Below are 57,671 nucleotides of genomic sequence, written 5' to 3' on the forward strand. Positions count from 1 at the left end.
GCGAGCTTTGTGCAATCTATTCAAATTCCTTAGAAGGTATCATGTCAAAATTTATTCTGTCCGTGAAAGTAACTCCATAGGTATTGATCAATGAGTAAAGGGATTTTTTTTGTTGAGATATTTAAATATTGTACGATTAGTGGGTACTCGATTGACGGCTTATGATGAATAAGTTCTGACCACCATTCAATTTCGTATCTAGCAATCATTCCTAAATGATATAATATTAAATAATGGATCATTAGTTCCGGATAAAAAGATAATTCTTTATCATTTTGTAAAAGAAAATAGGAATGTTTCTCTATATGAAATCGGAAGGGTAAAATTTCTGTTATGGTGCTATGATTTTCCTCAATATAAAATTTTATTATTGATGGATCACCGATAAACTGAATATTTTTATTTGTATTCGATTGGAAGAAGGTTTTAAAACGGTCGGATGTCATTTTAAAAAAATCAAGAACCGATTCAGGAAGTGAAAAATATTTGCCATCATAGTCAATTGGTAATCCATGATTGTGCCCAGTCCAAATAGCGAAGTAATCAATTAACTCCGGAATTTCCTTTAATAATGACTCTACCGTTAACTTTTTCCCTTCTAAATGTTTCATATGGAACATTTTGTCGGAAAAATGCGGGAACAAACCATTTTTTTGTAATTTAACCTCATCCTTTAAGTATATATAATTTTGCTTTTTCCTTTTTCGTGTTGAAACACCATGGGCCAAAACAAGACTTGATTCGGGATAGTCCGGGTCAACCGATAATACACATGCTTTAAGTAGAAAAACGAGTCCATAAAAGAGTAAAATAGGCTTAATATTTAATGAAGACCGTTCTGTTTGCTCAAAAAAGGTAATTCCTTGTTCGATGTAAGAAATAAAAGAAAAACTGTTTTCATAACTTTTCTTTTTTGCATCAATGATCTTTCTTTTATTATAAGTATGGAAAAGAAATTGCCGGGAAGTTTCTTCAGATGATAAGTAAAGATATTTTTTTAAAAGAGATGATGAAAAACTTGCAGACAAAATATAACCCCCAATTCTGAAAAATGCAATTTATTGAAAGCTCCTTGACAGTATTTTATCCAATTGGTAACCTACTAATAATAATTTTTTCTGGAGGCGCATAAACGATGTGGGATTATAAGTTTGTGAAAGAAGGACTGACTTTTGACGATGTTTTATTAATACCCGCTAAATCTGAGGTATTACCTAAAGATGTTGATTTGTCTGTATCATTAACAGATACGTTGAAATTGAATGTCCCGATTATCAGTGCCGGTATGGATACGGTTACCGAGGCAGAAATGGCGATTGCAATGGCAAGACAAGGTGGATTAGGAATTATCCATAAGAACATGTCGATTGAAGAGCAAGCTGAGCAAGTCGACCGTGTTAAGCGTTCTGAAAATGGAGTAATTACTGATCCTTTTTCTTTAACTCCTGAACATCAAGTTTATGATGCTGAGCATTTAATGGCAAAATATCGGATTTCCGGTGTTCCAATTGTAAATAACAAAGAAGAACAAAAACTGGTTGGGATTATTACAAATCGTGATCTTCGTTTTATTGAAGACTATTCAATTAAAATAAAAGATGTTATGACAAAGGAAAATTTAATTACTGCAACGGTAGGAACAACCATTGAGGAAGCAGGGAAAATTTTACAAAAGTATCGGATTGAAAAATTGCCGTTAGTTGACCAATCGGGTGTTTTAAAAGGTTTGATCACTATAAAAGATTTAGAAAAAGTGATTGAGTTTCCAAACGCTGCAAAAGATGAACAAGGCCGCTTGCTTGTTGGGGCTGCAGTCGGTGTTACAAAGGATACGATGAAAAGAACGGAAATGCTCTACAAAGCGAATGTTGATGTAATTGTTGTGGATACTGCTCACGGGCACTCTAAAGGTGTAATTGAGGTTGTTAAACAAATAAAAGAGTTATACCCTGATTTAAATTTAATCGCCGGGAATGTGGCAACAGCTGAAGCTACGAAGGAATTATTTGAGGCCGGTGCAGATGTTGTTAAAGTAGGTATCGGACCGGGTTCCATCTGTACAACCCGGGTAGTGGCCGGTGTCGGTGTTCCGCAAATTACTGCCATTTATGATTGTGCATCGGTAGCTAGAAAAATGGGAAAAGCAATTATTGCTGACGGGGGCATTAAATATTCCGGAGATATTGTAAAAGCACTTGCTGCAGGTGGTCATGCTGTAATGCTAGGAAGTTTGTTAGCAGGAACTTCAGAAAGTCCCGGGGAAACCGAAATATTCCAAGGCAGAAGATTTAAAGTATATAGAGGGATGGGATCTATTGCTGCAATGGAAAAAGGCTCCAGTGATCGTTATTTCCAAGAAGATAATAAAAAACTCGTTCCTGAGGGAATTGAAGGACGAGTTCCATATAAAGGTCCTTTAGCCGAAACAATCTATCAATTAGTTGGTGGCATTCGTTCTGGTATGGGTTATACCGGGGCAAAAACTTTAAAAGATTTAAGAGAAAATGCCCAATTTATTCGCATGTCCGGTGCAGGATTAAGAGAAAGTCACCCACATGACGTTCAAATTACAAAAGAAGCACCAAACTATACATTGAATTAACTGTTTTTATAAAATCATAAAAATCCCATGAAAAAATGGGATTTTTTTCTGCCCCATTAGAGTCTATTTTTTTAAAAAAAGATATGTTACACTAAAAATTAGTGTTTCAAGTTAATCTGTTGGAGGGAATATCGTTGTTTAAAAAGAAAAAGCCAATAATGATATACATGATAATCAGTTTTCTACTAATGGCCATGTTGCCTTTCGGAGGGAAACAAGTTTCAGCTGAGACCGATTCTCTTAATTTGAAAGGATCTGCTGCTATTTTAGTAGATGGGAACACCGGAAAAGTTTTATATGAAAAAAATGCTGATGAACTGCTTGGTGTGGCAAGTATGTCAAAAATGATGACTGAGTATATTGTTTTAGAAGCAATTAAAGAGGGAAAAATAAGCTGGGATCAAAAGGTTACCATCAGTAAATTTATTCACGATTTATCCAGTCCGAGTTTAGGTGTTTCAACAGTTGGATTAACCGAGGGAGAAACTTATACGGTTAAAGAATTATATGAATCGATGGCTATTCATTCTGCAAATGCTTCGACCGTAGCACTGGCTGAATTAGTAGGTGGTTCCGAGGAAAATTTTGTTAAACTAATGAATGAGAAGGCAAAAAAACTTGGTTTAAAAGATTACTATTTTGTTAATTCATCTGGTTTAAATAATGCAGATATGTTGGGAAATCATCCTGAAGGTACGGATGCAAATGATGAAAATAAAATGTCAGCACGTGCAACTGCCAAATTAGCCTATCGATTAATCAATGATTTTCCGGAAGTGTTACAAATTGCCAGCAAACCGGTTTTGAATTTTCGTGGTGAAGAATTTAAAAATTTCAACTGGATGCTTCCTGGTTTGGTTTATGAATACGAAGGTGTGGATGGTTTAAAAACAGGATCCACCGCATATGCAGGTTATAATTTTACTGCAACTGCAGAAAGAAACGGCCAACGCTTAATTTCTGTCATCATGAAGACAGGTTCACAACAAGAACGGTTTGAAGAAACAAAAAAACTTCTTGATTACGGGTTTAATAATTTTTCAAAAGAACAATTGTTCCCTAAAAACCATGCTGTAAAGGGAAAAACTTCTTTACCGGTAGTAAAAGGGAAAGAAGACTCTGTTAAAATTGCTACGAAAGAACCGTTAAGTTTAGTTATAAAAAATGGAGAAAAGGAACAATATAAACCTAAACTGGTTCTTGATGAAAAGAAAATAAATAAAGAGGGTAAGTTGACAGCACCGGTCAAAAAAGGGGAAGTTGTCGGCTATGTTACTTATCAATACAGTGGAGATGATTCAGGATTTTTATATCCGGACCAAACAGTAAAGGTTGATGTGGTTGCCAAAGAAAAAGTTGAAAAAGCAAATTGGTTTGTCTTAATGTTCAGAGGCATGGGTGGCTTTTTCGGAAACCTTTGGGATGGCATTACATCGAAAGTTTCTTCTTGGTTTTAGTTAATCATTTATGTTTAGGTTATTTTGATTCTTTATTGATGTTCAGATAAAATAATGAATTTCATACAGTTAATTCGATGACAGGAAATAGTAACAAGTTCATTTGTTTTAAGAGAACTGATGGTTTGGTGCAAATCAGCGGCAAATGCTTGTGAATCCATCCTTGAGAGTGGTACTGAAAGGGACAAGTAAGTACTGCCGGCAAAAACCGTTATAATACCGAGAGGCAAGTATACGAATGCTTGCAATTAGGGTGGCAACGCGGATATGAAACTTCCGTCCCTTCATTGGGATGGGAGTTTTTTTCATTACGACACTTTCTTCCTATAAAAATTTTGAATGAATCGGGGGTATGAATATGTTTGATATTAAACTTCTTAGAAAGAATTTAGCAGAAGTAAAGGCAAAACTTGAACATCGCGGTGAGGATTTAACTGATTTGGATAAGTTCAGTACATTGGATCAAAAGCGGCGGCAATTAATTATTGAAAGTGAACAATTAAAGAAAAAGAGAAATGATGTATCAGAACAAATTGCTATTTTAAAGAAAGAGAAGAAAAATACCGACGCTCTTATTGGCGAAATGCGTGAAGTAGGTGAAAAAATTAAAAAACTGGATGATGAATTACGGGGAATTGAAGAAGAATTACAAACCCTTCTTTTATCCATTCCAAATTTGCCACATGAATCCGTCCCAATTGGTGATTCTGAGGACGATAATGTAGAAATCCGTAAGTGGGGAGTTCTTCCGCAATTTGATTTTAAACCAAAACCGCATTGGGATGTTGCAACTGAATTAGGGATCATTGATTTTGAACGTGCGGCAAAGGTGACGGGAAGTCGTTTTACTTTCTTAAAAGGTCAAGGGGCTAAATTGGAACGTGCATTGATTAGCTTTATGCTTGATCTTCACACGGAAGAGCACGGTTATACAGAAATGTTGCCACCGTATTTAGTTAATCGTGCAAGTTTAACAGGAACCGGTCAATTACCAAAATTTGAAGAAGATGCATTTCTTGTTGAAAAAGAAGATTATTTCCTGATTCCAACTGCAGAAGTACCTGTGACCAATTATCATCGAGATGAAATCTTATCAGGTGAAGAATTGCCTTTGAATTATGTTGCCTATAGTGCATGTTTTCGTTCAGAAGCGGGATCTGCCGGTCGTGATACGAGAGGATTGATCCGTCAACACCAATTTAATAAAGTTGAACTAGTAAAATTTGTAAAACCGGAAGATTCTTATGAGGAATTAGAAAAGTTAACCGGACATGCAGAAAAAGTATTACAACTGCTCAAGTTACCGTATCGGGTCATGAGTATGTGTACTGCGGATTTAGGATTTACAGCAGCAAAAAAATATGATTTAGAAGTATGGTTGCCAAGTTACAATACTTATCGGGAAATCTCTTCTTGCAGTAATTTTGAAGACTTCCAAGCAAGAAGGGCGAATATCCGTTTTAGAAGAGAACCAAAGGGAAAACCGGAATTTGTCCATACACTGAATGGTTCCGGATTAGCAATTGGACGTACGGCTGCTGCAATTTTGGAAAATTACCAACAAGCAGATGGAAGAGTGTTGATACCGGAAGTTTTACAACCTTATATGGGTGGAAAAGAATATATCGGATAAACGCTGGTTCATATAATAATGGAAATCAGCGAGGAGTTTACCTGTTGTGGGTATTAAATTTATTCAGGACTTTTGCAGTTAAATTGATGAAAAAACAGCCATGAACCCGCGTAATTACGAGGTTTTTGGCTGTTTTCATTTGTCAAAAAGTTGTAGTGTTAGTAATCTTTTTGTACACCGCCTTATGTTATAAATTTCTTGATCTTCATGATTGTGACTACATTGACTTTTTATTTTTGCCATGATAATATACTTTTGGTCGTGATGGAGGAGTACCCAAGTCTGGCTGAAGGGGTCGGTCTTGAAAACCGAGAGGCGGGTTAAACCGCGCGGGGGTTCGAATCCCTCCTCCTCCGCCATATTATTGATAACAACGCATAATAATTGGAGAATGAAAAAAACGGTCTTTAGGGAGAATCTCTAAAGGCCGTTTTTTCCATACGTGGCAGTGAAGGTATTCCGGAATACAAAGCTTAGGCTCCTTTACGATTAAGGATAAATGACATTTTACTAACAATTTCTTCAATTGATTGATTATTGTCAAACACATCATAATCATGAATATCTAACCGGAGAATCGGACATGCATGAAAGGTATTGATCCATTCTTCATAACGTTCATACATTTCCAGCCAATATTCAACCGGCGTGTTTTGCTCCATTGGCCTTCCCCTTTCTTTAATCCGGGCAAGAACGTCATCAATTGAACCTCTTAAATAAATTAAAAGAGTCGGATGCTGAAAAAAAGGAGTCATCACCATTGCATCAAATAAATTCTTATATGTCTTGTAATCGATTTCCGTCATATTTCCTTTTTCATAATGCATTTTTGCAAATATCCCGCTATCTTCATAAATAGACCGATCCTGTACAAATCCACCCCCATATTCGAACATCCGCTTTTGTTCTTTAAATCGTTCACCTAAAAAGTAAATTTGCAAAGGAAAACTCCATTTTTTAAAATCACGATAAAATTTCTCTAAGTATGGGTTATTATCCACCTTTTCAAGTGATGCTCGGAAATCAAGAGCTGAAGCCAGTGCCTTTGTAAGTGTAGATTTACCGACACCAACCGTCCCTGCAATTGTAATCACGGCTCGACTAGGTATATTGTATTTTTCCCGTAAATTCATTTCTCATATACTCCTTCAACTGTTATGGGCAAGTAGTATGATGCCTGTTCGATCATTACTTAATTAAGTATACTTGATTATGGGTCAATTACAATCGTTTAAACTATCGTTTTCTTACATCAAAATTTTCTGCAATTAACAACCAATTTTGCGGGAAAGAAAGACCAAGTTTCCAATAACTGATTCCTCGTAAATTTAATTCTTTAATAAGATCAAATTTTGCTTGTATACTTCGAGCATCCTCAAACCAAACTCGATGTTCTTGCCCATTTGCACCTCTATAGTTAAAAAATGGTGCTTGTGCTTGGGTATCATATTGGATGGGAACATTATTTTGAGCTGCTAACTGGATTGCCTGTTGCGGACTGACGGCACGAGCAACAGTGCCAGGTCGAAAGGGAAGTGTCCAGTCATATCCGTATAAGTTTTGCCCCATTAAGATTTTTTCTGAAGGCATTTCGGTAATTGCGTACTCTAAAACATCACGAACGGGCCCGATTGGTGAGACTGCCATTGGTGGACCGCCACTATAGCCCCATTCGTAGGTCATAATGACGACAAAATCAACAATTTCTCCATGAGCTCGATAATCATGTGCTTCATACCAACGTCCGGGTTGATCCGCTCTCGTTTTGGGTGCTAAAGCAGTGGACAAGAGCCATCCTTCCCTGCTAAATCGATCTTTCGCTCTTCGTAAAAAACGATTGTATGCCTCCCTGTCCTCTGGTCGTAAATACTCAAAATCAAAATGAATATCACGAAAACCGAGCCTTTGAGCAGTTGATACGATATTGTTCAAAAAGGTGGTTTGTACGTTTTGATCATTTAATAATATTCTCCCCAATTCATCACTAAATTGATCGTTTTCTTGATTCGTAATGACCATCATTAACACATTTTGATTTGCCCTTGCAATAGCCGGGAATTGATTTAAAGGGGGCTCCCGTAATGAGCCGTCACGTAAAGCCTGAAAACTAAAGGGGGCTAAATTTGTTAAGTATGGTGCCGCCTCTCTTGCACTGTTTTCTAAATTTGGAGTTACGGTCCCCCGGGGTTCAACATATGCATTAATTTCTTTTGTTACTTTTGGCAATGGGGGTATATATAGTCTTGTACCGATTGCGAGCGGACTGTTGATAGAGATTTGATTTATTGAGGCAAGCTGCTGGATAGTAATTCCAAATCTTTGTGCAATGGAAAATAAACTATCCCCCGGTTGAACCCAGTAAAAACGACCGATAATCGGAATGACGAGCGTCTGACCAACGACAAGGCGATTGGGGTTCGGTATTTCATTTGCTTCAATCAAATCATTAACTGTTGTATTATAGGCTTGTGCAATACCGAACAAAGATTGTCCTTGTTGTACAACATGAATTTGCATTACCATACCTCCTCGGAATGACACTACAGAAATTTTATGTTATAAGTTCAAAAAAAGAATTATCGTTTATAATTTACATAAGAAATAATCATTTTGTTTTTTATAAGGAGAAGCTTGAATGGATCGCGATATATATTACATGCAGCTCGCAATAGAAGAAGCACTGAAGGCAAAGCAAAAGAATGAAGTTCCAATCGGCTGTGTCATTGTATTACATGACACGGTTATCGGTCGAGGTCATAATTTACGTGAAACAGAACAAAATGCAACCGCCCATGCAGAAATGATCGCAATTCAACAGGCATGTCACACTTTAAAAAGCTGGCGGCTGGAGGATGCGGAATTATTTGTCACCTTAGAGCCGTGTCCCATGTGTGCCGGAGCGATTCTAATGTCACGAATTAAACGTGTTGTCTACGGTACCGGAGATCCAAAAGGCGGTTGTGCAGGAACATTGATGAACTTATTAGACGATAGTCGATTTAACCACCAATGCGAAGTGACAAATGGTATATTACAAAATGAATGTTCGAAAATGTTAACCACTTTTTTTCAGGAATTACGGATGAAAAAGAAAGGGTTTCTTTCCTGAAATACGAGGAAACAATTAACAATGGATAAACCATTGCAATTTTACTAATTCCTTAGTATACTAAATATACGTCATTAAGACGTATGAACTTTGGTAGCAAATTTGCCGTGCTAGGTGGGGAGGTAGCGGTGCCCTGAACCTGCAATCCGCTCTAGCAGGACTGAACTCCTACCCGAGGCTGTCTAACTGTAGGGCCTGTCTTACACAAGTGGTGTTGACGTTTGGGTCCTGCGCAATGGGAATCCATGAACCATGTCAGGTCCGGAAGGAAGCAGCATTAAGTGGAATCTCTCATGTGCCGCAGGGGTGCCTGAGCTGAGCTAACTATGTAAGCAACGCCTATGGTTAGCAGTCGAAGGTAGGTGCACGGCAGTTACTTACATAATAGCAATTTAAACATCCTATGTTAAGGATGTTTTTTTTATAGTAAAAGAAAAGGGAAATAAGGTATAATAAAAAGACGGATGTTTTGTAAAGTGTTGCTAATAAATTTGAAATGTAACTATGCAACTAAACAATAGGGAAAATTGTTGAAGGGGGAGTATTATTTAATGGCTTATCAAGCATTGTATCGTGTATGGCGGCCACAAAACTTTGAAGATGTAGTCGGACAACAACATGTAACAAAAACGTTACAAAACGCCCTCTTACAACAAAAAATTTCCCATGCCTATTTATTTACCGGACCTAGGGGAACAGGAAAAACAAGTGCCGCAAAAATTTTAGCTAAGGCAGTAAATTGTCCGAATAGGAAAGCGGCAGAGCCTTGTAATGAATGTTCTATTTGTAAGAGCATCACGGATGGATCAAATCCGGATGTAATCGAAATCGATGCTGCATCCAATAACGGTGTTGAAGAAATTCGTGATATTCGCGATAAAGTCAAATATACACCAAACATGTCTACATTCAAGGTATATATTATAGATGAAGTTCATATGTTATCCATTGGTGCGTTTAACGCATTGCTAAAAACTTTAGAGGAACCGCCAAAGCATGTAATTTTCATATTAGCAACTACGGAACCCCATAAAATACCGTTAACGATTATTTCCCGGTGTCAACGTTTTGATTTTAAGCGGATTTCTCCCCAAAAAATTGCTGAGCATATGGGTTCTATTATTGACGACTATGGGTATGAATATGATCAACAAGCATTGGAACTGATAGCAAGAGCTTCTGATGGCGGGATGCGGGATGCGTTAAGTTTACTGGACCAAACCATTTCCTTCAGTCAAGGAAGAATAAGTATTGAAGATGCACTCGTTATAACGGGTTCTGTATCACAACAAATATTACATCAAATTGCCGGTTCGATTCTTGAAAAAAATCCGCAAGCAGCATTAACTTTTTTACATACACTATTAGGAGAGGGAAAAGATCCGGTCCGAATTATTGAAGATATGATTCAATATTTCCGGGATATACTTGTATACAAAAATTCCCCGGGCACGCAAGATTTTTTGGAACGTGTAATTGTCGATGAAGATTTTCAAAGATTGGCGGAACAATTTGATTCTGATGAAATTTATGAAATCATTAATAGGTTTAATCAAGTTCAACAAGAAATGAAATGGACAAATCATCCTAAAATTATTCTGGAAGTTTGTTTTGTCCAATTATGCCAAGCAAACTTTCGGAATCAACAAGGAGCTGTTTCCTCTGATTTGATGACACAACTACAAGAGAAAATTGCTTACCTGGAAGATCAAATTCAGCAATTGCAAGTACAAGGCATTAGTGAAGGACAAACATCAGAGGAAAGTAATAACAAGCAAAAACAAACAAAGACAGTTAAGCATACATTTAAAGCTCCGGTTGGTAAAATAGAAAATGTATTAGCAAATGCGACAAAGCAAAATTTGCAACAAATCAAAAACAACTGGGGGTCGATTTTGGAAAACTTGAAGAAGTCACATGCTGCATTGTTAAATGATGCTGAACCAGTTGCGGCGTCATCCCAAGGCTGTGTTATCAAGTTTAAATATGAAATTCATTGTCAAATGGCAATAAATAATGGAGAATTTATTAGTACATTAACTAGTTTGCTTCAAAAAGTTACTGGAGATCCAATAGAAGTAATTGGTGTTCCCGAAAATCAGTGGCTGGAAATCCGTCAGTCTTTTTTAAATGAACATCGAGACCTTGTTAAAGATCAAAAGAAATCAGACAATAGCGGTGACCCCCTGATAGATGAAGCAATTAAATTATTTGGTGAAGATTTACTGGAAATAAGAGATTAACATTGGAGGTAAAATTATGCGTGGAATGGGAAATATGCAAAATATGATGAAACAAATGCAAAAAATGCAAAAGAAAATGGCAGAAGCACAAGAAAAATTAGGTGAAGAAAGAATTGAAGGAACTGCAGGCGGTGGAGCCGTATCTGTCGTTATTTCGGGACATAAAGAGGTATTGGAAGTAAAGATAGATGAAGCAGTTGTTGATCCCGAAGATATTGAAACACTTCAAGACTTGATAGTTATCGCTACAAACGATGCATTGACAAAAGCGGACGAACTGACTTCCCGAACAATGGGGCAATTTACCAAAGGTTTGAACATCCCTGGTCTATTTTAATGGAGAAGAAAGGTAAAAATACTGGTAAAAACGATGGATAAGTTTTATCCCCTAGCTCCTGGTGGCCAGCGCTTTTCTTAATAGGAGGCCTAATTTGAATGTATTATCCAGAACCGATTAGTAAGCTGATTGATAGCTTTATGAAACTTCCCGGAATTGGTCCGAAAACTGCTTCACGATTAGCCTTTTTTGTATTAACAATGAAGGAAGAAACGGTATTGGATTTTGCTAAAGCACTTATCAATGCAAAAAGGGATTTGACATATTGTTCTGTTTGCGGTCATATTACGGATCGAGAACCTTGTTATATTTGCAGTGATCAAAGTCGTGATCGCTCAGTTGTGTGCGTGGTTCAAGATTCTAAAGATGTAATCGCAATGGAAAAGATGAAGGAGTATCATGGGTTATATCATGTTTTGCAAGGTTCAATTTCTCCTATGGAAGGTGTTGGACCTGAAGATATTAACATCCCAAGTTTACTTAAAAGGCTCCAAAATGAAGAAATTAAAGAACTGATATTGGCTACGAATCCAAATATTGAAGGTGAAGCAACGGCAATGTATATATCAAAATTAGTAAAACCGTCCGGTATTAAAGTTACTCGAATTGCTCACGGATTACCTGTGGGAGGAGATTTAGAATATGCGGATGAAGTAACATTGTCGAAAGCGCTTGAAGGAAGAAGAGAATTATAATATTTTTTCTTTGTTAACGGAAAAATAAAGGTAAACGTCAATTTGTGGGGTTTTTCTTTATCCCCATTGATTGTAGGAAGTACACAATAAATAATGATCCCACGTCTTTATGGCAATGCGGTGTGTGACCAATAGTGTTGTGATCCGAACCAATTGGCCTTTTGCAGTAAGTCCCTCTCCCATCCGGTTTCTTCATGAACTCGAATTTTAAGGTGGGCATTTGACTTGCTAATAAGAGTGGGATATAAAAAGGATTGATTTTTAAGGGGGAGTACAAGTGCTCTTTAAACGTAAAGGGTCACTAAAAAGGGAATATGATAATAAGCTTTTGTTTCAAATAGAAGAATTAAAACAGAAATGGAAAAATGAAAAAAGTCTGTACGATAAATCTTTTGATATGAATGATGATTTTAAGCACCAGGTGGAACTTACAGAATTGAAGTATTTATACTTATTTAGGGAAGCCAAGGCCAGGCAATTAAAAATATTTGATAAAAATAAGTGATATGAAAAGAACTGTTTTCTTTTAGGGATTATGTAACCTAAATAGGTAATGGTTCTTTTTTTGTGGATTTCAACATAAATATTTTAATGGTACAAGCATTAATTTACGGAGGGATTATATGGAGCCTTCATTAGTAATTGGAATTATCGGAGGAATAATTGTGCTTCTCCTATTATTTGGTACACCGCTGAAATTATTTCGCTTTTTTGGTCAAAGTATTATAAAAATATTGATTGGTGCTTTATTATTATTTTTTCTTAATGCGTTCGGCAGTAATTTCGGTATCCATGTACCTATCAATTTAATTACAGCAACAATTTCAGGGTTTTTAGGAATACCCGGTGTATGTGCGCTAACTGTCATTCAATTATGGATTATTTAAGCCTATATTCCATATATGACTAAGGTTGACAAAACTATCCTGTTATCGGACATTTTTACGTAATTGGTCGATAAATTAGTCTATAAGGGGAATGAAAGAAATCGAGGAAATTTTTGTGTGAGATTGACAAACAATTGATTACTTGATAGTATAGAAAGGTCGTTAAATTAGGAACTTGAAAACAGAACAAGACAAAGCGGTGCGGATGTATCACGACCTTTCTAAAGGAATGGAAGACGAAAGCGACTCGAGGTACTGCTGACGAAGCGTTCCTTATGTCCAACGACGTACGGACTGGCCTGTGAAAAGCGCAACGTTCTGTTATAACGCCGGCAACTTTGAAGGCGCAATAAATATTGAATATGGGCCTGTAGCTCAGCTGGTTAGAGCGCACGCCTGATAAGCGTGAGGTCGATGGTTCAAGTCCATTCAGGCCCATCATATTCATAAAAAAACTTGGGACACGTCATCTCAAAGTTTTTACGAGTCAATACCAGTTTTAAATAAATAGCCGGGGCCTTAGCTCAGCTGGGAGAGCGCCTGCTTTGCACGCAGGAGGTCAGCGGTTCGATCCCGCTAGGCTCCATTAAACGAAAATAAACTAATTACGAAATTACATGGTCAAAAGCCAGTAGTAGGTTCGGTAGTGATAAAGAGAAGGTCATCAACGAACAGATCCTGAACTCGGAAGGTAAGTTTCCTTAGCCCTGATGGTAGGGAAGGTTCTCCCTTAGCGAGAGCAGGACGTTGCCGGGCATATAAAGGACAGTGGATTTTCACTGTCCTTTTTTGTACGTTAAGAAATATAAATTTCCAGCAAAGAAGCGAATTCGATGTAGTTGGAAATTTTAAGAATGAAGTATAAGTGCTCTTGCGGCTTTGCCATCGCCAAAAGGCTCGGCAGTCGCCGTGTTTTCTTTAAATGAAAGAATAAAATTTGGAAAAAATTTTTTGAAATGGACTCAACTAACATTCATTTTATGTGGGAAACGTTCAATTTTTGACAACGAACCCTATTTACGCAGACACTTTTGGTGAGATGCACTCATTTTAGTCGGCGAACCCTATTCTCATCGAAAATTTTTACCCCAATCCGACCTTTTTTGTTTTACCTTTTTACCTGGCGTTGAATAAGGCAAACAATTCTCCACATAAAATATATATATAACGGACAATTAGCTAGAAAAATTGATTTCATAATAATAAATTGAATAATTTCTAGGTTAAGAGGGCATAATGCATATATGGAGGTGGAGGAATGATGGAAAAACTGAATGGGGAAACTTGTATTATTTGTGAGCAACAGAAGCAAAATGGATTTCATTTATATACATCATTTATTTGTATTGATTGTGAAAGAGAGATGGTTCAGACAGATACGGATCATCCGCTTTATAAATTTTATTTACAACAATTAAGTAAAGTGAGTCAAAAACAAATATTATCTTAGAAAAATAAAAAAGCAGATTAATCCTTAATTTTAGATTTCACTGTATAGTAGATTATACTTTAATTGTAATCAAATAAACGCTTGGAGATGTTCCAAGCGTTTCAATTATTTTATAAAAATAATTTGATCAAAAAATTGATGTTTGCCCTTATTGATGTATACTTGAATTATTAATATAAACATAGTTTGTTTTATAGGTGGAGGAGTCATATGGTAAAGGGTACGTTCATCACAGTTGAAGGTCCTGATGGTGCAGGAAAGACAACTGTTTTAAATATAATTGCGGAAGAATTGGCGGCTGAAGGTTATCCTATTGTGCAGACAAGAGAACCCGGTGGAAGCCCCATTGCTGAAAAAATTCGGCAAATCATTTTAGATAAAAAACATACGGAAATGGACCCGAGGACAGAGGCGTTACTTTATGCTGCTGCAAGGAGACAACATTTAATAGAAAAAATCATTCCTGCATTAGAAAAAGGAAATATTGTTTTATGTGATCGATTCATTGATGCTTCAATTGTATATCAAGGTTTCGCAAGGAAAATTGGCATTGATGAAGTTTTGAAGATTAATCGTTTTGCCATTGAAAATACGATGCCTGATTTAACAATTTACTTTGATATAGAACCGAAAATCGGCTTGGAACGAATTCAAAAACATCGTCAAGGGGAAATGAATCGACTTGATTTAGAAACAATGGAGTTTCATAAAATGGTGAGAGAAGGATATTTGCAATTATTAGATCGGTTTCCCGACAGGATTAAGAAAGTTATGGCCGATCGACCGATTGAAGAGGTTAAAACAGAGGCAAAAAAATTAATTCTTTCACTGTTAGTAAAAAGATAACAATCCCGGTGGAAAATATTTTTTAACAGAAACGGATTCTAAACATAAATTATAATTAAGGCTAATGCCCAATTTTGGAATAACTGGAAACAGTAAAAATGGAAACAGAATATTTATTTCTTTCATGTGTTATTGGTATAATGGAAGTAAGAATCAGCCGGAATTTTAGGCAAGGGGGGATTAAGTTGAAACTAATATTGGCAGTCGTCCAAGACCAAGATAGTAATCGTTTATTAAATGCATTAATGGATCATAATTTTCGGGTGACAAAATTGGCGACAACGGGTGGATTTTTAAAATCGGGTAATACGACATTTATTATCGGTACGGAAGATATTCGAGTTGATAAAGCCCTGCAAATTATTAAGGATAACTGCAGATCAAGAGATCAATTAGTTGCGCCTGTTTCACCGATGGGAGGGAATGCTGATTCGTATATTCCTTATCCGGTTGAAGTAGAAGTTGGCGGTGCGACAGTATTTGTTTTACCTGTTGAACAATTTTTCCAGTATTAAAAATCAGGCAATCGGGGGTCCGGTTGCTTTCATTCTATTTTGAGTACGTGACCTCCTTTTGAAGGCAATACGTTTTGGGGTCGTTTGTAAGGGGGAATCAATTTGAAAGTTAATCAAAATCTTCATCTTTCACCGGAGTCGCTTCAAAAAGATATAAAGTTTCAAGGGCAAGGAAGCATAAACTTTCAAGAACTAATAAAAATGCAGAATGAAAAATTACAATCAGGAAATCTCCATGCGCTACTATCAGAAATCGAGAAAGCCGGAGATCGTTTAGCAAAATCGCGAAACTTTCGAGATTTAACCAAATATAAAAATTTGATCCAAAATTTTATTAAAGAAGCGGTCAATTTAGGAATCGGATTAAAGAAATCAAATACGTGGGACAGCGGAGGTCAAAGTCGCATTTTGCAAATCATTGAAAAAATAGATAAAAAAATTATCGAGTTAACCGATGAAATTTTAACAAAGGAAACGGAAAATATAAAAATTTTAAGTATTATCGGGGAAATAAAAGGATTAATTGTCAATTTATATACATGATGAATTGACAAGTAAATCCAGCTCCAACCGATTACTTGATATACTTAAAAAATATTTTTTAAAAATAACTGCACCACATAAAAAATGTAAGAGGGAAAAATATGAGTGATTTAAATGTAAGGACTTGGGATGAATTAGAAAAATACCAACCAACCGTCATGAAGATGCTCAAACAAATAATAATAAAAAATCGGATCGCTCATGCTTACCTTTTTGAAGGGATGAAAGGGACGGGAAAAAAAGAAATCGGCTTATTACTCGCAAAAGCTTTATTTTGTGAACAGTCCTTTGAAGGATATAAACCATGTGAAAACTGCCCCCAATGTAAGCGAATCAATCACGGGAATCACCCAGACATCCATTTGGTCGAGCCTGACGGGAATTCAATTAAAAAAGAACAAATATATTTTTTACAACAGGAATTTTCAAAAAAAGCGGTAGAGTCGAATCGAAAATTTTATATGATTATTCATGCTGATAAAATGACGACAAATGCAGCCAATAGCTTACTAAAATTTCTGGAAGAGCCCGGACAAAATACAACAGCCATTTTAGTAACCGAACAAATACAAAAAATATTACCGACTATTTTTTCCAGATGCCAACATATTACTTTTTATCCATTACCGAAACCGGAACTCATTAAAGCGTTAATCAATCACGGGGTTAAGAAGGATCGTGCTCCTTTACTTGCCAATTTAACAAACAGTCTGGACGAAGCATTACAAATGAATGAAGACCAATGGTTTTTACAAGCCAGAGATTTAGTGTTAAAATTATATGAAATCAAGACGAAACAAACGATTATGGATACGCTCCTGTTTTTGCAGACAGACTGGTTGCCGCTGTTTAAATCAAGGGAGCAGATCGATGTCGGTCTGGACATGTTACTCTTTATCTATAAAGATTTACTATATATACAGTTAGAAAAAGTGACAGAAGTTGTCTATCCGGATTATTACGCTGAATGGCAAAAGAATGCGCTTAAGGTATCCGGTAATCGGTTAACAGAACAAATCTCCCTTATTTTGGACGCAAAAAGGAGATTACAATCTAATGTCAATGGATTACTGTTAATGGAGCAGCTGATGATTAAGTTATAGGAGGGATCAGCTTTTGTATAATGTTGTTGGTGTTCGCTTTAAGAAGGCGGGAAAAATCTATTTCTTTGACCCGGATGGGATTGTCATTGAAAGAGGTCAGTTTGTCGTTGTCGAAACAGCAAGAGGAATTGAATTTGGAAATGTTGTGATTGCGAATAAACTTGTTGATGAAGACGATGTTGTTCTGCCTTTAAAAAAAGTTCTCCGTGTTGCCGATGAAAAAGATTATCTCCAAGTTGAGGAAAACCGGAGTGCGGCAAAGGAAGCTTTCAATATTTGTATGCAAAAGATATCGGAGCATTCGCTTGAGATGAAACTTGTTGATGTGGAATATACATTTGATCGTAATAAAATTATCTTTTATTTCACTGCAGAAGGTCGAGTAGATTTTCGTGAACTTGTGAAAGATTTAGCCGCTATTTTTAAAACGAGGATTGAACTTAGGCAGATTGGTGTTCGTGATGAGGCAAAAATGCTTGGTGGAATTGGACCGTGCGGAAGGATGCTATGCTGTTCAACATTTTTAGGTGACTTCGATCCGGTTTCAATTAAAATGGCAAAAGATCAAAATTTATCGTTGAATCCAACGAAGATCTCCGGCTTATGCGGAAGGCTTATGTGTTGCTTAAAGTATGAAAATGATGACTATGAAAATGCAAAAGAACAATTACCGGATTTAGGAGAATTTATTTATACTTCCCACGGCAACGGTAAAGTGGTCGGTTTGAATTTGGTAGAGCAAGTGATTCAAATTGAATTGATGGAGCAAAATAAGGTCATTGAATATACGTTGGATGAAATGATTGAAGAAGGTGTAATTTCTTCTAAAGCCGCGGATTGACGAGGTGGAACCAAATGAATAAAAAAGAGTTGTTTGATTCGGTGTCAAACATGGAGCAGAGGATCGGGGAACTATATAAACAGTTAGGTGAATTAAAACAAAATTTGGCTCAAATCATCGAAGAAAATCACTCGCTGAAACTAGAAAATGAGCATTTACGGAAACGGATGGAAGAAATTGCCTTTCAAAAAGAGGCGAACCAAGAAAAAGAAGAAAATCAAAAGAACCAAACCGATCGAAAAAACTCCTTGGATATTGGAGAAGGTTATGATAACTTGGCCAGATTGTATAATGAAGGATTCCATATATGTAATTTACAATTTGGCAGTTTAAGAAAAGAAGGAGATTGCATGTTCTGTTTATCATTTTTAAATAAAAAGTAGTAACTTCGCCTTCCCGAATCAAGGAAGGTTTTTTCATAGGGTAGAAAGAAGAAAAATACTGGTTAAAAACGTTGGATTATTTAGCTCCACAAGGGAAGCGATGATAGCAAAACGATTTGAATATCGTCAATGGCATTTTCTGCTAGAGACGGCAAAAAAAGTACGAAAACAGCTTAATAAACATATTTTTGGAGGACTGCATGGTTTTTTTACGTGAAGATGAGCGTCTCGATTATTTGCTGGCTGAAGATTTACGGATTATTCAAAGCCCGTCGGTATTTGCCTTCTCTTTAGATGCGGTATTATTGGCGAAATTTGCTTATTTGCCTATCCAAAAAGGGAATATTATCGACCTTTGCACAGGAAACGGTGTTATTCCCCTTTTGATAAGCACGAGAACAAAGGCAAATATTACAGGGGTAGAAATTCAAGAAAGATTATATGATATGGCAAAAAGAAGCATAGAATATAACAAGCTCGATCATAAAATTCAAATCATTCATGGTGATTTGAAAGAGATGCCCGGGAAATTAGGTTACAACCAATTTGATGTCGTCACTTGTAATCCCCCTTACTTTCCTGTAACGGAGCGGACAATTATCAATGAAAGTGAATATTTTGCTATTGCAAGACACGAATTATATTGCACATTAGAAGATGTTGTGAAAGTGAGCAGCCAACTTGTGAAACCCGGAGGAAAAGCCGCTTTTGTTCATCGGCCGGATCGTCTTTTGGAAATTTTGGAATGGATGAAAAAATATAAGTTGGAGCCAAAACGGTTGCAATTCGTTTATCCAAAATCAGGTAAAGAAGCAAACACCATTTTAATTGAGGGGATAAAGGATGGAAAACCAAGTTTGAAAATTCTCCCACCATTGTTTGTTTATCAAAATAACGGCGATTATACGGAAGAAGTGAAAAAAATTCTATATGGAGACAAATAAATTTTATTTTTATGTTTTACAATGTGCAGACGGCAGCTTTTACGGAGGCTATTCTGTTGATTTAGAACGGCGGATTGAACAACATAATGCCGGAAAAGGGGCAAAATATACCCGGGGCCGGACACCGGTCAAACTTATTTATTCTGAATGTTTTTGGTCAAAAAGTGAAGCAATGAAAGCGGAGTATCGGTTTAAAAAGCTGACAAGAAAGAAAAAAGAGGCGTTTTTGAAGGAGTTTTGTACAAGTGAACATACAAAAAAGTTTTCTTAAGGATAAAGGAATATTATATATTGTTCCGACCCCTATTGGAAATTTGGAAGATATGACCTTTCGAGCCATTCGCATTTTGAAAGAAGTCGACTTAATCGCAGCGGAAGATACGAGGAACACAAAGAAATTAATGAATTATTTTGACATTCCAACAAATTTAACAAGCTATCATGAGCATAATAAAGAGTCGAGCGGTAAGTACCTCATTGAGCAATTACTGGAAGGGAAAACGGTCGCTTTGGTTAGTGATGCAGGAATGCCGGCTATTTCGGACCCGGGTTATGAATTGGTCCATCAAGCCGTGAACAAAGGAATACCGGTTGTCTCCATACCGGGGGCCAATGCTGCATTAACCGCCTTAACCGCTTCCGGAATTCGTCCTCAACCCTTTTATTTTTATGGCTTTTTATCGAGAAAGAAAAAGGAGCGGGACGATGAATTAAAAAAATTAAAAGCTATGGATGCAACACTTATTTTTTATGAGGCACCCCATCGGTTAACAGAAACCGTTCAAGCATTGTATGAAGTTTTTGGGAAAAGACAAGCGGCTATTTGTCGGGAACTTACAAAAAAGTATGAGGAGTTTATTCGTGGTTCTCTTGCAGAACTGGTTGATTGGGTAAACAAGAATGAAATACGTGGTGAGTTTTGTATTGTTGTTGAAGGAAACCCGGAAACAGGCACAAACTCACAGGAAGATATATTTTGGCATTCAATGGATGTTATTGAACATGTAGACTATTACATAAATTTGGGGGACCCGTCCAAAGAAGCAATAAAAAAAGCAGCAAAAGATCGCGGGTTGCAGAAAAGGGATGTTTATCATTTATACCATGTAAAAAAGGTGGAGAAGAGTGACAGAAACAATTTCATGGAATGACATGTTAAAAAGAGAGGAAATGAGGGACAGAAAAAAGGGCGATTTTACCGGGCCCTTTTAGTTTATACGTTAAGAAAGTATAAATTTCCAGCAAAGAAGCGAATTCGACGTAGTGGGAAATTTTAAGAATTAAGTATAAGTGCTCTTGCGGCTTTGCCATCGCCTAAAGGCTCGGCAGTCGCCGAGTTTTCTTTAAACAATAATTTTCAGAAAAGGATGCGAATTCGACTGAGAAGGAAGTTTTGTTAATTATAGGCACAGTTGGGATATCACAGCCCAAAAAATTTTATATTTTTGTTGATTTCGCATCACGAGTTGCCAAAAGTCTCGGACGCCAAAATTTTTCCCTATCTATTTATCTAATTCAAATGAACGTTTAATTTCGTTAATCAATTTTTCTGCACCGTTTCGACTTAAAACAATTTTACCGTCGGCCAACACATGATTTTCATCTGAGATTTCACCTGTTATCATACAGGTCTTATTGGGTTTATATTTTTTCAGAACGATATTATCATTCTCAACATAGATTTCTAATGAATCATTTTCACTAATACCTAACGTCCGACGTAATTCGATTGGAATGACAACACGACCCAGTTCATCAACCTTTCTAACAATCCCTGTCGATTTCATAATATTTCCCCTCTCGAAAAGTAGTCACTTATCATTTTCCAATAAATTTTCTGCAATGTACCCTATTTCCTATAATTTTACCAATCCTTGTAAATAGCGTCAATAAAAAGGCTGTTATATGATAGAATGGAAGCAACAGTTTTTTTACCATCTTGCTTTTGTTATGACTATATATGCTCAATAGCAAACAAATATATATGAGAATTAACGATTAGTTGCACTTTTTCCGTTTTTTATGTATATTTTTTTCATATAAGCGGTTAAGATAAGATTATCATTCATCTTAAATACCAATGATAAAATTTTATTTAGCTCTCGGCCGCAACCTGAGGGCGTTTTCTTTACAGTATTAGAAAATATAAAATACTGGTCAAAAACTTTGGACAAGGTTTGATTATCTGGTTGTCCGGGTTCCAAAAGAGAAGCTATGAAAACAGTACTTGCGCTTTTCTTTATTTCAAGAAGTGAGGAGATACATAATGGCTGAAAAGAAAACATTTTATATTACAACACCTATTTATTACCCGAGCGGCAAATTACATATTGGAAATGCCTACTCAACGATTGCTTGTGATGTCGTGGCACGCTATAAACGGATGCGGGGATATGATGTATTTTATTTAACCGGTTCAGATGAACATGGACAAAAGATTGAAAAGAAAGCTAATGAATTAGGGATCACACCGCAAGCATACGTAGACGGAATGGCAAAAGATATGCAAGATTTATGGAAACGCTTGGATATTTCGAACACAAAATTTATTCGAACAACGGATGAGGAGCATGTAAAAGCGGTTCAACAAATTTTTGAACAACTTTTAGCCCAAGGAGATATCTACTTGGGGGAATATGAAGGGTGGTATTCGGTTTCGGATGAAGAATATTTTACCGAAACACAATTAGCTGAAGTTTACCGGGATGAAAACGGCAAAGTCATTGGCGGAAAGGCTCCGAGTGGTCATGAAGTAGAACTTGTCAAAGAAGAGTCCTATTTCTTTAAAATGAGTAAGTATGCCGATCGTCTATTACAATATTATGAAGAGCACCCTGATTTTATTCAACCGGCTTCTAGAAAAAATGAAATGATTAATAACTTTATTAAACCCGGTTTAGAAGATTTAGCTGTTTCCCGGACATCATTCAAGTGGGGAATTCCGGTAAAAAGTAACCCGAAACATGTTGTCTATGTGTGGATTGATGCGTTAGCAAACTATATTACCGCTCTTGGGTATGGCTCTGATGATGATTCTAACTTTAAAAAATATTGGCCGGCAGATGTTCATATGGTGGGGAAAGAAATTGTCCGTTTCCATACGATTTATTGGCCGATCATGTTAATGGCACTGGGATTACCGCTTCCGAAAAAGGTATTTGGCCACGGTTGGTTATTAATGAAAGATGGAAAAATGTCAAAATCAAAAGGGAATGTTGTTTATCCGGATATGTTAGTGGATCGTTACGGACTAGATGCCGTACGCTATTATTTAATGCGTGAAGTCAGTTTCGGCAGTGACGGCGTATTTACACCGGAAGACTTTATTAATCGTATAAATTATGATTTGGCAAATGATCTCGGAAATCTATTGAATCGGACAATTGCGATGATCTCGCAATACTTTGACGGGACGATTCCTGCCTATCAAGGTTCAACGACTGAATTTGAAAAGTCATTATTACAAGCCAACATCGACGGAATTCGGAATTATGAAGAAGCGATGGAAAATATGGAATTCTCCGTTGCTCTATCATCTGTTTGGCAAATGATTGGTCGCGCCAATAAATTTATTGATGAAACGATGCCATGGAAGTTAGCAAAAGATGAAACAAAACAGGAAGAACTAAAAAGTGTGCTGGCTCACCTGGCTGAAACATTGCGTAGAGTTGCGGTTTTATTACAACCATTCATTACGCAGGCACCGAAGAAAATGTTTGCCCAATTGAACATTCAAGATGAACATTTACAATCTTGGGATAGCTTAAAAGAGTTCGGTCAAATTCCGGCAGGTACAAAGGTGAAAAAAGCTGAACCAATCTTCCCGCGTTTGGAGCATGCCAAAGAAGTAGCGTATATTCAGGAGCAAATGAAAGGGGCAGCATCGAAGCAGGAAGAGGCAGAAAAACCGGAAACTTTACCGGAAATTACGATTGATGATTTTGCAAAAATAGATCTCCGTGTGGCAAAAGTTATTGCTTGTGAACCGGTGAAAAAGGCAAATAAATTACTGAAACTGCAACTTGATTTAGGCTATGAGAAACGGCAAGTGGTTTCAGGAATCGCTGAATTTTACAAACCGGAAGATCTGGTTGGCAAAAAAGTCATTTGTATTACGAATTTAAAACCGGTGAAATTACGTGGCGAATTATCACAAGGAATGATTTTAGCCGGTGAAAAAGACGGTATTCTTTCCTTGGCAACCGTTGATGAAAAACTACCAATTGGTGCGATAGTGAAGTAATCGTAAAAAAAATATAATTTATAAAAAAGCTGCCTGAACTTTTGAACAATTCATGTCCCCGCTTTTTTGGGGAATGATAATACTCGGGCAGTTTTTTTTTGACTTAAGTGAGATGACGTAAGTGGGGTCGCCTTCTTATCATTATAATATAGTATAAAATACAAGTAATTAACTTTGAGTTAGTTTTATTATATAAATCAGAGTGCCAGCGACTGAAAAACTAACTTCCCCCTCTCTAAAAAACTTTCACTTTCTCTTCGTGCGATGTTAATTCAAGGGAAAAATTCAAAGTTTTTCTATACCGTAGCATATTTGACGAGTGGATGTTCAGCTTTCTCACTGCGAAGGATCGTATTCCAATAAGTCGATACAAGGCTTTAAAGCACTGCAAAAGAAACTTGGTATCGAAATGGATAGAATATATGGACAAAATAAAGTAAAGGCATTGGCAATAGTGGGGCTATTAATGAAGCAGGCAACAACAAGCAACAAAATTCTTCCCACATCCTCTCTTCTGGCATTTTTAAGGCAAACAAGTCGTTGAGAAGTGACGGTTTTCCGAAGTATAGGAGGTGCGCACTGGCTGTACTTTTTATTTCCCGGATACAGGGACAAATAATAACGGCATAAATAGCTATTACGGACGGAAGAAAGAAGATTAAGTAGACAATTTCAGCTGATGTGCGTGCAATATAAACGGAATTTACGGACCAAAAACGAAAATTAAAACTATATTAAAAAAATATTGAAACAATACCGAAACAATACCGAAACAATACTGAAACAATACCGAAACAATACTTATACTAATCTTTTATTATATAAGAAAACTAAATTTATAAAATTATCAAAAAAATACTTGCTTATAGTTGGTTTATATGTTAATATATAACTTGTAAATAGAATAAACTATAGGTGGTTGTTTTTGGTATGAAAAGTATGAAGGCTAGGGTGATAATTATTCTTTCAGTGTTTGCACTCCTAACCTCAGTAGTACTAACTATGCCAGCGGCTACAGCTCAGGCAAAAAATTCAACAGAAAGTTTGATTAATCATCAAGAAGTTAGCAATGTCGTGCAAAATGTTGATGAAAAAGACATAGAAAAAGCGAAAAAGTTTGTAAAAGAAGCATTGAAACTTAATAATGATTTTACGTATTCTGTAGACCGTCAAAAAGCACTCCAAATTGGTTTTTCTGTAGAACAGGTAACAAATATGGCGATATTTTTTGAAAACTTACCAGTAGAACAAGTGAAATTTTTAGAGAGTGGGAAACAAATTCCGATAAAAGGCGATAAACAAATCAAACCTATGATTGCGCCTGCGTTACCTTGGCTTGTATATATTTCACTGCAAGATCTAATTGCTGTATTAACAGCTTTGGGATTGGCTGGTGTTGCTAAAAAGTTTTTAGAAGACATTTATACATATGGGATCAAAGAAGCATGCAAAAAGTTTTCAAAAAAACATGAGAAGATTAAAAACTTCTGTGAAAATAATGGATATCCCACGAAATAAAAAAGGCTCCTGGAAATATTCTAGGAGCCTTTTATAAATAAATCGTACATAAAACCGCAAAAACAGCTATAGTAAAGTAATCACTATCATCCAGTTTTTTCCCGTCTTTAACAAAGAGATTCAAAGCCCAATATAGTTTTGTACCCTCAACCGTTTTTGTAATCAATTTTTTGCTGATACTGTAGTACATTACTTTATAGAGGGCGAATGCAATTGTACCTAACAAATAAAACAAGATAAACTTACCAAAAATCAAAAGCATGGTAGATCATTCCCCCAATTTAAATTCTTTAACCAATAACTTAATTTTAGCAAAAATGTTTACAATAGAAAAGAAAACGTTTGGAACATTTATAACCTCTTCACCTGTAAAATAAGGAATTTTTTGTATATACACAACTCCTTACTTGGGGGTTATATTTATTCCTGATTTTGACAGTCCAAAGAACAAAAACTCCCCGAAAACAGCGGTATAATCCTTTTTTTGAAAGGTTTTTTATTTTTTTTACTTAACGGAGATACTTGGATAAGGGTCGGAATGAAATCCCTTTGTGCCTAAATTAAAAAGAATCTGTTACATATTTGAAACAATTCTATGTTAAGGTTATAACGGACAAAAAAGGACTTCATTCTTCTTTAATACATGACCCTGCTGATTTGCTGAGAAATAATGGAATTGATGGTTCTTGATTATAGGCCATCCAATATATTAAAGGAGAATTAACGATGTTGTTTGATACACATGCTCATTTAAATGCAGCTGATTTTACAGATGATTTGGAAGAAGTGATTGAAAGAGCCGGCAATGTTGGTGTTTCCGATATTGTTGTTGTTGGCTTCGATCGCCCAACGATTGAAAGAACAATGGAACTAGTTGAGAAATATGACCATATATATGGGTGTATCGGCTGGCATCCGGTTGATGCTGTCGATTGCACCGAGGAAGATTTACAATGGATTGAACAATTATGCAAACATCCCAAAATCGTTGCTTATGGAGAAATTGGCCTTGATTATCACTGGGATAAATCACCAAAAGATGTTCAGCAAAGATTATTTCGGAAACAAATCCGTTTGGCGAAAAAATTACGTCTTCCAATCGTAATCCATACGAGGGATGCCATGGAAGATACGGTTACAATTTTAAAAGAAGAGCATGCGGAAGAAATTGGCGGGATTATGCACTGCTTTAGCGGTAGCGTAGAGACGGCAAAAGAATGTATAAAAATGAATTTTTACATTTCATTAGGTGGTCCGGTTACATTCAAAAATGCAAAAAGGCCAAAAGCAGTGGCGAAAGAGATTCCGCTTGACCGAATTTTAATTGAAACGGATTGCCCGTATTTGGCTCCACATCCATACAGAGGAAAAAGAAATGAGCCGGCATATGTAAAACTAGTAGCCGAGCAAATTGCTGATATAAAAGGGATTTCTTTTAAAGAATTGGCAGAAGCAACAACGAAAAATGCGAAATTACTTTTCGGCATAGAGTGACAAAAGCAAAGGGGGTTAGACAAATTTTCATCAAATTTGCCACAATCCCCTATCAAAAAGAAAAACTGTGTCGATAAGATTTTCTTTTTGAAAGTAGGAATATATGCAATAATGTGGAACATAGATTTATATAGTAGTAGCCATCCCTTCTCAAATTAATTCTCTTGTAAGGTACGCACCCCAGAAAAGGAGGTTCATGCATGAAATTTACGAAAATGAAGGACCTGTACACCAACATTTTTAGAAGAAATAAAGCATTGATTTTAATTGCTAGTTTCTTAGTCATCGCCTCACTAACAGGTCTTTTCATTTACCAAGGAACGAAGAAAAATGTTTCCTTGACGTTAAACGGCAATAAGAAAGAGATAAAGACACATGCAGAAACGGTTCATGAGTTATTAGGTGAATTAAAAATCAATTACAAAAAACAAGACTATCTATCACCATCTGTCAATGCAAAAGTAAAAGACAATATGCAAATTGTTTGGAAACCTGCATGTATGGTGATATTAAAACTTAATGGAGAAGAGAAGAAGGTATGGACTACAACAAAAACGGTGAAGGAGTTTTTGGCAGAAAGTGAAATTGCTATTAAAGAACAGGATCAATTAAGTATTCCGCTCGAAGCGAAAATAAAACAAGGTTTAATAATTAATTTAGATACAGCTTTTCAAGTTGTCGTAAACGATGGAGGAGAAGAGCGGACGGTATGGTCTACTTCGACTACGGTCGCTGACTTTTTAGAACAACAAGGAATTAAACTAAATGAACTTGATCGTGTTGAACCAGGTTTAGATCAAATGATTGGGGAAAATGTTCCTATAAACATCGTCAGGGTTGAAAAGGTCACCGATGTAGTGGAAGAACCACTTGAGTTTGCTACCGTTACACAAAAGGACAGCAACTTAGAATCCGGGAAACAGCAAGTTGTTCAAGAGGGAAAAACCGGCAAAGTGCAAAAGACATATGAGGTTATTTTAGAAAACGGGCAAGAGGTTTCCAAAACATTAATTAGTGAAAATGTGATGGAAAATGCAACAGATAAAATTGTCGCAGTTGGGACAAAGGAAATGACACAACTGGTTTCCCGCGGTACGGAGACAGGGAAAGAGTTTTATGTTAGTTCCACCGCCTATACTGCTTCCTGTAACGGTTGTTCCGGAAAAACAGCAACGGGGATTGATCTTCATGCAAACCCGGGGGCAAAAATTATTGCTGTCGATCCGAGCGTCATTCCTTTAGGGACAAAAGTATACGTGGAGGGGTATGGCTATGCGATAGCTGCCGATACCGGGACTCGTATTAAAGGGAATAAAATTGATGTCTTTTTTGCCTCACAAAGCGATGCGTACCGTTGGGGGCAAAGAACCGTAAAAATTAAAATTCTTCAATAGTTAGGCAGAGGGAACACTCCCTCTGCGTTTTACTTTTCTATGGAAAAATATCATAATAGAAATTGCGATATTTATATGTGGTTAACAATGGAGGAATTATGAAAATAAAGGAAATTATTGTTGTTGAAGGAAAAGATGACACTGTTGCCATTAAACGGGCGATTGATGCGGATACAATTGAAACGAATGGTTCTGCAATAAATGAGGAAACTTTGAGAAAAATCGAATTGGCTGCGGAAAAACGCGGAGTCATTATTTTTACCGACCCTGATTTCCCGGGTGAGAAAATAAGAAAAACCATTACTGATCGCATACCAAATTGTAAACATGCTTTTTTAGCAAAACATGAAGCAAGAGATAAATTAGGAAGAGGGATTGGTGTAGAACATGCCTCCCCGGAAGCGATCCGTACTGCTTTGAAAGATGCTCATCGGATGGAAATAGAGCCCGAAGAGAAAATTACAAAAGAAGACTTAGTTTACTATCGTCTCATTGGGGATGCATCTTCAAAATGGAGAAGGGAAAGATTAGGGGAGCTTCTAAAAATTGGATATACAAACGGAAAGCAATTGCATAAGCGACTAAACATGTTTCAAATATCAAGAGAGTTATTTTTAGAAGCGATCAATAAAATTTTTCAGGAGGAACAAAATGGATAGAGATATCGCCACACCACTACGAACGAGGGCAATCCTGGAAAAGTACGGATTTACTTTTAAAAAGAGCCTTGGGCAAAATTTTTTAATCGATACAAATATTTTAAATAATATTGTAGACCATGCTGAAATTACTTCGGAGAGCGGGGTCATTGAGATAGGTGCAGGAATTGGTGCTCTTACAGAACAATTGGCAAAAAGATGTAAAAAAGTACTTTCTTTTGAAATTGACCAGAGATTGCTTCCGGTCTTAGAAGATACGTTGTCGCCATATCCTCATGTCTCAATTGTTCACCAAGATTTCCTGAAGGCCGATGTTCATCAAGCAATTGAAACCTATCTTCAAGAGGTGAAGGATATCGCTATTGTTGCCAATCTCCCGTATTATGTTACAACCCCGATTATTATGAAATGTCTAGAGGACCATTTGCCATTTCGATCCATGGTTATTATGATGCAAAAAGAGGTAGGCAGCCGAATCACTGCAAAGCCTAGAACAAAAGATTACGGCTCTTTAACAATAGCCATTCAATATTATACAACGGCTGAAATTGTCATGAATGTACCAAAAACGGTTTTTATTCCGCAACCAAATGTGGATTCGGTGGTTGTGAAATTGACGAAAAGAGATCAGCCTGTTGTCGCTGTCAAGGATGAACAATTCTTTTTCAATATTGTCAAATTTAGTTTTGCCCAGAGAAGGAAGACAATTTTAAATAATTTGGTTAGCCAGCTTGAAAATGGCAAAGAGAAAAAGGCGCGGATTATGGCTGCATTAGAAAAGGCAGAGATTGATCCGACGAGAAGAGGGGAAACTTTAACAATTGAAGAATTTGCAAAATTAAGTGATGGACTACTTCCATATTTTGCATAATATTAAAATGGTCAGGTTGTCGGGAAAAAATGAAAAACGGCAACCTTTTTTACGTTAAGCTCAAGTTTCAACGAGGTTGCCAATAAGACGTAGTTGGTAATTTAAGGTTTCAGGATAAGGGACAAAAACAGTTTTGAGTGAATTTATCGTCCTGCTAAATATTCATACACCCTGTGGTTTTTGTTTGCATATCTTATAAAAGCCTTTTTATTTTAAGACATGGAGTGAAGGCCATGGGATAAAAATCAATCAAATAGTGGGTAGAAAATCATATAAATGTGATATTCCGTTTCGGGTAATCCGAGTATATGAGGAGCGAGGTCGTACTTTTGCGCTCTTATATGGAGAGGATATTCGACTAATTGCCGATGCACCGATTGAGGACTTAATCGTCCTTGATACCCGTATGAAAAATGAACTTTTGGCCCCGTTCCGTGAATTGGAAGAGCAATCCTTATACTTATTTCGCCAAGATTATCAAGCTGTTCTTGAAAAACAGGAGTATGAAACCTCGCTTGGTTATAATACGGACTTTCAATTGTTTCAAATTCCCGGAAGAGTGTTACATGTCGATGGAGATCCAAATTACTTAAAAAAATGTTTAGCGATGTATCGGAAAATTGGTGTTCCGGTTTCAGGTTTTTACTGTGATGAAAAAAATATGCCTGATCAAGTCCCCCAATGGGTCGATGAGTTTCGACCTGATATATTGGTTATTACGGGTCATGATGCGTATTCTCAGCAAAAAGGTAAAAAAAGTGATATTAATTCGTATCGTCATTCAAAAGACTTTGTCCTGACAGTGAAGAAAATAAGAAATAAATATCCAAATTTAGATCAATTAATTATTTTTGCCGGTGCGTGTCAATCACATTTTGAATCGTTAATTGCAGCCGGAGCTAATTTTGCGAGTTCGCCGGCAAGGGTAAATATCCATGCTTTAGATCCCGTCTATATCGTTTCAAAGTTAAGTTATACCCCGTTTACGGAGCGTGTCCATGTATGGGAAATATTACGGAACACTATTACCGGGGAAAAAGGTGTCGGTGGGATTGAAACAAAAGGTGTCTTAAGAATGGGGATGCCATATCATCCAAAATTTGACTAAATCCGTTGTTTTATCCCACTCATAACGGCTGGTTAAAATGCCTACCTCAAGAATGAAATCAATGAGGAAGATAGGCGGGAGAGAATTCCCTCATACATTTGAGGGAATTTTTTACACTCAGTGGGGATAAGGATTTCCCCGTTGATTGAAATCTCACTTTATCCTTTCGAAATGAATGACTGGAATCATCTGATCTCCGTTACTGTAAAAAAATTTTTTCTTTAGTGAAATTAATGAACAATGGGTACATAAAATTATGAAAAATCGGTAAGAATAATGGGGTCGAAAAAAGTTGAAAAATGACATAAAAGTTATTGACAAACATTTTTTATCCTTGATATAATTTTAGTTTTATCCTTGACAAAAACCTGTAAATTTGTTATCATAGGGCTTAGTGAGGTGTAGAAGATATGCCAAGAACATTGTCAGATATTAAAAAAAGTCTTGATGGAAATTTAGGGAAACGTCTTATGTTAAAAGCTAACGGTGGACGAAAAAAAACGATTGAACGAACAGGTGTATTAGCTGAAACATATCCAGCCGTTTTTGTTATTGAATTAGATCAAGATGAGAATTCATTTGAACGAGTATCTTACAGTTATGCGGATATTTTAACACAGACTGTACAACTTACATTTTATGAAGACAAGCAAGAGTTAGTATAGTAGGCAGTTACCTTTGGGTTACTGCCTTTTTTATACGTTAAGAATATATAAATTTCCAGCAAAGAAGCGAATTCGACGTAGTTGGACATTTTAAGAATTAAGTATAAGTGCTCTTGCGGCTCTGCCGTCGCCTGAATGCTCGGCAGTCGCCGAGTTTTCTTTATTTGTTTTATTTGGAATGCTTGGTTGTTATTACCGGGTATGCTAAATGTATTTCAGATTAAACTATACATGTCACAGTATGAGAGGGGTTGTCGTTGTGGGTAGGAGAAGAGGAATCATGTCTGAAGAAATGAAAGTAGAATTGGCCAAAGAGCTTGGTTTCTACGATGTCGTTGAAAAAGAAGGATGGGGCGGCATTCGGGCAAGAGATGCAGGAAATATGGTAAAACGTGCCATAGAGATTGCGGAAGAGCAGATGAAAAATCGGCAGTAATTCTTCAAAGTCCACCATATGAACAACAAAATTTACTGTGACAACATCCGAGGTCTTATCCTCGGATTTTTATATGCCTTTCGTATGAGGAAAATATTTCCTGAGTTTAGTGAAGTATTTCACTTGAAAAAATAATCATTAAATACTTCCCCCTTAACACGATTCGTTTCTTTTGCTGTTATATGGTAAAATAATACAAAATTATACATAATGTTTAAAAGTAGGTGGACGTGTTGAAACTTCTTGTAAAAGCTCCAGCAAAAATAAACCTCTCGTTGGATGTCCTCTACAAGCGTACTGATGGATATCATGAATTGGAAATGGTCATGACAACCGTTGATTTGGCTGATCGCCTGGAACTGGAGTTACTTAATGATGATCGGATTGTTATTCATTCGCAAACTCGGTTTGTTCCCGACGATGATCGAAACTTGGCATATAAGGCGGCAAAGTTATTGAAGGATCGCTTTAATATAAAGTCCGGTGCTTCCATTACGATTGAGAAAAACATCCCTGTTGCAGCCGGACTTGCCGGGGGAAGCAGTGATGCAGCTGCTGTTCTGAGAGGGATGAATAAACTATGGGATTTAAGACTTACTTTGGATGAACTGGCCGAACTCGGGGCGGAAATTGGTTCAGATGTTTCATTTTGTGTCTATGGTGGAACGGCATTAGCAAAAGGAAGGGGAGAAATCATAACACCGTTACCGCCGCCGCCTAATTGTTGGGTCGTCTTGGCAAAACCGGCAATAGGTGTTTCCACGGCGGAAGTTTACGAACATCTGAATCTAAATGGAGTCATTCATCCGAATACAAAAGCAATGGTAGATGCAATCTATCAAGGTGATTACCATGGAATATGCGCCAATCTAAGCAATGTTCTTGAATCAGTGACATTCAAATATTTTCCGAAAGTAAAACATTTGAAAGACGATATGAAAAGGTTTGGTGCGGATGCGGTATTAATGAGTGGGAGCGGACCAACCGTATTTGCTCTTGTCCAGCACGATTCCAGAATGCAGAGACTTTATAATGGACTGAGGGGTTATTGTCATCAAGTTTATGCTGTACGGTTATTAGGTAAACGAAATGAATTCAGTTAAAGAGAATTTGGTACCCTGATATATTTTGGGTATCTTGATAAAATACGAATATTAGTATATCATATTTATATTATTATTCGGATTTATGGAGGTGAACGTATGAGTTGGAAAAGAAGTGAACGACTAATTGACATGACGAATTATCTGTTAAACCATCCAAGAGACTTGATCTCATTAACTTTTTTTTCCGAAAGGTATCAAGCGGCGAAGTCATCGATAAGTGAGGATTTAACCATACTAAAGGAAATATTTGATCTACAAGGGATCGGGAAACTGGTGACGATTCCGGGAGCAAGCGGAGGAGTTAAGTATTATGTAAAAGTGAAACAAGACCTGGTAAAACCTTTTGTTGCTGATTTATGCCAGTTAATTGCAGAACCTGATCGTCTTTTACCCGGCGGTTACTTATATTTGGCTGATATAGTCGGCAACCCAATGATTATGGATCAAGTGGGGCGGATGTTTGCATCAAAATTCTGTGATGAACCAATTGATGCGGTTATGACTGTAGCGACTAAAGGGATTCCATTAGCATATGCAACCGCAAGATTTTTAAATGTCCCGGTCGTTATTGTTCGTAAAGATGCAAAAATAACAGAAGGCTCAACGGTAAGTATCAATTATGTAACAGGATCAAGTAAGAGAATCCAGACAATGCTTTTGGCGAAAAAGAGTTTGAAAGAGGGTTCTCGGGTGTTAATCGTCGATGATTTCATGAAAGCCGGCGGGACCATACGCGGGATGATTAGTTTGTTGGATGAATTTCAAGCGAGTTATGCCGGTATTGCTGTTCTTGTTGAATCAGAAGAGGTGGAAGATCGACTGGTTGATCAGTACATATCGATTGTCAAATTATCAAATGTCGATGTCCAGGAAAAAAGAATTTCTGTACATGAAGGTAATTACTTTACTAAATAAATTTGATTCCGCGCTTAGCGGCAAGATTTGTGGGAAAGGGAATTCCCACTTGCATCCGGATGTATTCAACTAACAAACGGCTTCACTTTATTGCTGTTATTTTTATAAAAATTTAAATTTATTTATCATAAGGATGTTATAGTTGAATTTACATAAAAAATTAAAAAAATTTCCTTAGTTTAAGAAGGAATCTAAAAAAATTTGTAGAATCTATTATTAAGTCTACTTTAAGGTGGTGAAACGAATGGAAGTAACAGATGTACGATTACGGAGAGTGAATACGGACGGGAGAATGAAGGCGATTGCTTCAATTACATTGGATAATGAATTTGTCGTCCATGATATCCGTGTTATTGACGGCAATAACGGATTGTTTGTTGCTATGCCAAGCAAGCGTACGCCGGACGGTGAATTTAGAGATATTGCCCATCCGATCAACTCTACTACAAGAGGAAAGATACAAGAAGCGGTGTTATCTGAGTACCATCGTTTAGGAGAAGTAGAAGTAGAGTTGGAAGAAGCCGGGGCATCCTGAAAAAAATAACAACCGAGAGCCTACAAGTGTGTAAGGCTCTTTTTTTGTTTCCCGCTTATTAGGCTTCCAATCATTACCAAAACATATCCTGTTTATTCATTCACTAAGGTCACGAAAAGACCTATACTTGAAGTTTTAAAGATTGGCAATTGCACAGATGGATAGAAAATGACCGATCCCTGTTGATTTGGGAGGTTACGATACGACTATCCAAGTGTTCCATAAGGATGTGTCATAGGTAGTTTGTGTTCTTTTTCATTACTCGATGATCGAGCCGCTCGTTGAAGTTTTGCAATATTTTCAAGCAAATCCTTCCTTGAAATATGGTCTTGATTGAGATATATTCAATAGTGGATAAAAAGGTAAAAGTGGAGGGTGCATATGTCCAAGAAGTATGTAATAGTTTTAGCAGCAGGTCAAGGAACCCGAATGAAATCAAAACTTTATAAAGTATTGCATCCTGTTTGTGGGAAACCAATGGTTAGGCATGTCATTGATGAATTGAAACAAATAGGTGCTGACCAAATCATTACGGTTGTCGGCCATGGTGCAGATGAGGTCAAAAATGAATTAAAAGATGACTCGGAATTTGTCTTACAAGAACAACAATTAGGTACGGCACATGCTGTTATGCAAGCAAGGGATTTATTGCAGGATAAAGAAGGTCTTACTCTTGTCGTTTGTGGTGACACGCCTTTGTTGAAAGCTGACACGATCAAAGCGATGATTGACTATCATATCAACAATCATTCAAAGGCAACAATTCTTACTGCAGTTGCAGAAGATCCCACCGGTTATGGTCGTGTTATTAGAAACGAGCAAGGGTATGTGGAAAAAATTGTCGAGCATAAAGATGCGTCCGATGAGGAAAAAGCAGTAAAGGAAATAAATGCAGGAACCTATTGCTTTGATAATGCATCCTTATTTCATGCTTTACAAAAAGTGACAAATAATAATGCACAAAATGAATATTATTTGCCGGATGTTATTGGAATTTTAAAAGACGCGGGACAAACGGTAACAGCTTTTACAACAAATGATTTTACCGAAATATTTGGTATCAACGATCGAGTAGCTTTAGCTCAGGCAGGTAAAATTATGCAACAAAGAATCAATGAAAAACATATGCGTAACGGTGTAACCATTATTGATCCGGAGCAAACTTATATCGATGCAACGGTAGTAATCGGTCAGGATACAGTCATATATCCCGGCACAATGGTGAAAGGGAATACGGTTATTGGTACAGATTGCATCATCGGTCCTAATTCTGAAATATTAAACTGCGATATTGGCAATCGGACGTCAATTCGTCAATCTGTCACACATGACAGCAAGATTGGTTCAGACGTTCAAATCGGTCCATTTGCACATATCAGACCGCAATCTCTTATTCATGATGAAGTTCGTATCGGCAACTTTGTCGAAATTAAAAAGACGGAATTTGGTAGAAAAAGTAAAGCGTCACATTTATCCTATATAGGTGATGCTAATGTAGGCAGCAATGTAAATATCGGATGTGGCTCAATTACTGTTAATTATGATGGTGTAAATAAATTTAAAACAATCATAAAAGATGGTGCGTTCATCGGATGCAACTCGAACTTAGTTGCTCCGGTAGAAATCGGTGAGGGTGCATATGTAGCAGCCGGTTCAACAATAACGGACAATGTACCGGGAGATTCGTTATCCATTGCCCGCGCACGGCAGGTTAATAAGGAAAATTATGTGAAAAATCGAATGAAAAAAGGTTAACCAGGAGGTTCATCATGTCTAACCAGTACCCAGATAAAAAGTTGAAATTATTTTCGTTAAATTCCAATCGGGAGTTGGCAAGTGAAATTGCCGAAGAGATTGGGGTCAGTCTTGGAAAATGTACTGTTAACCGTTTTAGCGACGGAGAAGTTCAAATCAATATTGAAGAAAGTATTCGCGGTTGTGATGTTTTTGTTGTTCAATCGACAAGTAATCCGGTTAATGAACATTTAATGGAATTATTGATCATGATTGATGCGTTAAAAAGAGCTTCTGCAAGAAAAATCAATGTAGTTATGCCTTATTACGGGTATGCACGCCAAGATAGAAAGGCTCGGTCCCGGGAACCAATTACTGCTAAACTTGTTGCAAATTTATTAGAAACTGCCGGAACTTCCCGCATGATTACTTTGGATTTGCACGCTCCTCAAATTCAAGGGTTTTTTGACATTCCAATTGACCATTTAATGGGTGTACCTATTTTAGCTGAGTACTTTGAAAATAAAAATTTTGACGATATCGTCGTTGTTTCCCCTGATCACGGTGGTGTTGTCCGTGCACGAAAAATGGCCGATCGTCTAAAAGCGCCGATTGCAATTATCGATAAACGGCGTCCAAGACCAAATGTAGCAGAAGTAATGAATATTATCGGGAATATTGAAGGAAAAACAGCTATAATCATTGATGATATTATCGATACAGCCGGTACGATTACACTTGCGGCAAATGCACTCGTTGAACAAGGTGCTTGTGAAGTTTATGCTTGTTGTACACATCCGGTTTTATCCGGGCCGGCAATTGAACGGATTGCACATTCCAAAATAAAAGAACTTGTTATAACCAACTCCATTCCTTTAAGTGAGGAAAAAAGGATAGAAAAAATTAAACAATTATCTGTTGCCCCTTTAATAGGTGAAGCAATTGTACGGGTATTTGAACACCGCTCGGTAAGTGATTTGTTTTAATCCTATAAGTTAATGCATTAGACATATGATTGGCGATCGTTTGATTATTAATACCAAGTTTTGGACATATTATAATTGTAGATTTGAACGAAAAAAAGAGGTGTCCAAAACAATGGAAGCAGTTTTATATGCACAAGAAAGATCAAAAGAAACGAGAGCTACTCTGAATTCATTGCGGGAAAATGGAAATATTCCGGCAATCTTATATGGAAAAAATGTAAGTAATGCACCGATTTCAGTTGAGAAATTGGATTTCAAAAAACAATTCAACGAAATTGGTAAAAATGGTATATTTACCATTGATGTTGACGGAAAAAGACAGCAGGCCATTGTGAGAAATTATGAAGTTGATCCGATTACAAGAGAAATTATTCATATTGATTTTTTAGCTGTAAATTCATTAAGTGTAATAACAGCGGATGTCCGCATTGTTTTAGTTAATGATGCGGAAGGTGTAAAAGACGGTGGTGTCCTTCAGCAGTCAATGTTCGATTTGTCGGTCACTACCAATGTAAATCGTTTTCCGGATGCAATTGAAGTAGATGTAACCCATTTACAAGTAGGTGAAACGATAACAGTTGGTAAAATAAGGCAGCAATATCCATTTGAAATAAATCATGAGAATGATGAGGTAATTGCTTCTATTTTACCGCCAAGACAAGAGGAAGAAATCAGTACCGGTGAAGAACAAGAGCCGGGTATACCGGAAAACTTGGAAGGTAGGGAAGAATAGGTTAGGAGGGTTGCTCCATGGCTGGTTCTTTTTTAAGGAATGTCGATGTACTACGTTGAAATCCTTAAAAGAAAATCGAACTAGTAATAATGGACAGCCCCTCTTTCAGTGATTAGGAAACATTTACCTAAAGATGCAACTCAGATATTTTCTGGGAATCTCTACATTCGCCGGATGCAATGGAAGCGGTCTAAAGGCCATTTAAAGTAAATTAACAGAAAAAATTACGGCTTGATTGACGACCGGAGATGATTCCTCAATCAAGAGGAGGGCATTGGAGTGAAATTAATTGTCGGTTTAGGCAATCCGGGGAAACAATATGAAGAAACGAGACATAATATCGGTTTTAAAGTTATTGATAAATTAGTGGAAAAGTGGAATATTCCTTTGAATGAGGCAAAATTTCAAAGCTTGTTCGGTAAAGGGATGGTCAACGGGGAAAAAGTCATTATATTAAAACCTATGACGTATATGAATCTTTCCGGTGAAGCAGTTCGGGCAATTATGGATTATTATCAAATTTCCCATGAAAACTTACTTGTTATTTACGACGAACTGGATTTGCCACCCGGGAAAATCCGTCTCCGTTATAAAGGAAGCGCGGCTGGTCATAACGGCATAAAATCGATCATTAAGTTAATCGGGACTAAAGAATTTAATCGAATTCGAATCGGGATTGGCAAACCACAACCGGGTGTTGAAGTTGTTGACTATGTTTTGGGAAAATTCATAAATGACGAAAAACCAATTATGGCAGAAGTAATTGAGAAAAGTGCCCAAGCGTGTGAAACATGGCTCGAGAAACCATTTATTGAGGTTATGAATATATATAATAGGTGAAATGAGTAGGAAAGAAAATTTATTATTGTTATAGTAAAAATAAGAGAATAAACTATCCTTGGACGGTAAATAATAAATATAAACATAAATAAATTCATTTACCATTCAAGGGGTGCATAAGATGAGTATCCATTATGTTTGTCGTTATTGTGGTACCAAAATTGGAACTCTAGAAAATAAAATAATTGACTATGAGACATTGGGTTTTCATAAATTAACCGAAAGTGAACGGATGAACATGATTCAATATGAACCGGACGGAAATATCCAAGTAAAAAGTATTTGCGAAGATTGCCATGAATCCTTTACAATAAATCCAAGTAATTATGAACATGACTATATTATCCATTAGCTTTGGAGATCCAAAGCATTTTTCTGTTTATCCCACTTTTAGCGGGCAATAATTTGCTGCCTGCATACATCCGACTCGTTCGGAGGGCCTTAAGTAAATGAAAGAAAAAGGTGGAAGATGAGTGAGGCGGCTGAGGAAGTGCCAAATAATCTCGCTAAACACTGTATTTAGATGAATTTTCGGGTTTTATCATACTATATATTGTGTTAGTAAATCTATTCAAGTAGTTTTTCAGTGACCTCAAGATGAGTGCCGTAAATGTCCGATCGGTTTAACTAACCATCAGTGTTACCACTGATGGAAGTTTCACTTTATGAGAAAATCGGCAACAATTTGTGTAAAGGTTGCCGACTTTACTCTTTGATTTGCAGTGAAAGTTAGACAAACATGTACTTATCACCATTCATAATAGATGACACCAAGAGAAGGAGAGGAGGCAAAAGAATGAGAGGGTTATTAACCACTTTAATGCAAAAAGACGACATTGCGTCGATTACAAGCGGAATAAATGAAGGATTAAACGAACAACTTGTTGCCGGTTTATCTAATTCGGCTAGAACCGTATTTATGGCTAGTATTTATCAAAAGATGAATATGCCTCTTCTGATCATCACTTATAATTTATTGCAAGCACAAAAGCTATATGAAGATTTGGTTCATCTTATATCAGATGAAGTATTCATATATCCGGCAAATGAATTGACAATCGCCGACCTGGGCATATCCAGTCCTGAATTACGTTCGCAGCGAATTGAAGCATTAAATTTTTTGAATAGCAACAAAAAGGGTGTAGTTATAGCGCCCATCGCCGGTATAAGAAGAATTTTACCCCCAAAAGCAATATGGGCTGAACATATCATTCAGTGGCAATTGGATGATGAAATTAATCTGGAACAATCCATTCAAAAATTTGTCCAAATGGGTTACGTACGTTCAGAAATGGTTACTGCACCCGGGGAGTTCAGTGTTCGTGGCGGTATTATTGACATTTATTCATTGACAGAAAGCAATCCGATTCGAATTGAGCTGTTTGACAATGTCATTGATTCCATCCGGTATTTTTCTATCGATAACCAACGCTCTATGGAAAAACTTTCGGAAGTGACAATTGGCCCGGCAACAGAAATCATTTTAGAGCCGGATCATCTTCAACGAATAGCGGATAAACTTGAAAAAGCTCTGGCTGATAGTTTAAAGAAAATAAAAGATGAAAAGGTAAAAGAATCTCTTGTTACCCAAACCGAACATGAAATTGAGCAGCTGCAATCCGGACAAATTCCTGATGAGATTTTTAAATATCTATCATTTGCCTACGAAAAACCAGGAAGTTTACTAGACTATATAAGTGAAAATTCCATCGTATTTATGGATGAAATCAGTAGAGTTAGTGAAATGAAAGAAACACTTGATAAGGAAGAAGCTGAATGGCACACAAATTTATTGGATGAAGGAAAAGTTATTCATTCGGTAACAATCAGCCATGATGTATGGAAAATCTTACATGGTTCGAAAAAACCGATTGTTTATTATTCACTTTTTTTACGTCATATTCAACATACAAGTCCGCAAAATATATTAAATTTATCCAGTAAACAAATGCAAAATTTCCACGGACAAATGAACGTGTTGAAATCAGAAATGGAACGTTGGAAAAAAAGCGGATATACAGTTATTTTTTTAGGGGCGGATGATAGTCGGACAGAGAAAATTGAAAGTGTTTTAGCGGATTACTCAATTGAAGCGGTAAATAATTGGGACGGCGAACAGCTAATTATAGGAAAGACGCAAATTATAAAAGGACAGTTAAACAGCGGATTTGAATTCCCGATGGAGAAAATAGCCGTTATTACTGAGGGAGAATTATTTAATAAAAAGGTAAAAAAACATTCTCACCGAACACAAAAAATTTCCAATGCAGAACGGATTAAAAGTTATTCGGAGCTCAATATCGGGGATTACGTAGTTCATGTGAATCACGGGATTGGTAAGTATTTAGGAATTGAAACGCTGGAAATTAACGGAATCCATAAAGACTATATGAAAATTAAATATCAAGGTACTGACAAGCTTTACGTTCCTGTTGAACAAATTAATCTTGTACAAAAATATGTCGGTACGGAAGGAAAAGAACCAAAGCTGTATAAACTGGGCGGATCTGAATGGAAGCGCGTAAAGAGAAAGGTTGAATCTTCTGTTCAGGATATTGCTGAGGATTTAATTAAATTGTATGCAGAACGTGAAGCCTCTGTTGGGTATGCCTTTTCTCCGGATACTGAATTACAACGGGAATTTGAAGCAACATTTCCATATAAAGAAACGCAAGATCAATTACGGTCAATTGCCGAAATTAAAAAAGATATGGAGAGACCGCGCCCAATGGATCGGCTTTTATGTGGCGATGTTGGTTACGGCAAAACTGAGGTGGCATTACGGGCTGCTTTTAAAGCAATTTGTGACGGCAAACAAGTGGCTTTTCTTGTACCAACAACGATTTTGGCACAGCAACACTATGAAACAATGCGGGAGAGATTTCAAGATTATCCGATTAAAATTGGTGTATTAAGTCGCTTTCGTACACGTAAAGATCAGCAGGAGACGATTAAAGGTCTGAAAAATGGAACCGTTGATATTATTGTTGGTACCCATCGCTTATTATCTAAAGATATTACTTATCATGACCTTGGACTATTAATCATTGATGAAGAGCAAAGATTTGGTGTAACTCATAAAGAAAAAATTAAAAAATTAAAAACAAATGTGGATGTCTTAACGTTAACCGCAACACCAATTCCGAGGACACTCCATATGTCTTTACTGGGCGTTCGTGACCTGTCCGTTATTGAAACACCGCCGGAAAATCGTTTTCCTATCCAAACATATGTTATGGAAATGAACCCCGGTCTTGTAAAAGAGGCTATTGAAAGAGAGTTGGCCAGACACGGTCAAATTTACTATGTTTATAATAATATTGATGATATTGACCGGAAAGTTGAGGAACTATCCATGCTTGTACCAGATGCCAGATTTATTTATGCGCATGGAAGAATGAATGCAATGGAACTGGAAAATGTTATGTTAAGCTTTTTAAATGGTGAAGCAGATGTATTAGTTAGTACGACCATTATTGAAACGGGAGTAGATATCCCGAATGTCAACACATTAATCGTAGAAAATGCAGATCGTATGGGTCTTTCCCAACTTTATCAATTACGAGGTCGAGTCGGACGGTCTAACCGGGTCGCCTATGCGTATTTTACTTACAGTAAAGATAAAGTCCTTACTGAGGTAGCCGAAAAGAGATTACAAACCATTAAGGAGTTTACTGAATTAGGTTCAGGATTTAAAATAGCAATGCGTGATCTATCCATACGCGGGACGGGAAATTTGTTGGGGGCACAACAACATGGGTTTATCGAATCAGTTGGATTTGATCTTTATTCACAAATGTTGAAAGAAGCGATAGAAAAACGAAAAGGTGACGAACCCGACAAACAAGATTTTCCGGTTGAAATTGATCTTCAAATAGACGCTTATATACCGGATCAATATATTCATGACGGTTACCAAAAGATTGAAATGTATAAACGGTTCCGGGCAATTGCTAACATGGAAGATATACATGAATTGCAAGATGAAATGGTTGATCGATATGGAGATTATCCGGAAGAAGTAAATAATTTATTTTTGATTTCCGAGATTAAAATTTACGCCAAACAGGCAGGAATTGAATTGATTAAAAAGGATAAAGATGGAATTCATCTGATCTTTACTGAAACGGTAACGAAAGACATTCAAATTAAAGACATTGTGGAACTATGTAAACCATATGGTCGCATGGTAGGTTACGGTATGGAAGGGGAAAAGTTTAAAATCGTTATCTATAACAATAGTCAAATCGAACAAGATTGGTTCTCTACTCTTGAATCGATTTTAAAAGGATTACCGCAAACCGTTGAACGGGAAGTAAAAACAGTATCATAATAGAATATGGTGTATAGGCTAACCTCCTTTTGTGTAATTTTCTGAATTGACTTTAACTTATTTGTCAATAAAGGGGTTAGCCCTTTTTATTGTATAAGAAACCAAAATAGTGGCGAAAATCATATAGAAACTGATGGAACGAATCCAAATGAATACAAGAAAGAATTATGTTTAGTGTTTTTATAAAAAGAGGATAAATTATACTGTACAGTTGTTTCCAGTATTTCCAATTATTCTTACTATAAGAAAAAGTTTTAGTTTGTGTATAGAACTTACCATATGAAAGATAATAATTGTATATAAGGATGATGATTCCATTTACACTTGGTATTCCGCTTGGTCGGGCCTTGTTTTGGAATAATATATCCGTTCGTAACTGTGACATCAGCAAGAAAATCATCATAAGAAAGAGAGGCAACTTAAGATGAAGGCAACTGGTATTGTACGTCGAATTGATGATTTAGGTCGTGTTGTAATACCAAAGGAAATTAGGAGAACCTTACGAATTCGTGAAGGAGACCCGTTAGAAATTTTTGTTGACCGTGATGGGGAAGTGATCTTAAAAAAATATTCTCCAATCAGTGAATTAGGTGATTTTTCCAAGGAATATGCAGAGGCTTTATTTGACAGCCTTGGGAGTACCGTTTTAATTTGTGATCGTGATTCGGTTATTGCTGTAGCAGGGGGGTCGAAAAAAGAGTACTTAAACAAAAATATTAGCGAGTCTGTAGAGAAGGTCATGGCCGATCGATCCACCGTTTTAGAAACGAATGAAACCACGATTTCGCTTGTGGAAGGCAATGAAGAAACATTGACTTCCTATACGATCAGCCCAATTATTGCTAACGGTGACCCAATTGGTACAGTTATTATAATGTCTAAGGATAATACATTAGGTGAAGTCGAAAAAAAAGCAGCCGAGACAGCCGCAGGATTTTTAGCAAGACAAATGGAACAATAAAGTGATCTTAATCAGCGGGAATTTTTCCGGTGAATAGCGGTCTTTTAAGTCTTGAGGTTGGAGCTTGACTACCCTATGATGGCTATTCATCCCCTGATTAGGGGCGGGGGATGATATGGTCACTACATAAGGTGGATAAAAAACTTAATTGAGATAAATATTTTTTAGGAAGGCAGGAAGTCTGTCTTCTTTTATTGTTTTATAATAAAATGGAGGTTGGTATTATTTATTGCCTTTTGTTCCACTAACATCCGAGGGGAAAGCCCCTATTTATGAGAGTCTCATTATTATTTAGCAGGTGTATTTATGAAAAAGGAGAAAGATAATTCGAAAAAGCTATTGCTGAAAGGGACAGCGATCCTTTCAGTAGCGGGATTATTATCAAAAATATTAAGTGCTGTTTATCGTGTACCGTTTCAAAATATTGTTGGAGATGTTGGCTTTTACATATATCAGCAAGTATACCCGTTTTATGGGATAGCGGTTTCTTTTGCCACATACGGATTTCCTGTTGTTATTTCAAAATTGTATGCGGAAAAGATTAGTATAGGTGATACAAGAGCAGCAAAAAAAATAATATTTCCGGCATTTGTTTCTGTTTCAACGATTTGCCTTCTTATATTCCTTGTCATTTATTTTGGTTCAGCATTTTTTGCCGGACTGATGGGGGATCCCCGGTTAGAACCTTTGTTGAAGATGGTGTCCTTAACCTTTTTAATTATTCCGCTCGTATCTGTTATGCGGGGGCATTTTCAAGGCCAAGGATTTATGGCGCCGACTGCAATCTCTCAACTGGGGGAACAAATTGTCCGGGTTTCTCTTATTCTGATTTTGGCCTTTCTTTTAACTGCCAAAGGTTTTACATTGTACGGGATCGGAAAATGGACGATGTTTGCTTCAGTGGTTGGAAGTTTATGCGGGGCAATGATTTTAGTTGCATTTTTTATCCATCATAATCACCAAAGTCAAATACATTTTTGGAATAGCATTAAAGGTTCTGTTAAAATTATGAAAATGGTATGGACGGAAGGGATTGCCGTCTGCATAAGCAGTTTAACGCTATTATTATTTCAGTTGGCAGACTCTTTTCAAATGGTTCCTTTACTAAAAGAAAGCGGAATGGCTTTAAAACAAGCACAAGTGATGAAGGGGATTTATGATCGGGGTCAACCGTTAGTACAGCTGGGAATGGTTTTAGCCATATCTTTGTCATTGTCTGTTGTCCCTTTTGTTGCTGCGATGAAAAGAAAAAGTGAAGAAATGACGGGCTATATTCGCTTTGCTTTTCAAATTAGCCTTCTTGTCAGTTCTGCTGCGACAACCGGTTTGATTTTGATTATGAATGATTTGAATGTGATGTTATTTGAAAACGAATGGGGTTCAAATGTTTTGCGCATATTTGTACTAGTTGTTTTTTTCGCGACAATTTGTACAACCATCATATCAGTTTTGCAAGGACTTGATATTACATATTTTCCGGCATATATTGTGATTGTGGGATTTTTTATGAAGCTCTTATTAAATCGGTTTTTTATACTTGAATTGGGTACGATGGGTGCGGCGATTGCCAGTAATCTTGCCTTGTTGCTGATGGCTGTAATATTAATATATCGTTTACGAAAAACCATTGATACTCGACTGGTCAATTGGCGCTTTGTGATCGTTTTAATAAAATCATTAACAATTATGACGATCACGATTTCTTTATTTTTTATGATTAGCCGAGTTTTTGCTCCTCTTTTTCACGGAGTCCGTCTCTTTTCCGCTTTTGTTGCCATATGTGCTGCTGTGATTGGGGCGGTTGTCTTTTTCATCTCGATTATCCGTGGCTGTATTTTTTCCAAAGAAGAAATAATCCTTTTACCATTCGGAAGCAGACTTCAATTTTTGTTAAAAGAAGGAAGGGTTAACCGTGACTAAAATTATTATTGTTGGGCTTGGGGCTGGTGATATTAATCAACTTCCCCTAGGTGTTTATAACTTATTGAAAAATGATTATCTATTGTTTTTACGGACAAAAGAACATCCCGTTGTTGAGAGCCTTGAACAGGAAGGAGTTGCCTATTTTTCCTTTGATGCGATTTATGAGAAGAATCAACAATTTACGGATGTGTACGAGGAAATTGTTGAGAAATTATTTTCGGAAGCTTCGGATAAAGATATCGTGTACGCTGTTCCAGGGGCTCCTATAGTTGCGGAGAGGACGGTTCAATTATTACTTGAACGCGGGGAAGAGATGGGGATTGAAATTGAATTGGCTGGTGGACAAAGTTTCCTCGATGCATTGTTTCAAGCAGTCCGGATTGACCCAATTGAAGGTTTCCAGCTGTTGGATGGAACAAATTTCAGTAAATATAATGTTCAGTTGACGCAACATATGATTATCGCGCAAGTATATGATCAAATGGTTGCATCAAATGTAAAATTGGAATTAATGGAGTTAGTACCCGACACATATGAAATCTATATTGTGGCAAATGCGGGCAGTGCCGCTGAATCTGTAAAAAAAGTACCTTTATATCTACTGGATCATGAATTTTCATTCAGTAATTTAACGAGTTTATATATCCCACCGGTAAAAGATGAAAGGATTCTTTATAAAAATTTTACTTATTTGCGGCAAGTAGTAGCTACTTTAAGAAGTCCCAACGGATGTCCGTGGGATCGGGAACAAACACATCAATCGTTAAAAAAATATTTAATTGAAGAGGCGTATGAATTGCTTGAAGCGATTGATGAAAATGATGATGACCATATGGTTGAAGAACTCGGTGACGTTTTATTACAAATCATGCTGCATGCTCAAATTGGTGAAGATGAAGGATACTTTACCATTGATGATGTTATCGAAGCAATCACTAGTAAAATGATCCGCCGACATCCCCATGTATTCGGCGATAAAGCCGCAAAAACGGTCGATGAAGTTTTGTCGAATTGGCAAGACATTAAGCAAAACGAAGAAGGAAGAGAAGAAACACGATTTGCCGCGGTTAAAAAAGGGTTGCCGGCACTTTTACAAGCCTATGAACTGCAAAAAATGGCGAAAAGTTTTGGTTTTGATTGGCAGGAAATTGAACCGGTCATCGAGAAATTAAAAGAAGAGTTAGATGAATGGCTAATAGAAGTTAACAGTGGGGTTAATAAAGACGCAATTGAACTGGAGTATGGTGATCTGCTTTTTTCGATGGTAAATATAGCCAGGTTCCTGTCCATTCATCCGGAAGAAGCACTGATTCGCGCCAATCAAAAATTTGTAAGACGGTTTCAATACATCGAGGAAAAAATAAATAAAGCCGGAAAACAATTCTCGGATTATACGTTGGAAGAACTGGATTCGTTTTGGAATGAAGCGAAAGAAAGTGGTTTGTAAGCAACAACAAAGAAAGGACTGGACAAATTTATGAGGTTAGATAAATTTTTAAAAGTATCCCGATTGATAAAAAGGCGAACTTTGGCAAAAGAAGTGGCGGACCAGGGAAGAATTTTAATCAATGGAAAAACAGCTAAAGCAAGTTCCGAAGTCAATGTCGGGGATGAATTAGAAATCAGATTTGGACAAAGACTTATGACCGTGAAGATTGAAAAATTGCAAGAAACAACACGAAAAGAAGATGCGGATTCAATGTATACCGTTATGAAAGATGAGCGGATAAATCAAGAAAACTAATAAATAAAATAGCTTTTTACATTCCTGTCTATTTCATTTAGGTTTGTCCCCCAATGCTAATTTCTGTTCTAATCTAGAACGGACGAGCATAACTATTTTATAAGAATGAGAACAAGATTGAATCGGGGGATGAATGGTGAACCAATATTATGATCAATCGAAAAATCAAAAACCTGTCGTGCAAGATCATGATGTAATTATGAGAGGACGTAAAACTCTGGATATAACAGGTGTGAAGCAAGTAGAAAGCTTCGATAATGAAGAATTCCTATTAGAAACGGTCATGGGTTATTTAGCTATTCGCGGTCAAAATCTACAAATGAAAAACTTGGATGTGGATAAAGGGATAGTTTCTATCAAAGGTAAAATATTTGACCTCGTCTACCTAGAAGATCACCAGGGAGATAAAGCTAAGGGATTCTTTAGCAAGTTGTTCAAATGAGTCTAACAGTACAATTTTACACAATGCTAGCCATGGTTGGAATGGGCAGTTACTTTGGGGCGGCTTTGGACACGTATAGCCGCTTATTTAACCGTTCAAAAAGAAATGTCATTGTACGAGGCATGAACGATATTTTATTTTGGATAGTACAAGCGCTCATTACCTTTTATATCCTTTACCTGGTAAATAATGGTGAAATACGCTTTTATATTTTTTTAGCTCTTCTTTGCGGTTTTGCTTTTTATCAAAGTCTGCTAAAAAATTTATATAATCGGCTGCTTGAGTGGTTGATCCAGCTATTGGTTCGCACATACCGACTCGGAGTAAAACTGTTCAGTAATGTGATTATAAAGCCGGTCGTTATGTTCTTTACATTCATATTTACAATAATTGTCGTGCTGGGGAAGTTCACTCTGCAAATTTTTTTATTTTTAGTAAAAATCCTGAGGGTTCTTCTTAAAATTGTTCTTAAACCATTTACTTATTTAGGAAAATATATCTGGAAAGCTGTACCAAAATCGTTTAAAATAAAAGGGAGTCATTTTTTTAAAAGAATTTCTAATTCTCTAAAATGGATAATGGATGTAATCAATAAATTAAAAAGGCGTTAAAAAGAGGAGGCTTAAGTGAATGAGTACTGAACGAAGCAGAGTTCCGATATTGAACGAGACTTATAAAAGTCATCAAGAACAGCATAGTATCTATATAAAAAGGAGAAAAAAATTACTCATTCGCAGGCTGACTTTGTTTTTTGTCTTTGTTGCCATTGTCTCCTATACATTAATTAAAACTTTGTATACCCAAGCCTCTGTCCTGAACGAAAAGCAGGATCAGTTAAAGGAAGTACAAGCTGAGTATAATCAAATCAAAGAAAACCAGGAAATTTTAAAAGAAAATATCACCAAATTACAAGATGATGAATATGTTGGTAAATATGCCCGTCAAGAATATTATCTGTCCGACGAGGGTGAAATTATTTTCTCCATTCCTGATAAAGAAGTTGATGATTCGGTTGATTGACACTTAAAACCGATTTTGTCTATAATATACATAGGTGTATTTTTTTATTACTTTAAGGAGGAAGTTTCTTTTTATGTCAATTGAAGTAGGCAGCAAGTTACAGGGTAAAGTAACAGGGATTACTAATTTCGGTGCATTTGTCGAGCTGCCAGAGGGCTCAACAGGATTAGTCCATATTAGCGAAGTCGCAGACACTTATGTAAAAGACATTAATGAATTTCTAAAAGTCGGCGATCAAGTGGAAGTAAAGGTCATGAATGTTGAGAAGGACGGCAAAATTGGTTTATCTATTAAAAAGGCAAAGGACAGACCGGCGAAAAATAGTGGTCGTCCACGTCAAGGGAAAAACCATGACCGCAATTCACAAGAGAATTTTGAACAAAAAATGGCGCGTTTCTTGAAAGATAGTGAAGACCGCCTGGCCTCGTTAAAGCGCAATACTGAATCAAAAAGAGGAGGTAGAGGTGCGAGAAGAGGTTAACTTGCTGTCTGTATAATAGCCTATTTGCAAGTTGCTCTGAATTTTCTAGTTATTATATTGTATTTATAAGCTAAGCAAAGGTCGCTTTTGAAATAAAGGGTTGTCTCATATGAGGCAGCCTTTTTTATTTTGTCAGTAAAAATAATGTTGCACAGCCTCTAGTCAAGTTTCATTGTCCAGTTTTACAAGGAAAACTAGGACAGCAAAACATTCTCTTTTTAAAAAAGTAGAAAAATATAAATGTCGAAAAATGAACAGTGTGGAGAATGTCGAACTGTTTATAACTGATGAGGGTAAAGAACTATTGCTTCATTTTTATGAAAGGGAAGAAAAATAAGCTGACGAAATTTGTTTGCTTATCTATGATTAGGTAGACAATTGTCGAAATATTTTTATATTTACTCTTTCTTTTTTGACAAAATTTTATCTTGCCATCGTCTATAATAATCAAAAAATGAGCTAGGGGTGTTTGTGATGGGAAAAATTCAAGGTAGTTTTGTTGAGCCCATTCAGGAAAGAAAGATGGTGGATGCAAAGTTTTTCTTTTATAGTTTACTAGAATCAATGAAAAATCATTTGGAGACATTATTTATAAAACGGGGACTTCTCCTCTTTATTTTCGGTTTTATGCTTGGACGAGCCTTTATTTTGTCTGTATTATCACCGTTTAGTTTGCCTTTTTTTGCAGCTGCTTATTTTATCCGAAAAGATAAATCACCACAAATATTTATAGGAATTGTGGCCGGTGCCTTAACCATATCATTGGGTAACGCGGTTTACGCTTTTATGATTATAAGTTTATTTCTTGTCGGTCATAAATTGGTGAACCGGTTTGTTCGAAATCAGACAACGTTAATCCCGATCTTAGTGTTTTTGTCCATATTAATCGGCAGGCTATCATGGCATTATGTTGAAACACAGGATATCACCATTTACCATGCATTAATGACGACTGTTGAAGCAGGTCTTGCTTTTGTTTTAACATTGATATTTTTGCAAAGTATTCCGCTATTATCCTTATCGAAAAGAAGACAAGCGCTAAAAACGGAAGAACTGGTTTGTTTAATTATTTTAATCGCCTCAATGATGACAGGAGCAATGGGGTGGATGATTGAAGGTATCGCCGTATCTCATATTTTGGCTCGTTATCTTGTTTTAATTTTTGCTTTTACAGCAGGTGCAACTGTCGGTTCCACAGTCGGTGTTGTCACCGGTTTGATTTTTGGACTTGCTGATATCAACAGCTTTCCTGAAATGAGTTTATTAGCCTTTGCCGGTTTGTTGGGTGGTTTGTTAAAAGATGGGAAAAAGATTGGCGCCGGCTTTGGCCTGGTTGTTTCCACTTTATTGTTGGGACTGTATGGAAATGGAACAACCTCCATTTTGACCAGCTTGTATGAGTCATTTTTTGCATTAATTCTATTTATGTTAACACCGGTATTTTATACGAATAAAATTGCCAAGCATATACCGGGGACAACTGAGTACTCGGCCGAACAACAAGCATATATCCGGAAGATAAGGGACGCAACAGCCAGGAGAGTGGAACAATTTTCTTCCATCTTCCAAGCACTGGCCATGAGCTTTCGAAAGCAGGAAAATCATGAACGATCCGATCCGGAGGCAGAAATAGATTATTTCTTTGCCAATGTTACAGCGAAAACTTGCCAAACTTGTTTTAAGAAGGAAAAGTGCTGGGCGCTTAACAACTACAATAAAACATATGATGCAATGAAGGGAATTATGCTGGAATTGGAGAAAAAAAATGCGCTATCCAAACGAACGATTCGGAATTTGGAACATATCTGCACAAGGAGCGGAAAGGTAATCGATACGATCCAAAATGAGTTACATTATCATCATGCGAATAAAAAATTAAAACAGCAAATTAGTGAAAGCCGGAAATTAGTGGCTGAACAGTTATATGGCGTCTCGAAAGTTATGGCCAGTTTTGCCAATGAGATTCAAAGGGAAAGGGAAAACCTGGAAAAGCAGGAGGATCAGTTATTCGATGCGCTACAATCATTTGGAATCGAAGTGGATCATATTGAAATTTACAGTCTGGAACAAGGAAATGTTGATATTGATATAACCATTCCATATTGCGGCGGAATGGGCCAATGTGAAAAATTAATAGCCCCGCTTTTGTCCGATATTTTACATGAGCAAGTTACCGTATATAAAGAAGAATGTGCAAGCCATGAGCATGATTATTGTTATGCAACTTTCCGTTCCGCCAAGCGTTTTGTGGTTGATACGGGCGTGGCTTTTGCCGCGAAAAACGGCGGTTTCGTTTCCGGTGACAGTTATACTATGATTGAAATTGGTGCAGGGAAATACGCATTAGCCATTAGTGATGGCATGGGCAACGGGGAACGTGCTTATTTAGAAAGTAAGGAAACTTTAAATTTATTGAAAAAAATTCTTCAGTCAGGTATTGATGAGGAGGTGGCCATTAAATCAATCAATTCCATTCTTTCTTTACGCACAACTGATGAGGTTTATGCAACACTGGATTTAGCGATAGTAGATTTGCAGGATGCCAAGTCTAAATTCATTAAAGTTGGTTCGACCCCGAGTTTTATTAAGCGGGGTGATCAGGTCATAAAAGTTCAAGCAAGCAACTTACCGATAGGAATCATTCAAGAATTTGAAGTCGACGTTGTTAGCGAACAATTAAAAGCAGGCGATTTGCTGATTATGATGAGCGACGGGATTTTTGAGGGGCCAAGGCATATCGAAAATATCGATCTATGGTTAAAACGAAAAATACTAGAATTACAAACAGATGATCCGCAAGCGGTAGCTGACATTATAATGGAAGAAGTAATTCGCTCCAGTGATGGGTATATAGATGATGATATGACTGTTTTGGTTGCAAAAATAAAGCATAACAATCCGAAATGGAAGCCTATACCTGCCATTTCATTAAGGAAAGGAGCATAAAAATAGTGTCTATACGTATGAGGTCGGAAAGGAGGGAAAAATTCAAGGAAGGGCTATCCGGGGCCGTCCCTTTTCATATATACTTTTTAAGATAGCCATTTAAGCAAGCCAATCTGTTTTCGACTGATCGGACTCAGATTGTACGAGGCTAAACCTGTTATCTACGGTTTTCATTAAATGATATTTTTATATAGACAATGTATATATCCTCTCCAATCAGGCAAAGATGGTAAAAAGTAATTTGGAGGGGATTTGAATGAAAACGGGGACAATTAAACAAATTTTGTTAATCACTGACGGTTGTTCAAATCATGGTGAAGATCCGGTGGCAATGGCTGCCCTGGCAAGAGAGTTCGGAATTACTGTTAACGTCATTGGTGTCATGGAAAATGATATTATAGATGAACAAGGGGTTCGTGAAATTGAAGGGATTGCCCGGCAAGGTGGCGGGGTCAGCCAAATTGTTTATTCTCAAGTACTATCACAAACCGTTCAAATGGTTACTAGGAAAGCGATGACCCAAACATTACAAGGAGTTGTCAATCAAGAATTAAGACAAATTTTAGGAAATCAAGCCAGCTTAGAAAATCTGCCGCCGGAAAAACGCGGAGAAGTTCTTGAAGTAGTAGATGAACTAAACGAAACAGTTGATTTGGAAGTACTCATTCTTGTTGATACAAGTGCCAGCATGAAACATAAATTACCGACTGTAAAAGAAGCATTGCTCGATTTATCTTTAAGTTTAAATGCTCGAATGGGAAATAACCAATTTTCACTCTTTATATTTCCCGGGAAAGGAAATGAAGTGGAAAAACTACTGGACTGGACACCGAAATTAGAATCTTTAACGACTGTTTTCGCAAAGTTAAATCCGAGTGGCATGACACCAACCGGGCCGGCATTAAAAGAAGCGATCACATATTTTAAGGAAAAACATTCGGTAAGGGGATACCTGTCACGTCATGATGATGAATTCTATGAAGAGTCCATTTAATTTTGCATCCGGAACAATTATTCAAGGGAAATGGCATCACAATCGCTATACAATTATTAGGGAGCTGGGTCGAGGCGCAAACGGAATTGTATATTTAGCTGATTGGAACGGAAAAAAAGTGGCCATAAAAGTCAGTGATAACCATGTGACCATTACTTCTGAAGTCAATGTTCTGAAATCTTTTACCAAGGCCCAGGGGGTTTCCCTCGGGCCTTCTTTATTCGATGTGGATGATTGGATTCATAATGGCTCGCAAATATCCTTTTATGTTATGGAGTATATTGCCGGAACAGATTTATTAACATTCATTAAGCAAAATGGTACAACGTGGTTGCCGGTTTTAATATCGCAACTACTGACCGACCTTGACTACCTGCATAAAAACGGTTGGGTTTTTGGAGATTTAAAACCGGAAAATTTACTTGTTACAAAATCACCGGTTAAAATTCGTTGTATTGATGTTGGCGGAACAACGATGCAAGGGAGAGCAATTAAAGAGTTTACCGAGTTTTTTGACCGGGGCTATTGGGGACTTGGCTCGAGGCGTGCAGAACCTTCTTATGATCTTTTTGCAGTTGCCATGATTGTCATCAACCTGTTTTATCCAAAACGGTTTCAAAAACATGGTGTTGGTATTGAACAGTTGAAAAAGGCCATTCAGGATGTGAAAGAGTTAAGACAATATCGTCCAATATTATTGAAAGCATTGGCCGGAAAATATAGTAGTGCCACAGAGATGAAAAAAGAATTGTTAAAATTAATTCATTTTCCATCTGCACATCATCAGACAACACCGAAGTATCAAACAAACAAAAATCAAAGAGCGCAGACCAATAATACTAGAACGAGACGTAAGAAACAAAAGAATAAACATGGTATATTGGAAACAATCCTAATTGTGTCAATTGTGTGTATTATATACGCCTTTTATATTTTTGAACAAATCATGTAAGGATATTGCCAAGAAAAAATGTTTTAAAAAATAAATTCAATAAGGTAAAATATAAAATAAGCGTGCCACAGAAAGAGGATTGTCAAGGAAATGAATGATTTTGATGCGAAAGTAAAAAAATTTATCATAAAACATCAATTAATTCCGGATGAATCCCATATATTAATTGGGGTTTCGGGGGGACCGGATTCCTTGGCTCTTTTGCATTTTCTGAAAAGGATTCAAGAGGAAATGCAGCTGAAACTCACTGTTGCTCATGTTGATCATATGTTTCGGGGAGAAGAGTCCTATGAAGACATGAAGTATGTAGAAAAGATTTGTCGCGAATGGAATATCCCGTTTCAAGGGGAGCGCATAAATGTCCCAAAAGAAATTAAGAAAAGAAAGTCTGCAAGTTCAGAAGCGGTCGCCAGAGAACTGCGTTATACATATTTTGCATCAATAATGGAAAAATATCATATTCCGATTTTGGCACTTGCCCATCATGGTGATGACCAAATTGAAACCATCTTAATGCGGTTAACAAGAGGAACTACATCAAAGGCGGCAGGTATACAAGTAAAACGTCCTTTTGCCGATGGAGTAGTCATTCGACCTTTTCTATGTGTAACAAAAAATGAAATAGAAAAATATCTGGAGCATTATCGACTACAACCCGTTTATGATCCGACGAACAAATCGGATATTTATACACGAAATCGTTATCGAAAATATATTTTGCCATTTTTAAAAAAAGAAAACCCTAATGTCCATGTGCATTTTCAACGATTTAGTGAACAATTAATGGAAGATGAAAAATATTTAATGGAGCTAACAAAGGAAACATATAATAAAATTGTTATTGAGGAAAAAGTTGGACTTACATTATCGATAAAATTGGGTGTTTTTCTAGAAAGTCCTTTGCCTTTACAAAGGAGATGTATTCATCTAATATTAAACTATCTCTATCAAAATCGGCTGCCTGAAAACCTATCGGCTAACCATATAGATGCCATAATCGAGTTAATAAAAAGTCCGAATCCATCCGGTGAATTGCATCTGCCGGATAAACTTAAAGTTTATCGGTCCTATGAAAAATGTATTTTCACGTTTTCCTTAGAAAAAATTGAACCATATATATATACTTGGCAGGAAGGTGAAACAATCACTTTCCCTAATGGATCTCAGTTGAAAATGTTTGTTGCAGATGATGAAGTAAGGGTTGGAAATGAATATTTTATATTAGATGATAACACAACTTTCCCTTTATATGTACGGTCAAGGAAAAACGGTGATCGAATTCGTCTCAAAGGAATGAAAGGATCGAAAAAAATCAAATCACTATTTATCGATAATAAAATTCCGATTCCGGACAGGGATACATGGCCGATTGTCACCGATCGACAAGGCGAAATATTATGGGTACCGTTATTGAAAAAATCCAAGTACGAATCATCTCGAATGATTAAGGGGAAAACATTGATATTACAATACATAAAACAGTCAGACTTCTGGGAGGAGCAAGGTTAATGAATCAAGATATTGAAAGAGTGCTAATTGGAGAAGCAGAGATTCAGTCCAAGATCCGTGAGATCGCAGCCATTCTTACCGAAGAATATAAAGATCGTTTCCCGTTAGTAGTCGGTGTATTAAAGGGTGCATTGCCGTTTATGGCCGATTTAATAAAAAATATGGATACATACTTGGAAATTGATTTTATGGATGTATCAAGCTACCACGGGGGAACGGTTTCCAGTGGAGAAGTAAAGATTCTTAAGGATTTAGATACTTCCGTTGAAGGTCGGGATATATTGATTGTTGAAGATATCATTGACAGTGGGTTAACATTAAAGTACTTAGTTGACCTATTTCATTATCGGAAGGCAAATTCTATTAAAATTGTCACGCTTCTTGATAAACCAGAAGGAAGGAAAGTTGATCTAAAGGCAGATTTATCCGGATTTATCATCCCAAATGAATTTGTTGTCGGCTTTGGACTCGATTATGAGGAAAAGTATAGAAATCTCCCGTATATCGGGGTGTTAAAACCAGAAGTATATAGTAAGGAGGACTAAAGGAGATTTCGTTTAAAAGAGTGATTTAATTAAAGTTTTTTTAAAATAAATGGTATGGTTTACAATATATAGAGTAAGATCCAAAAAGAAAGCAGAATGCCTTGTCATGCATTCATTTACTATGATACTATGTAATAAGTTTGTTTCCCTTTGAGAGGAGGTCAAGGATGAATCGGATATTTAGAAATACTGTTTTTTACTTGCTTGTATTGTTAGTTTTAATCGGAGTAATTAGCATATTCACAGGCGGGCAAGAAACAAATGAAAAAATGACATATAATGAGTTCATCACACATCTTGAAAAAGGTGATGTGGAGAAATTTACTGCACAACCTGAAAGACAGGTTTACTTGATTACTGGTAAATTGAAAAACGCTGAAAATAATCAAGGCTTTACTGTAAATGTTTGGAACAGTCCAACAACATTAGAAAGAATTGAAAGTGCAGCAAACCAAACAAATACTAACTTTGAATTTGCAATGGCGAAAGAGACGAGCGGATGGGTTCAATTATTGACCTCAATGATTCCGTTCATTATTTTAATTTTCTTCATTTTCTTCTTGTTAAATCAATCCCAAGGCGGCGGCGGTCGTGTCATGAACTTTGGGAAAAGCAAGGCGAAATTATATAATGATGAAAAGAAGAAAGTCCGTTTTAAAGATGTAGCCGGTGCTGATGAGGAAAAACAAGAGCTGGTTGAAGTCGTTGAATTCCTAAAAGATCCACGGAAATTCTCAGAACTAGGTGCAAGAATTCCAAAAGGCGTATTGCTCGTTGGTCCTCCGGGAACAGGTAAAACACTTTTAGCCCGTGCTGTAGCAGGAGAGGCCGGGGTCCCGTTCTTCTCAATCAGTGGTTCGGACTTTGTTGAAATGTTTGTCGGCGTCGGTGCTTCCCGTGTGCGTGACTTATTTGAAAATGCGAAGAAAAATGCACCATGTATCATTTTTATCGACGAAATTGATGCGGTCGGTCGACAACGTGGCGCAGGACTTG

Annotated in this window: 56 protein-coding genes, 3 tRNA genes, 1 other RNA gene and 1 other annotated feature (1 of these 61 cut by a window edge); of the genes, 55 read left to right on the forward strand and 5 right to left on the reverse strand. The window is 36.8% G+C overall.

Annotation, left to right across the window (positions count from 1 at the left end; all coding sequences use genetic code 11):
- Positions 1-44: 44 nt before the first annotated feature.
- Entirely contained in the window at positions 45-1,028 is a 984-nt protein-coding gene (locus NSQ14_RS00075; protein WP_034766759.1) for a YaaC family protein, read from the reverse strand.
- A gap of 107 nt (positions 1,029-1,135) precedes the next feature.
- Here NSQ14_RS00075 and guaB point away from each other — a divergent pair, with 107 nt between their 5' ends.
- From guaB to NSQ14_RS00095, 4 genes are all read left to right on the forward strand, one after another.
- Complete coding sequence (guaB, locus tag NSQ14_RS00080; RefSeq protein ID WP_346216737.1) at positions 1,136-2,602, forward strand: IMP dehydrogenase; 1,467 nt, start codon at positions 1,136-1,138, stop codon at positions 2,600-2,602.
- A gap of 167 nt (positions 2,603-2,769) precedes the next feature.
- Positions 2,770-4,059: a serine hydrolase gene (locus NSQ14_RS00085; protein ID WP_412097951.1), complete on the forward strand. Its 1,290-nt coding sequence runs from the start codon at positions 2,770-2,772 to the stop codon at positions 4,057-4,059.
- 68 nt (positions 4,060-4,127) lie between these two features.
- Positions 4,128-4,346, forward strand: a binding site (T-box leader).
- A 71-nt stretch (positions 4,347-4,417) separates the two neighbouring features.
- Positions 4,418-5,692: a serine--tRNA ligase gene (gene serS / locus NSQ14_RS00090; protein ID WP_034766766.1), complete on the forward strand. Its 1,275-nt coding sequence runs from the start codon at positions 4,418-4,420 to the stop codon at positions 5,690-5,692.
- Between the two features lie 266 nt (positions 5,693-5,958).
- Positions 5,959-6,051: transfer RNA gene (locus tag NSQ14_RS00095), tRNA-Ser, on the forward strand.
- Positions 6,052-6,165: 114 nt separating this feature from the next.
- Here NSQ14_RS00095 and NSQ14_RS00100 read toward each other — a convergent pair.
- Positions 6,166-6,825 (reverse strand): deoxynucleoside kinase, encoded by a 660-nt coding sequence (locus NSQ14_RS00100; RefSeq protein ID WP_328166787.1) that lies wholly within the window; start codon positions 6,823-6,825, stop codon positions 6,166-6,168.
- Positions 6,826-6,928: 103 nt separating this feature from the next.
- On the reverse strand, positions 6,929-8,209 hold the full coding sequence (locus NSQ14_RS00105; protein ID WP_041902214.1) for a LysM peptidoglycan-binding domain-containing protein: 1,281 nt from the start codon (positions 8,207-8,209) through the stop codon (positions 6,929-6,931).
- A gap of 118 nt (positions 8,210-8,327) precedes the next feature.
- Here NSQ14_RS00105 and tadA point away from each other — a divergent pair, with 118 nt between their 5' ends.
- The 19 genes from tadA (at position 8,328) to rsmI (ending at position 20,739) form a co-directional block, all read left to right on the forward strand.
- Positions 8,328-8,801 (forward strand): tRNA adenosine(34) deaminase TadA, encoded by a 474-nt coding sequence (tadA, locus tag NSQ14_RS00110; RefSeq protein WP_041902213.1) that lies wholly within the window; start codon positions 8,328-8,330, stop codon positions 8,799-8,801.
- A 105-nt stretch (positions 8,802-8,906) separates the two neighbouring features.
- Positions 8,907-9,171, forward strand: an RNA gene (ffs, locus tag NSQ14_RS00115) — signal recognition particle sRNA large type.
- A gap of 181 nt (positions 9,172-9,352) precedes the next feature.
- Positions 9,353-11,044 carry a DNA polymerase III subunit gamma/tau gene (dnaX, locus tag NSQ14_RS00120; RefSeq protein ID WP_346216739.1) on the forward strand — a complete coding sequence of 564 codons (1,692 nt, stop codon included), beginning with the start codon at positions 9,353-9,355 and terminating at the stop codon, positions 11,042-11,044.
- A 16-nt stretch (positions 11,045-11,060) separates the two neighbouring features.
- Positions 11,061-11,381: a YbaB/EbfC family nucleoid-associated protein gene (locus tag NSQ14_RS00125; protein WP_034766777.1), complete on the forward strand. Its 321-nt coding sequence runs from the start codon at positions 11,061-11,063 to the stop codon at positions 11,379-11,381.
- Between the two features lie 98 nt (positions 11,382-11,479).
- Positions 11,480-12,076, forward strand: coding sequence for a recombination mediator RecR (gene recR / locus NSQ14_RS00130; protein WP_034766779.1), 597 nt, complete (start codon positions 11,480-11,482; stop codon positions 12,074-12,076).
- A 277-nt stretch (positions 12,077-12,353) separates the two neighbouring features.
- Positions 12,354-12,581, forward strand: a complete 228-nt coding sequence (locus NSQ14_RS00135; protein WP_034766783.1) for a YaaL family protein — start codon at positions 12,354-12,356, stop codon at positions 12,579-12,581.
- Positions 12,582-12,699: 118 nt separating this feature from the next.
- Positions 12,700-12,963, forward strand: coding sequence for a pro-sigmaK processing inhibitor BofA family protein (locus tag NSQ14_RS00140; protein WP_041902209.1), 264 nt, complete (start codon positions 12,700-12,702; stop codon positions 12,961-12,963).
- A gap of 364 nt (positions 12,964-13,327) precedes the next feature.
- Positions 13,328-13,401 (forward strand) — tRNA-Ile (locus NSQ14_RS00145).
- A 75-nt stretch (positions 13,402-13,476) separates the two neighbouring features.
- Positions 13,477-13,549: transfer RNA gene (locus NSQ14_RS00150), tRNA-Ala, on the forward strand.
- A 675-nt stretch (positions 13,550-14,224) separates the two neighbouring features.
- On the forward strand, positions 14,225-14,413 hold the full coding sequence (locus NSQ14_RS00155) for a sigma factor G inhibitor Gin (protein ID WP_326929282.1): 189 nt from the start codon (positions 14,225-14,227) through the stop codon (positions 14,411-14,413).
- 210 nt (positions 14,414-14,623) lie between these two features.
- A complete protein-coding gene (gene tmk / locus NSQ14_RS00160; protein ID WP_108897179.1) occupies positions 14,624-15,259 on the forward strand; it encodes a dTMP kinase in 636 nt (211 codons plus the stop codon).
- A gap of 185 nt (positions 15,260-15,444) precedes the next feature.
- Positions 15,445-15,774, forward strand: coding sequence for a cyclic-di-AMP receptor (locus NSQ14_RS00165; protein ID WP_034766826.1), 330 nt, complete (start codon positions 15,445-15,447; stop codon positions 15,772-15,774).
- Between the two features lie 102 nt (positions 15,775-15,876).
- Complete coding sequence (locus NSQ14_RS00170) at positions 15,877-16,317, forward strand: YaaR family protein (protein WP_034766801.1); 441 nt, start codon at positions 15,877-15,879, stop codon at positions 16,315-16,317.
- A 101-nt stretch (positions 16,318-16,418) separates the two neighbouring features.
- Positions 16,419-17,420, forward strand: coding sequence for a DNA polymerase III subunit delta' (holB, locus tag NSQ14_RS00175; RefSeq protein ID WP_346216741.1), 1,002 nt, complete (start codon positions 16,419-16,421; stop codon positions 17,418-17,420).
- 13 nt (positions 17,421-17,433) lie between these two features.
- Positions 17,434-18,261, forward strand: a complete 828-nt coding sequence (locus tag NSQ14_RS00180) for a PSP1 domain-containing protein (RefSeq protein WP_034766805.1) — start codon at positions 17,434-17,436, stop codon at positions 18,259-18,261.
- 14 nt (positions 18,262-18,275) lie between these two features.
- Positions 18,276-18,644 carry a DNA replication initiation control protein YabA gene (gene yabA, locus NSQ14_RS00185; protein WP_034766807.1) on the forward strand — a complete coding sequence of 123 codons (369 nt, stop codon included), beginning with the start codon at positions 18,276-18,278 and terminating at the stop codon, positions 18,642-18,644.
- A 200-nt stretch (positions 18,645-18,844) separates the two neighbouring features.
- Complete coding sequence (locus NSQ14_RS00190; protein ID WP_034766809.1) at positions 18,845-19,588, forward strand: tRNA1(Val) (adenine(37)-N6)-methyltransferase; 744 nt, start codon at positions 18,845-18,847, stop codon at positions 19,586-19,588.
- Entirely contained in the window at positions 19,575-19,859 is a 285-nt protein-coding gene (locus NSQ14_RS00195; RefSeq protein ID WP_034766811.1) for a GIY-YIG nuclease family protein, read from the forward strand. The genes NSQ14_RS00190 and NSQ14_RS00195 overlap by 14 nt, the downstream gene beginning before the upstream one ends.
- Positions 19,834-20,739, forward strand: a complete 906-nt coding sequence (rsmI, locus tag NSQ14_RS00200) for a 16S rRNA (cytidine(1402)-2'-O)-methyltransferase (protein ID WP_051988935.1) — start codon at positions 19,834-19,836, stop codon at positions 20,737-20,739. Before NSQ14_RS00195 ends, rsmI begins: the two co-directional genes overlap by 26 nt.
- A 351-nt stretch (positions 20,740-21,090) precedes the next feature.
- On the opposite strand, the gene NSQ14_RS00205 is transcribed toward rsmI, so the two are convergent.
- Positions 21,091-21,375 carry an AbrB/MazE/SpoVT family DNA-binding domain-containing protein gene (locus NSQ14_RS00205; RefSeq protein ID WP_034766814.1) on the reverse strand — a complete coding sequence of 95 codons (285 nt, stop codon included), beginning with the start codon at positions 21,373-21,375 and terminating at the stop codon, positions 21,091-21,093.
- 479 nt (positions 21,376-21,854) lie between these two features.
- On the opposite strand from NSQ14_RS00205, the gene metG reads away from it, so the two are divergent.
- A complete protein-coding gene (gene metG, locus NSQ14_RS00210) occupies positions 21,855-23,831 on the forward strand; it encodes a methionine--tRNA ligase (protein ID WP_346216743.1) in 1,977 nt (658 codons plus the stop codon).
- Between the two features lie 930 nt (positions 23,832-24,761).
- Complete coding sequence (locus NSQ14_RS00215) at positions 24,762-25,349, forward strand: hypothetical protein (RefSeq protein WP_034766834.1); 588 nt, start codon at positions 24,762-24,764, stop codon at positions 25,347-25,349.
- A 31-nt stretch (positions 25,350-25,380) separates the two neighbouring features.
- On the opposite strand, the gene NSQ14_RS00220 is transcribed toward NSQ14_RS00215, so the two are convergent.
- On the reverse strand, positions 25,381-25,611 hold the full coding sequence (locus tag NSQ14_RS00220; RefSeq protein ID WP_034766836.1) for a hypothetical protein: 231 nt from the start codon (positions 25,609-25,611) through the stop codon (positions 25,381-25,383).
- Positions 25,612-26,075: 464 nt separating this feature from the next.
- Here NSQ14_RS00220 and NSQ14_RS00225 point away from each other — a divergent pair, with 464 nt between their 5' ends.
- The 30 genes from NSQ14_RS00225 to ftsH form a co-directional block, all read left to right on the forward strand.
- Positions 26,076-26,843 carry a TatD family hydrolase gene (locus NSQ14_RS00225; RefSeq protein WP_034766838.1) on the forward strand — a complete coding sequence of 256 codons (768 nt, stop codon included), beginning with the start codon at positions 26,076-26,078 and terminating at the stop codon, positions 26,841-26,843.
- A 200-nt stretch (positions 26,844-27,043) separates the two neighbouring features.
- Positions 27,044-28,237 (forward strand): G5 and 3D domain-containing protein, encoded by a 1,194-nt coding sequence (locus NSQ14_RS00230; RefSeq protein WP_251241831.1) that lies wholly within the window; start codon positions 27,044-27,046, stop codon positions 28,235-28,237.
- 98 nt (positions 28,238-28,335) lie between these two features.
- Entirely contained in the window at positions 28,336-28,896 is a 561-nt protein-coding gene (gene rnmV, locus NSQ14_RS00235; RefSeq protein ID WP_251241830.1) for a ribonuclease M5, read from the forward strand.
- Entirely contained in the window at positions 28,889-29,767 is an 879-nt protein-coding gene (rsmA, locus tag NSQ14_RS00240; RefSeq protein WP_346216744.1) for a 16S rRNA (adenine(1518)-N(6)/adenine(1519)-N(6))-dimethyltransferase RsmA, read from the forward strand. The genes rnmV and rsmA overlap by 8 nt, the downstream gene beginning before the upstream one ends.
- A 238-nt stretch (positions 29,768-30,005) precedes the next feature.
- On the forward strand, positions 30,006-30,875 hold the full coding sequence (gene yabG / locus NSQ14_RS00245; protein WP_341288956.1) for a sporulation peptidase YabG: 870 nt from the start codon (positions 30,006-30,008) through the stop codon (positions 30,873-30,875).
- Between the two features lie 410 nt (positions 30,876-31,285).
- Positions 31,286-31,540 (forward strand): biofilm formation stimulator Veg, encoded by a 255-nt coding sequence (gene veg, locus NSQ14_RS00250; protein WP_033826366.1) that lies wholly within the window; start codon positions 31,286-31,288, stop codon positions 31,538-31,540.
- Between the two features lie 259 nt (positions 31,541-31,799).
- Positions 31,800-31,976 (forward strand): small, acid-soluble spore protein, alpha/beta type, encoded by a 177-nt coding sequence (locus NSQ14_RS00255; protein ID WP_034766855.1) that lies wholly within the window; start codon positions 31,800-31,802, stop codon positions 31,974-31,976.
- 233 nt (positions 31,977-32,209) lie between these two features.
- A complete protein-coding gene (gene ispE, locus NSQ14_RS00260; protein ID WP_108897186.1) occupies positions 32,210-33,079 on the forward strand; it encodes a 4-(cytidine 5'-diphospho)-2-C-methyl-D-erythritol kinase in 870 nt (289 codons plus the stop codon).
- Positions 33,080-33,178: 99 nt separating this feature from the next.
- Positions 33,179-33,997, forward strand: a complete 819-nt coding sequence (purR, locus tag NSQ14_RS00265) for a pur operon repressor (RefSeq protein WP_034766860.1) — start codon at positions 33,179-33,181, stop codon at positions 33,995-33,997.
- Positions 33,998-34,241: 244 nt separating this feature from the next.
- The gene (gene spoVG / locus NSQ14_RS00270) at positions 34,242-34,532 is read left to right on the forward strand and encodes a septation regulator SpoVG (protein ID WP_033826373.1); all 291 of its coding nucleotides are present in this window, start codon (positions 34,242-34,244) and stop codon (positions 34,530-34,532) included.
- Between the two features lie 381 nt (positions 34,533-34,913).
- Entirely contained in the window at positions 34,914-36,287 is a 1,374-nt protein-coding gene (gene glmU / locus NSQ14_RS00275) for a bifunctional UDP-N-acetylglucosamine diphosphorylase/glucosamine-1-phosphate N-acetyltransferase GlmU (RefSeq protein ID WP_034766862.1), read from the forward strand.
- A 14-nt stretch (positions 36,288-36,301) separates the two neighbouring features.
- On the forward strand, positions 36,302-37,252 hold the full coding sequence (locus tag NSQ14_RS00280; protein ID WP_034766865.1) for a ribose-phosphate diphosphokinase: 951 nt from the start codon (positions 36,302-36,304) through the stop codon (positions 37,250-37,252).
- 112 nt (positions 37,253-37,364) lie between these two features.
- A complete protein-coding gene (locus NSQ14_RS00285) occupies positions 37,365-37,985 on the forward strand; it encodes a 50S ribosomal protein L25/general stress protein Ctc (protein ID WP_108897187.1) in 621 nt (206 codons plus the stop codon).
- Between the two features lie 279 nt (positions 37,986-38,264).
- Positions 38,265-38,825 carry an aminoacyl-tRNA hydrolase gene (pth, locus tag NSQ14_RS00290; protein ID WP_034766871.1) on the forward strand — a complete coding sequence of 187 codons (561 nt, stop codon included), beginning with the start codon at positions 38,265-38,267 and terminating at the stop codon, positions 38,823-38,825.
- Positions 38,826-38,946: 121 nt separating this feature from the next.
- On the forward strand, positions 38,947-39,177 hold the full coding sequence (locus NSQ14_RS00295; RefSeq protein ID WP_034766873.1) for an anti-sigma-F factor Fin family protein: 231 nt from the start codon (positions 38,947-38,949) through the stop codon (positions 39,175-39,177).
- 444 nt (positions 39,178-39,621) lie between these two features.
- Positions 39,622-43,158 (forward strand): transcription-repair coupling factor, encoded by a 3,537-nt coding sequence (gene mfd, locus NSQ14_RS00300; protein ID WP_346216745.1) that lies wholly within the window; start codon positions 39,622-39,624, stop codon positions 43,156-43,158.
- A gap of 424 nt (positions 43,159-43,582) precedes the next feature.
- The gene (gene spoVT, locus NSQ14_RS00305; RefSeq protein WP_034766878.1) at positions 43,583-44,119 is read left to right on the forward strand and encodes a stage V sporulation protein T; all 537 of its coding nucleotides are present in this window, start codon (positions 43,583-43,585) and stop codon (positions 44,117-44,119) included.
- A gap of 306 nt (positions 44,120-44,425) precedes the next feature.
- A complete protein-coding gene (locus NSQ14_RS00310) occupies positions 44,426-46,039 on the forward strand; it encodes a polysaccharide biosynthesis protein (protein ID WP_346216746.1) in 1,614 nt (537 codons plus the stop codon).
- Positions 46,032-47,489, forward strand: a complete 1,458-nt coding sequence (mazG, locus tag NSQ14_RS00315) for a nucleoside triphosphate pyrophosphohydrolase (RefSeq protein ID WP_328185626.1) — start codon at positions 46,032-46,034, stop codon at positions 47,487-47,489. The genes NSQ14_RS00310 and mazG overlap by 8 nt, the downstream gene beginning before the upstream one ends.
- A gap of 30 nt (positions 47,490-47,519) precedes the next feature.
- Complete coding sequence (locus NSQ14_RS00320) at positions 47,520-47,786, forward strand: RNA-binding S4 domain-containing protein (protein WP_034766884.1); 267 nt, start codon at positions 47,520-47,522, stop codon at positions 47,784-47,786.
- Between the two features lie 136 nt (positions 47,787-47,922).
- On the forward strand, positions 47,923-48,228 hold the full coding sequence (yabP, locus tag NSQ14_RS00325; protein ID WP_034766886.1) for a sporulation protein YabP: 306 nt from the start codon (positions 47,923-47,925) through the stop codon (positions 48,226-48,228).
- The gene (gene yabQ, locus NSQ14_RS00330) at positions 48,225-48,839 is read left to right on the forward strand and encodes a spore cortex biosynthesis protein YabQ (protein WP_343127212.1); all 615 of its coding nucleotides are present in this window, start codon (positions 48,225-48,227) and stop codon (positions 48,837-48,839) included. Before yabP ends, yabQ begins: the two co-directional genes overlap by 4 nt.
- A 19-nt stretch (positions 48,840-48,858) precedes the next feature.
- Entirely contained in the window at positions 48,859-49,248 is a 390-nt protein-coding gene (locus tag NSQ14_RS00335; protein WP_095142287.1) for an FtsB family cell division protein, read from the forward strand.
- 73 nt (positions 49,249-49,321) lie between these two features.
- On the forward strand, positions 49,322-49,729 hold the full coding sequence (locus NSQ14_RS00340; RefSeq protein WP_034766895.1) for a S1 domain-containing RNA-binding protein: 408 nt from the start codon (positions 49,322-49,324) through the stop codon (positions 49,727-49,729).
- A gap of 474 nt (positions 49,730-50,203) precedes the next feature.
- The gene (gene spoIIE / locus NSQ14_RS00345; protein WP_346216747.1) at positions 50,204-52,675 is read left to right on the forward strand and encodes a stage II sporulation protein E; all 2,472 of its coding nucleotides are present in this window, start codon (positions 50,204-50,206) and stop codon (positions 52,673-52,675) included.
- Between the two features lie 256 nt (positions 52,676-52,931).
- Positions 52,932-53,669 carry a VWA domain-containing protein gene (locus tag NSQ14_RS00350; protein ID WP_034766899.1) on the forward strand — a complete coding sequence of 246 codons (738 nt, stop codon included), beginning with the start codon at positions 52,932-52,934 and terminating at the stop codon, positions 53,667-53,669.
- On the forward strand, positions 53,638-54,621 hold the full coding sequence (locus tag NSQ14_RS00355; RefSeq protein ID WP_041844679.1) for a serine/threonine protein kinase: 984 nt from the start codon (positions 53,638-53,640) through the stop codon (positions 54,619-54,621). Before NSQ14_RS00350 ends, NSQ14_RS00355 begins: the two co-directional genes overlap by 32 nt.
- A gap of 90 nt (positions 54,622-54,711) precedes the next feature.
- Positions 54,712-56,130 carry a tRNA lysidine(34) synthetase TilS gene (tilS, locus tag NSQ14_RS00360; RefSeq protein WP_095142289.1) on the forward strand — a complete coding sequence of 473 codons (1,419 nt, stop codon included), beginning with the start codon at positions 54,712-54,714 and terminating at the stop codon, positions 56,128-56,130.
- A complete protein-coding gene (hpt, locus tag NSQ14_RS00365; protein WP_034766907.1) occupies positions 56,130-56,675 on the forward strand; it encodes a hypoxanthine phosphoribosyltransferase in 546 nt (181 codons plus the stop codon). The genes tilS and hpt overlap by 1 nt, the downstream gene beginning before the upstream one ends.
- Before the next feature lie 167 nt (positions 56,676-56,842).
- Positions 56,843-57,671, forward strand: partial view of an ATP-dependent zinc metalloprotease FtsH gene (gene ftsH, locus NSQ14_RS00370; protein WP_041847461.1) — the start only. It continues 1,133 nt past the right edge of the window; the window shows 829 of its 1,962 coding nt (coding positions 1-829); the start codon lies at positions 56,843-56,845; the stop codon falls past the right edge of the window.

The organism is Caldifermentibacillus hisashii (assembly GCF_039654145.1).
GTDB lineage: Bacteria > Bacillota > Bacilli > Bacillales > Caldibacillaceae > Caldifermentibacillus > Caldifermentibacillus hisashii.

Coding starts and splice junctions, on each gene's coding strand:
- NSQ14_RS00190 (WP_034766809.1), top strand. CDS start 18,845: ATGGTTTTTTTACGTGAAGATGAGCGTCTCGATTATTTGCTGGCTGAA.
- NSQ14_RS00295 (WP_034766873.1), top strand. CDS start 38,947: ATGAGTATCCATTATGTTTGTCGTTATTGTGGTACCAAAATTGGAACT.
- tilS (WP_095142289.1), top strand. CDS start 54,712: ATGAATGATTTTGATGCGAAAGTAAAAAAATTTATCATAAAACATCAA.
- NSQ14_RS00340 (WP_034766895.1), top strand. CDS start 49,322: ATGTCAATTGAAGTAGGCAGCAAGTTACAGGGTAAAGTAACAGGGATT.
- yabQ (WP_343127212.1), top strand. CDS start 48,225: ATGAGTCTAACAGTACAATTTTACACAATGCTAGCCATGGTTGGAATG.
- NSQ14_RS00220 (WP_034766836.1), bottom strand. CDS start 25,611: ATGCTTTTGATTTTTGGTAAGTTTATCTTGTTTTATTTGTTAGGTACA.
- NSQ14_RS00285 (WP_108897187.1), top strand. CDS start 37,365: ATGGAAGCAGTTTTATATGCACAAGAAAGATCAAAAGAAACGAGAGCT.
- NSQ14_RS00320 (WP_034766884.1), top strand. CDS start 47,520: ATGAGGTTAGATAAATTTTTAAAAGTATCCCGATTGATAAAAAGGCGA.
- NSQ14_RS00230 (WP_251241831.1), top strand. CDS start 27,044: ATGAAATTTACGAAAATGAAGGACCTGTACACCAACATTTTTAGAAGA.
- NSQ14_RS00085 (WP_412097951.1), top strand. CDS start 2,770: ATGATAATCAGTTTTCTACTAATGGCCATGTTGCCTTTCGGAGGGAAA.
- guaB (WP_346216737.1), top strand. CDS start 1,136: ATGTGGGATTATAAGTTTGTGAAAGAAGGACTGACTTTTGACGATGTT.
- mfd (WP_346216745.1), top strand. CDS start 39,622: ATGAGAGGGTTATTAACCACTTTAATGCAAAAAGACGACATTGCGTCG.
- serS (WP_034766766.1), top strand. CDS start 4,418: ATGTTTGATATTAAACTTCTTAGAAAGAATTTAGCAGAAGTAAAGGCA.
- NSQ14_RS00100 (WP_328166787.1), bottom strand. CDS start 6,825: ATGAATTTACGGGAAAAATACAATATACCTAGTCGAGCCGTGATTACA.
- NSQ14_RS00280 (WP_034766865.1), top strand. CDS start 36,302: ATGTCTAACCAGTACCCAGATAAAAAGTTGAAATTATTTTCGTTAAAT.
- recR (WP_034766779.1), top strand. CDS start 11,480: ATGTATTATCCAGAACCGATTAGTAAGCTGATTGATAGCTTTATGAAA.
- NSQ14_RS00140 (WP_041902209.1), top strand. CDS start 12,700: ATGGAGCCTTCATTAGTAATTGGAATTATCGGAGGAATAATTGTGCTT.
- tadA (WP_041902213.1), top strand. CDS start 8,328: ATGGATCGCGATATATATTACATGCAGCTCGCAATAGAAGAAGCACTG.
- purR (WP_034766860.1), top strand. CDS start 33,179: ATGAGTTGGAAAAGAAGTGAACGACTAATTGACATGACGAATTATCTG.
- hpt (WP_034766907.1), top strand. CDS start 56,130: ATGAATCAAGATATTGAAAGAGTGCTAATTGGAGAAGCAGAGATTCAG.
- NSQ14_RS00215 (WP_034766834.1), top strand. CDS start 24,762: ATGAAAAGTATGAAGGCTAGGGTGATAATTATTCTTTCAGTGTTTGCA.
- tmk (WP_108897179.1), top strand. CDS start 14,624: ATGGTAAAGGGTACGTTCATCACAGTTGAAGGTCCTGATGGTGCAGGA.
- spoIIE (WP_346216747.1), top strand. CDS start 50,204: ATGGGAAAAATTCAAGGTAGTTTTGTTGAGCCCATTCAGGAAAGAAAG.
- NSQ14_RS00155 (WP_326929282.1), top strand. CDS start 14,225: ATGGAAAAACTGAATGGGGAAACTTGTATTATTTGTGAGCAACAGAAG.
- yabA (WP_034766807.1), top strand. CDS start 18,276: ATGAATAAAAAAGAGTTGTTTGATTCGGTGTCAAACATGGAGCAGAGG.
- veg (WP_033826366.1), top strand. CDS start 31,286: ATGCCAAGAACATTGTCAGATATTAAAAAAAGTCTTGATGGAAATTTA.
- NSQ14_RS00310 (WP_346216746.1), top strand. CDS start 44,426: ATGAAAAAGGAGAAAGATAATTCGAAAAAGCTATTGCTGAAAGGGACA.
- NSQ14_RS00335 (WP_095142287.1), top strand. CDS start 48,859: ATGAGTACTGAACGAAGCAGAGTTCCGATATTGAACGAGACTTATAAA.
- glmU (WP_034766862.1), top strand. CDS start 34,914: ATGTCCAAGAAGTATGTAATAGTTTTAGCAGCAGGTCAAGGAACCCGA.
- NSQ14_RS00105 (WP_041902214.1), bottom strand. CDS start 8,209: ATGCAAATTCATGTTGTACAACAAGGACAATCTTTGTTCGGTATTGCA.
- NSQ14_RS00205 (WP_034766814.1), bottom strand. CDS start 21,375: ATGAAATCGACAGGGATTGTTAGAAAGGTTGATGAACTGGGTCGTGTT.
- NSQ14_RS00225 (WP_034766838.1), top strand. CDS start 26,076: ATGTTGTTTGATACACATGCTCATTTAAATGCAGCTGATTTTACAGAT.
- spoVT (WP_034766878.1), top strand. CDS start 43,583: ATGAAGGCAACTGGTATTGTACGTCGAATTGATGATTTAGGTCGTGTT.
- holB (WP_346216741.1), top strand. CDS start 16,419: ATGAGTGATTTAAATGTAAGGACTTGGGATGAATTAGAAAAATACCAA.
- metG (WP_346216743.1), top strand. CDS start 21,855: ATGGCTGAAAAGAAAACATTTTATATTACAACACCTATTTATTACCCG.
- NSQ14_RS00355 (WP_041844679.1), top strand. CDS start 53,638: ATGATGATGAATTCTATGAAGAGTCCATTTAATTTTGCATCCGGAACA.
- dnaX (WP_346216739.1), top strand. CDS start 9,353: ATGGCTTATCAAGCATTGTATCGTGTATGGCGGCCACAAAACTTTGAA.
- rnmV (WP_251241830.1), top strand. CDS start 28,336: ATGAAAATAAAGGAAATTATTGTTGTTGAAGGAAAAGATGACACTGTT.
- NSQ14_RS00350 (WP_034766899.1), top strand. CDS start 52,932: ATGAAAACGGGGACAATTAAACAAATTTTGTTAATCACTGACGGTTGT.
- NSQ14_RS00125 (WP_034766777.1), top strand. CDS start 11,061: ATGCGTGGAATGGGAAATATGCAAAATATGATGAAACAAATGCAAAAA.
- rsmA (WP_346216744.1), top strand. CDS start 28,889: ATGGATAGAGATATCGCCACACCACTACGAACGAGGGCAATCCTGGAA.
- NSQ14_RS00195 (WP_034766811.1), top strand. CDS start 19,575: ATGGAGACAAATAAATTTTATTTTTATGTTTTACAATGTGCAGACGGC.
- spoVG (WP_033826373.1), top strand. CDS start 34,242: ATGGAAGTAACAGATGTACGATTACGGAGAGTGAATACGGACGGGAGA.